The following is a 44536-nucleotide window of genomic DNA, read 5'->3' on the forward strand; positions in this document are numbered from 1 at the left end:
ACATCGCCATTGTCGATCAGCAGCGAGTTGACGGCCTCGGCGCGGATATTGTCGATGATCGTTCCGGTGCGCGACAGCCCCATCGTGTCGTTCGGCTTGTCGGCATAATAGTCATAGGGGAAGACGTTGACGTGAATATCCGTCGTTTCCATCAGGCGAAGATGGGCCTGGTTGGCGCTGGCGCGGGCGCTGAAGGGATGCAGCAGCACCAGGGCGGAAGTGGCGGCAAGCCCGCCAAGCAGGGAACGGCGGCTCATGACGCCAACGTCGAAAATGGAAGACATCGAAACTCTCCTATAGGGATCATGCATCGTCCGGCCCGTCAGAATTAAGACGATTTGGCGAGGAGTACACTGCAAAAATGACAGGACGGCAAAACAATCCGCGGTGGAAGCGGCATGGCTGCGAAATGCAATTTATGCTGCAGTCTGGCTGTCGGGGCCAGGATCAATTTAAGGGTCGGCGCCAGACCGCCGCAGCCACAGGGTGCCGTCAATCTGGACGTCACATCGGCTCCAGCGACTGGATCTCAGCCGCATCTTCGCCGCGAAGGCGGTGCGGCCTTACGATTTCAGCGTCAACGTCGCCGAAGGAGATGGGCGGTCGCCGTTGGTGGCGGCTCTAAGTTGGCGCACCGCCAGCACCGGCCGTATTTCCTGATGGAAGAAACGGAAATAGGAGGAGACCTGCGCCCGGGCATTCGAGTTGACGTCGAACTGGATGCCGACGCGGCCATTGTGCATCCAGCGGATGACACCTTCGATGAGCCCGAGGTTTTCGGCTTCGATGCGCACCTTGCTGCCGGAAGCGGCGTGGAGCGGTCCCCTCATCTCCAGGGCGGCGCCGGTTGCCGACAGGTTGAGAATGCGGGCATCCACCTGGCTGTTCAGGTATTTAACATGGCCGAAGACACGGCAGCTTTTCCGGTCGGCCTTGCGAGCCGTGATTTTGAGGTTGCGGGTCATGCGTTCTCCCTTGAGATGGCAGGGAGTATAGCGCCCGAAAATTGAAATGGTTTTAGGGGCTTGGCTAAAATTGCAGTGAAACGTCAATTGGCGGCGGCAGCCCTGCGGCCCACCACATGTTCGCGCCAGATGGTGAAGATTCCGGCCGCAACCACGATGGCCGAGCCGATGATCGTATTGAGGCTGAGCGTTTCGTCATAGATCGTCACACCGATGATCGAGGCGTAGACCAGTGACAGATAGGTCAGCGGCTGGACGGCGGCGGCATCGAGAAGATCGTAGGCGCGGATAAGGAAATAATGGCTGGAAATGCTGGTCATGCAGACGAGCGCCATCCATCCCCAGTCGCCGGGCGACATCCAGCTCCAGTAGAACGGGCCGACCAGCGTCATGGTCACGCCGCCGACGACGCCGGTATAGAAGAAACTAGTCATCGACGAATCGTCGCGGCTGACGAGGCGGGTGGCGATAACGTAGAAGGCGAAGTTGAAGCAGGAGATGACGGCGAGAAGCAGCTTCACGTCGAAAAACTCGCCTTCCGGCTTCAGGATCAGCAGCACCCCGAAAAGTCCGGCGCCGATCGCTGCCCACCGCCGCCAACCGACCCGCTCGCCGAGGATCGGTATCGCCAGCAGCGCGACCAGGATCGGCGTCGCGGAAAAGATCGCCTGTGAACGGGCAAGGCCGATCACCGCAAAACAGGTGATGGCCAGAACCACCTGAACCGCAAGCAGAACGCCGCGCGTCACCTGAAGGAAGGGGCGTTTGGTGCGGGCCGTCGCCTTGATACCGCCGCGCATCTTGGAGGCGAGGATGACGGTGAAAAGTGCGAAGGCCCAGTAGCGGATCATCGTCACGAAGATCGGCGGATAGCTCGTCGCCAGATGTTTCGAGATGGCGTCCTGCAGGGAGAAGATGGTGAGCGCCAGCAGAACGAAAATATAGCCTTGAGTCTTCGATGTCATGACGTGCCATTACTGCATGATTTCATCCTTAAATCGGAACCGTTTCGGGATGGAATTATGCAGAAGTCTAAAGTGTTACAGCGTCCTCTGCGCGTCTGAAAAGACACGCGGCGCTGTAGCGGGAAACGCCCGCGCGCGCCGGAAGTTTGGGCAGGCTTTCCGCGGATATGCAAGGGCTCAAAGCCCGACATTCGGCTTGTCGATGATTTCTCTGAGCGCGAAGCTCGAATTGATCTTGACGACATGGGGCAGGGCCGACAGCCAGTCGCGGTGGATGCGCTCATAGTCCTCGAGATCGCGGGCGGCGACCCTGAGGATATAATCGTATTCGCCCGACATCAGGTAACAGACCAGTACATTGGGGCAGAGCTTCACCGCCGCCTCGAATTCGGCCAGGGTCTTGGCGAACTGGCCGGACAGCGAGATATGCACGATGGCGATCATCTTGTAATTGAGCGCCTTGTGCGAAAGCCGCGCGTGGTAGCCGCCGATGACGCCGCTTCTTTCAAGGATGTCGAGCCGGCGCGAACAGGCCGAAGGCGACAGCCCGATCCTTTCGGCAAGCTCGGCATTGGTGATGCGGGCATTGGCCTGCAAGGCCTTAAGAATCGCAAGATCGATGGTATCCAGATTGGCCATTCGAAGAACCTTCGAAAAAAGATAGAGTGTACGCAATAATCGCCGAAAAATTGCCGCTTCGCAAATCGTCTTTGCAAGGACATTTCACGGCCTTGGTGGTTGGATTCCTCATCCGAAAAATCCGCAGCCGCGGAGATCGATGAGAGGAACGCAAATGCGTGTCGGTTGCCCGAAGGAAATCAAAAACCATGAATACCGCGTCGGCCTGACGCCGGCTTCGGTGCGCGAATATGTTGCCCATGGCCATGACGTCTGGGTGGAAACCAAGGCGGGCGGCGGCATCGGCGCCGATGACGCCGCCTATGCCGCGGCCGGCGCGAAGATTGCCGCTTCCGCCAAAGATATCTTCGAAAAATGCGACATGATCGTCAAGGTGAAGGAGCCGCAGCCTTCCGAATGGGCGCAACTGCGCGATGGTCAGCTTCTCTATACATATCTGCATCTGGCCCCGGATCCCGATCAGACCAAGGGTCTCATCGCCTCCGGCGTCACCGCGATCGCCTATGAGACGGTGACCGACGAGCGTGGCGGCCTGCCGCTGCTGGCGCCGATGTCGGAGGTTGCCGGCCGCTTATCTATTCAGGCGGGCGCGACCGCCCTGCAGAAGGCCAATGGCGGCCTCGGCATTCTGCTCGGCGGCGTACCCGGCGTCCTGCCGGCCAAGGTTGCGGTCATCGGCGGTGGCGTCGTCGGCCTGCATGCCGCCAGGATGGCCGCCGGCCTCGGCGCCGATGTCAGCATCCTCGATCGGTCGCTGCCGCGCCTGCGCCAGCTCGACGATATCTTCGCGGGCCGCATCCACACCCGTTATTCCAGCATCCAGGCGCTGGAGGAGGAGGTCTTCTCGGCAGATCTCATCATCGGCGCCGTGCTGATCCCCGGTGCGGCCGCGCCGAAACTCGTCACCCGCGAGATGCTGTCCGGCATGAAGAAGGGCTCGGTCATCGTCGACGTCGCCATTGACCAGGGCGGCTGCTTCGAGACCTCGCATGCGACGACCCATTCCGATCCGACCTATGAGGTCGACGGCGTCGTGCATTATTGCGTCGCCAACATGCCAGGCGCGGTACCCGTCACCTCGGCGCACGCGCTGAACAACGCCACGCTGGTCCACGGCCTGGCGCTTGCCGATCGCGGCCTGCGCGCCATTGCTGAAGACAAGCACCTGCGAAACGGCCTCAACGTGCACAAGGGCCGCATCACCAACAAGCCGGTCGCCGAGGCGCTCGGCTACGAGGCTTTCGCGCCGGAAAGCGTGCTGAACGTAGCGTAAGCTACCTGACTCAAGGTTAGGCGCCGGTCTCTGCAAGAACCGGCGTCTTTACCTTGTCGATCCGGCATTGGAAGCAGTTGTTGCGCGCCGAGCGCACGTGCACGTAAGCGATCTCCGGCCGGGCCAGCAGCTTTTCGCCATAGGCCAGGATATCGGCTATAGCAGTCACTGCGCCGGTGCCATAGACGATGCGGTCGTTCTCGCTATAGCCGCGGACGATGAAGTCGGGGCTCATCGTCAGCATCGGCGGCTGGATTTCCTCGGCGGCATAACGTCGGCAGGGTTGCTTGTGCAAGAAGATCGGCCCAGTTTCGGCATAGGGCTGCAGCACCGGAAAGGGCCGGTAGGCAAAAACCAGCAGCGCCTCACCCTCTTCAATATTCTGCAAGCAGTGGCGGCAAGGATCGCCGTCACCGTCTGATATCATCGTCTCGGGTAAATTGTCATAGGCGTCACGGCCGCCGCTCCAGAGATGTTCGGCGTCCCTGGTCGGCATGGCGGCAAAACGAATGGCGGTCATGGCAAATCTCCTTGTGATCGCCATGAAATTGCACCCGGACGAGTGCGCAAGCCACCCGATTCTTGCGCGTGAGAAAAGAGAGGCTATTCTTCTTGAAAAGCTGCATGGCGAAAGGAGAAGGCTTATGGCCGACGTCGATCTGGCGCTGCTGGCGCAACAGAATGCAGAAATATTGGACGAGCTAAAGGCTCTGCGCCGCGAACTGGCTGAACTTAAGGAACAGTCGGGTCGCACGCTCGATTTCGAGCGCCGCAACGATCCGCGCCGCCCGAGCAGCCTGACGCAGCGTTAGCTGCCTTCGACTGAGCCAGGATGGAAGTCGTCAGCCTTTCCGCGCCATCTCCAGCAGCTCCTTGTCGCTCAGCGGCCGGACGATGCCGGTGCCGGTCGAGACCGGGGAGAAGCCGTACATCTGGTAGAGCTGCAGTGCGCGCGGGTGGTCGAGATTGTTGGTGGTGGTGGTGACCCGCTTGGGATTGAGCGACCAGATGGCGTAGAGCGCCTGCAGCAGGAACCATTTGCCAATGCCGAGACCGAGCGCGTGTTCGATCAGGCCGAAATGGCTGAGCTCGATCGTATCTTCGTTCTCGCAGAAATATTCGTAGAAACCGGCGGGCGCGCCGTTCACATAGAGAACGCTGATATTGTTGCGCTTGTCGTTCAGCGTCTCGGTGAGCTGCTCGTCGCTCATGCGCAACCGGTCCACCCATTGCCAGCGTGCGCCGACCTGCCGGTAGAGATAGCGGTAAAAGGGCAAAGGGATCTCAGGCGCGCGCATGATCGCCGTCTGGATATTGACGGGCACCGGCATGCTCGCCTTCGGCGGCGCCGTCATTTCGAGCCGGGTGATGTGCGCTTTCAGCGAAAGAGGTGTCTTCCCCATGGCGATCAGGCTTTGACCGGTGCCGGCGGACCGGTGACGATGGGCGTATCGTCACGGCTGCCCCATTCGCTCCACGAACCGTCATAAAGCTTGTTGTCGTGATGGCCGAGCGATTCCAGCGCCAGCGTGATGATTGCGGCGGTGATGCCCGAGCCGCAGGAGGTGACGACGGGCTTGGAAAGATCGATGCCGGCATCCTCGATCGTCTGCCTGAGTTCGGGCAGCGACTTGAACCGGCCCTGGTTGGCGAAGGTGCCGGAGGGCAGGCTGCGGGCGCCGGGCATATGGCCGGAGCGCATGCCGGCACGCGGCTCGGGCTCGGCGGCGGCGAAGCGGCCGGCGCTGCGGGCATCGGCGATCTGCATCGCGCCGCTCGAGACGATATCGCGCATCGTATCGAGCGTCACCACGCGGCTCTCGTCGAAGTCAGGCGTGAAACGCGCCGGCGCATAGCTGGGCATGGTGCTTTCGAGCGGCCGGCCTTCGGCCTTCCAGCCGTCGAGACCGCCATCGAGCACGAAGACGTTCTTTGCACCCATCACCCGGAACAGCCACCAGACCCGCGGCGAGGCGAACAGGCCGATGCCGTCATAGACGACGATGCGATCGTTCTCGCTGATGCCGAGCCGGCCGGCCTCAGTAGCGAAATAACCGGGTGAGGGGATCGTGTGCGGCAGCGAGGTCGAATGGTCGGCGATCTTGTCCTGGTCGAAGCGGATGGCGCCGGGAATATGGCCGGCCGCATATTCGGCATCGGCATCGCGCTTCTGCGCCGGCAGATAGAAAGAGGCGTCCAGCACGCGCAAATCCGGGTTCCCGAGCTCGGCCTGCAGCCAGTCGGCCGACACGACGAAACGGCTCTTGGTCTCACTCATTATGGTCTCCCTTGATGGTCAGGCTTCGTCGCCGGGCGTGCCGAAGCGGATGCGGAAGCGCCGGTTCTCCTTGCCCTTTTTCTCGATCTTGGCGATGTGGATCTGCCCGACTTCCTGTGTCTCGGAGACATGTGTGCCGCCGCAGGGCTGGCTGTCAATCGAGGAGTTTTCGCCGATGCAGACGAGGCTGACGCGCCCGAGCCCGATCGGCGGGCGGACATTCTTCGATTTGACGATATCGGGATTGGCGGCAAGTTCATCGTCGGTGATCCATTGCAGAGTGACCGGATGGTTCTGACCGACCAGTTCCATCAGCTTGGCCGTGACTTCGTCCTTGTCGATCGTCTCGCTCATGTCGAAATCGATGCGGCTCTCCTCCTCGCCGACGGCAGCCCCGGTGATCGGATAGGAGCAGACGACGGACAGCAGGTGGCAGGCCGTATGCATGCGCATCAGCCTGTAGCGGCGCGGCCAGTCGACATGCAGCACCAGCGTCTCGCCGACCACAGGCTTCGGCTCGTTTTCGAGCGGCACGTGGATGATGATATCCTTGCTTGGACCGTATTTCGTCTGGCTAAGGGCGATCTTGGTGCCGTCGGTTCGTTCAAGCTCGCCGGTATCACCCGGCTGGCCGCCTGATGCCGCATAGAAGCAGGTCTGGTCCAGTTCGATGCCTCCGTCTTCGTTCACGGCCGTGACGACTGCCTCGCAGGTCGAGAGATAGAAGTCGTCACGAAAGAGGGCATTGACGGGCATGGGATCTCACGCGGGCTCATAGGGAACGTTTATGTCGGGCGACCTGGCCATCCAGCCCGGAACCGGCAGCCCCTTCGATGTCAGGAAATCCGGGTTGAAGAGCTTCGACTGATAGCGGTTGCCGTAGTCGCAGAGGATGGTCACCACGGTGTGACCGGGTCCGAGATCCCGGGCGAGATTGACCGCGCCGGCAATGTTGATTGCTGTCGAGCCGCCAAGGCAGAGGCCCTCGTTTTCGACGAGATCGAAAAGATAGGGAAGCGCTTCGGCATCGGACACCCGATACGAAAAATCGGGGGTGAAGCCTTCGAGATTGGCCGTGATGCGGCCCTGGCCGATGCCCTCGGTGATCGAGGAGCCCTCGGATTTCAACGTGCCGTTCTGGTAGAATTCATAGAGAGCGGCGCCGTCGGGATCGGCGATGCCAATCCTGATGTCTGCGTTGAAAGCCTTCAGGCCAGCGGCGACACCTGCCAGCGTGCCGCCGGAGCCGACCGAGCAGATGAAGCCGTCGATCTTGCCGTCGGTATCCTTCCAGATTTCTCGGGAGGTCGTTTCGACATGTGCCTGGCGATTGGCGACGTTGTCGAACTGGTTTGCCCAGATCGCCCCATTCGCTTCGGTCTTCGCCAACTGCTCGGCGAGCCGCCCGGAGACCTTCACGTAGTTGTTCGGGTTCTTGTAGGGAACGGCAGGCACTTCGACGAGTTCGGCGCCGAGCAGTTTCAGCGCGTCCTTCTTTTCCTGGCTCTGTGTTTCCGGGATGACGATGACGGTGCGGTAGCCGAGCGCCTTGGCGACCAGCGTCAGCCCGATGCCGGTGTTGCCGGCCGTGCCTTCGACGATGACGCCGCCGGGCCGAAGCAAGCCCTTCCGCTCTGCATCACGGATGATGTATAGCGCGGCGCGATCCTTCACCGACTGGCCGGGGTTCAGAAACTCCGCCTTGCCGAGAATGGTGCAGCCGGTCGCAGCCGACGCGCCCTTGAGTTTGATCAGGGGCGTGTTGCCGATGGCTTCGAGGACGGAAGGGTGGAAGGTCATGGAATCTGCCTCTATTCGAACTCTTACTTTAGGAACGGTCTTTTCCCTTCACAAGGCTGAGTTGGCAAGAAATGCTATTCCACGCCTCTGTCGCAGACGATAAAATTTGGCTTTCTGCTCCCGAAATGGTGCATGGCCGGCGATACCGCCATGTTCGGGGTGATCCGAAGATTGACTTTCCCCGTACGGATGACGACAAAGCGAAAACGGAGCGCGGCAACGGGGCGTGACCGAAACCCATATGGTTCACGAACAGATCGACACGATCGATGCATTGATGGCGCAATATGTCGCCGGCTCCTTGCCCGAGCCGGCACGTGCGCTGGTGCAGGCTCATCTCGAAATGAGACCGGACAATCGCAGCCTGGTAAACAGCCTCGAACTGCTGGCCGGCGAAGCCCTGGAGAACCTGGCTGAAGCCGCCATTGCCGATCGCGACCGGCGGCTTGCGGCAATCTTTTCTTCCGCGTCTCTCCTCTCGGCGCCACGGGCGCCGTCACGGCCGCGAAACGCGCTGTTTCCCCAAGCGTTGCGTGATCTCGTCGGCTTCGAAGTCGAGGATGTGCCCTGGCGCAAGCGCTTGCCGGGTTTCAAGGAATATTGCCTCGATATGGACGGCTGCGAGGTCAACCTGATGTGGATCCGCGCGGGCCGCGCCTTGCCGGCGCATACCCACAAAGGCATGGAACTGATCCTCATCCTCGACGGCGCCTTCAACGATGAACGCGGGCGCTTCGGCCCCGGCGATATCTCCATTGCCGACGAGACGGTCGACCATCGGCCGGTCGCCGAAAAAGACAGGCCTTGCATCGCCTTTGCCGTTTCGGACGGGCCGGTCAGGCTGACGGGATCCTTTCGTCAGATGATCGGCGACCTGATCGGCTGAAAGCAGCCACAATGGTGTGATAGAGCCATAAATCCGGGAGCAGCAGAAACTTCCGGAGCTGTTTTTCGTGTTTAGTCAGGCAGAGCCGGAGGAAGATGTCATGCGTGATTTCGTCGCCCGTCCCGAACATGGAATCGTCTGGATCACCGGGGCGAGCTCCGGGATCGGCCGAGCGCTGGCGCTGAAGCTCGCGGACGAAGGATACAAGGTCGCCGTCACCGCCAGAAGCCACGAAAAACTGGTTGAGCTGCAGGCGGAGGCCAGCGATCTTTCCGGCAGCATCGTCGTTCTCGACGGTGACGTCACCGATGCCGAGGACATGGAACATGTCATGGCCTCCATCGAATATGAACACGGCACGCTCGCCATGGCCATCTTCAATGCCGGCATCTACCTCCCGGTCCATGCCGAGGATCTGAACCGCGCCGATTTCGAGAAAAGCTTTGCCGTCAATCTTTCCGGCGTCGTCAACTGTCTGCTGCCGGCAATCGGCCACATGAAGGCGAAAGGGCAGGGACAGATCGCCATCGTCTCCTCCGTCACCGGCTATGGCGGCCTGCCGACGGGTGCTGCCTACGGCGCCACCAAGGCGGCGCTGATCAATATGGCCGAAAGCCTGAAATTCGATCTCGACAAAATGGGTATCCGCATCCAGCTCGTCAGCCCGGGCTTTGTCGACACGCCGGCGACGCGAAAGAATGCCTTCCCAATGCCGGCCCTGGTGTCGGTCGAGGAGGCCGCCCGGCAGATTGCTGCCGGGTTGAAATCGCAGGCCTTCGAGATCACGTTCCCGAAGCGCTTCACCACCATGCTGAAGCTGGCGCGTATGCTCCCCTATGGCGCTTATTTCACGCTGGTGAACCGTGTGACCGGCTGGCGGGAACGGCCGTCCTCGACTGGTCACCATCCAGTGACGCCGCATCCGGCGGAATGATCAACGGCGCGAGAAAACGACCTGGCGCACATCGATATTGCGGGCGCGGAAACCCGCTTCGCAATAGAACAGATAGAATTCCCAGAGCCGCTTGAAACGCTCGTCGAAGCCCATCGGGCGGATGCGTTCCCAGACCGACCAGAAACGCTCGCGCCATTCGGCCAAAGTGCGGGCATAGTCGAGCCCGAAGCCGAAATCCTTGACCAGCGACAAATCGACCTTACCGGCGAGCTCGGCCAGATGGTTGCGCGTCGGCAGCATGCCGCCGGGAAAGACGTATTTCTGGATGAAGTCGGGATTGCTGCGATACTGGTCAAACGATTCAGGGCTGATGGTGATGATCTGCAGGCCGGCCTTGCCGCCCGGTTTAAGACATTGTCTGAGTTTGGAGAAATAGGACGGCCAGTATTTCTCGCCGACCGCTTCGAACATCTCGATCGAGACGATCCGGTCGTAGAGCCCGGTTTCGTCGCGGTAATCCTGGAAGCGAAATTCGACGCGGTCGCCGAGACCGGCCTTGCGGATGCGCTCCTCGGCAAAGGCAAGTTGCTCGCGGCTGATCGTCAACCCGGTCACCTTGCAGTTCAGCTCGCCTGCTGCGAATTCGGCAAAACCGCCCCAGCCGCAGCCGATCTCCAGTACGTGATCCCCGGGCCTGATGCCGGTCGCCTCGGCGAGCGCGCGGTATTTGGCATTCTGTGCCGATTGCAGATCGTTGGCGCCCGTCGAATAGAGTGCCGAGGAATAGGTCATGCTTGGATCGAGCCATTGCCTGTAGAAATCGTTGCCGAGATCGTAATGGGCGGAAATATTGCGCTTCGAGCCCATCTTCGTATTGGTGTTCATCCAATGGCGGACGCGCTCGAAGAGGCGGCCGAGGCCGCCCTTGCCATGCGCATAGCTGAAGGCGGCCTCGCCATTGACCAGAAAGAGTTCGAGGAAGGCGGCGATGTCCGGGCTGTCCCAGTCGCCGTCCATATAGGTCTCGGCGACCCCGATCGTGCCGCTCGTCAGTGCCCGATAGGCCAGGTTCCAGTTGTGGAGGCTGAGCGCCGCCTTTGGTCCGGCCTTCTTGCCTTCGACCAGCAGCCTGCGGCCGTCGGGGAGGGTAACGGCTAGCGAACCGTGCTGCATGTGCAGAAGTCCACGCACAGCCAGCTTTGCCTTGAAGGGCAGACCCTTCACCATCCGGGACATGTTTTCGGCCGTCAGCGTCACCGCGTCCCGAGCCAGCAGATTCCAGTCCTGCGCCTTGCTCATCTCTCCTCCTCCTTCTCCTGCATTTTCTTGCCGGTTAGGGACGACGAAGCACCCGTGATGATACGCGTGGCCGCCCCCCGGCCATTGCATCGAAGGCTACTGCATAATTCCTGAAATCGAAACCGATTTAGCAGTTCAAAATACAAGAGGGTCCTTTGCGCCGGTGCACGGCGCTGGCATATCATTCCGCCGCTTCCGCAAGCGGGCGGGGCCGGTGGACGCTGACTGCAGGCGGAGGCGGTGGGCGCCGGATATAGCGCGCGCCCTTCAGCCACAATTTCAACGCCTCCCAATAGATACCGGCAACGATCTTGAAGGTGAGGAAGGGGATGCGCGCTGTCAGCGTGAGCAACGAGGCGCCGCTCAACGGCACCTGCCGTCCGGAAAACGTCGCCGAGAAAAGCGGGCCTTCATTGTCGTTTTCGAGGATGCGCCAGCGGATTTCGCCACCAGGCGGCAGCATGCGGAAATGATAACGCGCCGCCATGCCGATGAAGGGCGAGACGTGGAAGAGTTTGTCGCAGCTTTGCCGAAGCCCGCTTTCCGACATCTCGCCGTGGCTTACGGGACAGACATAGCTATGCCGCTCGCCGAAAGTATTGCGCACCTCGTAGATCATGGCGACGAGCGCGCCGCCGGCATCATAGGCGTGATAGACTGAGAGCGGATTGAAGACATAGCCGAAAATGCGGGGATAACAGACGAGCAGGATCCTGTTCGCGCGGTCGAGCCCCGCCTCAGCGAGCAGCCGGTCGACATAAGCGCGCAGCGACGCGCTCCCGGTATCGGCATGGTCCTTTTCATGAAACGACACGAGATTGCGCCGGTTGACGGAAAACAGCCTCGACTTCAGGTCGGCGTCATCGAGCCGATCGAGATCGACGAGCAGCGAGAAGACACGGTAGTGGAAGCGGTTGCCGAACGGTCTCATCCGTTGATGCATGATCTGGCCGACATAAAGCGCTGCCGCGGCATCCGGTGGAGGCCCGTTGGCTTCAGCGTTCATGCCACGTCTATTGTCGCGCCCTGTCATGTCGCCACGTCCGGTTGAGATGCCCAGGTTCGGGCCGTCCGCCACGGTATGATGCCGCCCAAGGCTTCTGCCGCCGCCAGACCGGAAACGAGGCCGTCCTCATGGAAGCCGTATCCCATCCAGGCGCCGGCGAAATGGCAATTGTTGTGTCCCTGAATGGTGTCAAGCGCCCGCTGGGCGGCCATGGCGTCCGCCGAGAACTGCGGATGTTCGTAGGTGAATTCGGCAAACACCTTGTGGGGGGCGGGCTCCCGGTCGGGATTGAGGGTCACGAACAGCGGGAATTTCTCGTCGATGCCCTGCAACCGGTTCATCCAGTAGGTGACGGCGACATCCGCCTTTCCATCATCGTGGCTGGAGCGCAGATAGTTCCATGAAGCCCAAACCTTGCGCCGTTGCGGCATCATCGATTGGTCGCGGTGCAGCACGACACGGTTCGGCTGATAAGGAATGGCGGCGAGCAGCCTGCCTTCTCGATCGGTGGCATCGGTGAGTAGCCGTGCCGCCTGATCGCTGTGGCAGGCGAAGATCACCTTGTCGAACAGGCATTCGCCGCCGGTCTCGCCGATGATCGTCACGCCGCGCTCAGAGCGGATGACGCTGCGCACACCGCAGGAAAGTTTCACCCGCTCGCCGAGCGGTCGAAGCAGCCGGTCGAGATAGGTGCGGCTGCCGCCGGTCACCGTCCGCCATTGGTGTTGCCGGCGGTAGATCAGCCGGTGATTGTCGAAGAAATTAACGAAATGCTCGGCCGGAAACTGCAGCATGCGGGCGGACGGTGTCGACCAGATCGCCGCGGCCATCGGCACGAGATAGTTGTTGGTGAAGCCGGGCGAAAAGCCGCGCCAGTCGAGATAATCGCCGATGGAGCGCGAGGCGAGATGGCCGGCGGCCCGGTCTTCGAGGCAGGTACGGTTGAAGCGCAGGATCTCGCGGATCATCCACAGGAACGACGGCCGGAGCAGGTTGCGTTTTTGCGCGAAGATCGAGGATAGTCCGCCGCCGCTCCATTCCAGCCTGCCGCGGTCGAGCGAGAGCGAAAAGCTCATATCGCTTGCATGCGTGGCAATGCCGAGCTCGGCAAACAGCGCCGTCAAATTGGGGTAATTCTGTTCGTTGTAGACGATGAAGCCGGTATCGACAGCAATCTGAACGCCATTGTAATCGACGTCGACCGTCGCCGTATGCCCGCCCGCCCGCGCTTGGCTTTCGTAGAGCGTTACGTCGTGCACCTGATACAGCGCCCAGGCTGCCGAAGCGCCTGATATGCCCGAGCCGATGATGGCGATCTTCAGCCGGCGCGGAGCGGGACGGACATGCGCGTTCATGCGGCATCTCTCATGGCGTTGTAGGCGGCGAGCGCCCGGTTGCGGGCGCTCTTATGGTCGACGATCGGTTTCGGATAGGTTTGGCCGAGTGTGATGCCGGCCTCGTCGAGCACGCTCTTCGGCGCCTCGAATGGCCGGTGGATGTATTTTGCCCCAAGACGCTGAAGCTCCGGTACATGAGCCCTGACATAGTCACCGTCGGGATCGAAGGTCTCGCCCTGCAGCACCGGGTTGAAGATGCGGAAGAACGGCGAGGCATCGGCTCCCGAGCCCGCCACCCATTGCCAGCTTGCTGCGTTGTTGGCGGGATCGGCATCAACAAGCGTGTCGCGAAACCAGGCCTCGCCGCGTCGCCAATCGATCATCAGGTCCTTGATCAGGAAGGAGCCGACGATCATCCGGACGCGATTGTGCATCCAGCCATGGCGCCAGAGCTGGCGCATGCCGGCATCGACGATCGGATAGCCGGTCATGCCGCGGCACCATGCCTTGAAATCGTCGCCGTCGTTGCGCCATTCGAAGCCGTCGAAACGATCGTTCCAGTTGGCCGAGGCAAGACGTGGGAAATGGAACAACAGGTGATAGGAAAATTCGCGCCAGGCGATTTCCTTGCGGAAATGCACGATATCGGTCGCCGGCACCCGGCTCGACAGGCCGCGTGTCGCATCCCAGATGCGGGCAGGGGAGATCTCGCCGAGCGCCAGATGCGGCGACAGCATCGACGTCGCCGGTTTGGCAGGATAGTCGCGGTTTTGCTTGTAACCGTCGAGCGCGTCCTCGACGAAAACACCAAGCTTCTCCTGAGCGCCTTCTTCGCCGGGTGTCCATAGATCAGCGAAATCACCTGCCCAATCCGGCTTCGTCGGCAGCAGATTCCAGCTCTCCAGCTTTTCCGATTTCGGAAGTTGTGATGCCAGGAGCAGTTTCGCCGGGGCTTCCACCGGTCGCCCTGGTTCGCCGGCGCCCTCCAGCGCGCGCCAGAATGGTGTATAGACACGATAGGGCGTGCCGCTGCCGGTCATCAGAAGGGAAGGTTCGTGCAGCAATTGGCCGCCGAAGCTTCTCGCCTCGATCGCCTGCTGTTCCAACTCGTGCTTGATACGGCTGTCGATGGAAATTCCGGATGGATCATAGCGCCGGTTCCAGAAGACGGCCTCGGCACCACTCTCCCTGATCAAGGCGCAGAGCACCTCGAGCGCCCCGCCGCTTGAAAGCACCAGCCGTCCCTGCCGCTTGCGCAGCGACTCGTCCAGCGCCTTCAGGGAATGATGCAGCCACCAGGCCTGCGCGGCACCGAGTGCACCGGTGCCTGCCGCCTCCGGCTCTCTTAGATAGAGGGGGATGATTGGCCGCCCGGAGCGATGGGCAGCGTCGACAGCCTGGTTGTCATCAAGGCGCAAGTCCTTGCGAAACCAGAGGATAACCGGTTTTTCCGCGTCCTTTGCCAATGAAGCCGTCTCCGCGCGTGTACTTTTCAACTGCTACGGATCTACGGAATGGCCGGATCAAGAGTTTCATCGGGGGGAAAAGTTTTATGGCGCGGAGATATGAAAAAGGCCGGCGTGAACCGGCCTTTTCCAAGCGTGGCGCAAATTTGTGCGACATGCTCAGAGTGGAAGCCTGTGCGCTTAATTGTCGTATTCGCGGCAGGCTTCACTGATCGATGCGCCGCTCTGGCCGCCGCGGGTGTCGACGCCGGACATCTGCTGCGGCATGCCGGGGCATTCCATTGTCTGCGGCTGTCCGATACTCTGTGTCGTCATCGGATCGACCGGCGACACGGGTACCGGCCGCATGCCATTGTCATTATTGGTGTAATCGGATGAATAGCTACCCGAACTCTGATCGGTGGAGCCGCCATTCGTCGGTCCGATTGGATCGGGATTAGACTGGGCAAAGGCCGAGGATGCCATGCCGATCACGAGTAGCGAAGCGGCAATAAGGGATTTGGTCATAAGATATCCTCCTTGGATTTTCATCTTGGATGACCAGGGGGTAACTGCAGGGTGGAATCCTTGTTCCGAAATTTGCGGAAAACCTGCATCGGAGCCTAACGGCACCCCGACATGGTTATGCATAAACCTTAACGGCCGATGCCGCTGGATCGGCGCCAGTGCATGTCCTACTTGCATGAGGAGATACTAAAAACCCGTGGCATGAGGCCGCTATGTTCATCTCCTCTCGCGAAGCCGCAGATCTCGGTCTTCAGATTGCGCTTGCCCTCGCCTTGACGGTAAGCGGCATGGCGATCGCGTCCTGTGCGGTGGGCGGCGAGAAGGCCGGTATTTCCGCAATCGATGTCAGCCGTCCCTCGCTCTGGACCGCCGCTCCGATGCGCGTCGATCTGACGACGCAAGCCTACCTGCGCGCCGACACTCCGGCCGTACAGGAACTCGCCGACGGTGCCGAGGACCTCTGCCGCGACCCAATCGGCCTCCGGCTTTCCTGCGACCTGATCGCCACCTCCAGCACTGCAGCTTTCTAAGCGAAGTTAGTTTGACAGGGCCACCGCCGCCCTCCCGAAAGCTTGCAAATCGGATTGATTTGCCGTTTCATCAATCGATAGCGACCACCGTCCGACTCTTTCCCTGAAGGATTCAAGCCCTTGCCCCTGCCGATGCCGCGTGGCTTCGAGAAGCCTTATGCCGCCTTCCTGTTCGATATGGACGGCACCATCCTCAATTCGATCCAAGCTGCCGAACGTGTATGGAGCGACTGGGCAAGGCGTCATGGGCTCGATGTCGCCGCCTTTTTGCCGAAGATGCACGGATTGCGCGGCATCGACACGATCACCCGGCTGAACCTGCCCGGGGTCGATCCAGAGCATGAATCGAGGCTGGTGACCGAGGCCGAAATCGCCGATGTCGGCGACGTCGTTGCCATCCCGGGTGCCGCGGCATTCTTAAGTTCACTGCCGCCCGATCGCTGGGCGATCGTGACGTCCTCGCCGTTGCGCCTTGCCCACCGGCGACTGGAGGCGGCAGGCTTGCCGCTGCCGAAATTCATGGTGACGGCGGAGGACGTCAAAGTCGGAAAACCCGATCCGCAATGTTATATTCTGGGCGCCGAACGGCTCGGCGTCAGCACCCATGATTGTCTGGTGTTCGAGGATGTCAAAGCCGGCATCATCGCCGGAGAGGCGGCGGGCGCCGATGTCATGGTCGTGACGACAACCCATCACAACAAGATCGAAACGCCGCATCCAACCCTCTCATCCTATGATGAGATCTCGGTCCGCATCTCTGCCGATCGTAGAATGCTGATCGTTCCGAGCGCGGCCTGATATCGATCCGGCCGCGTCTTGCTTGCTTTTGCGTAGTTCACTCCGCGGCCGCGGCAAGACAGCGATCGATGATCGTGCCGATTTCGCTGCGGCAGGAGCCGCAATTGGTTCCAGCGCTCGTTTCCTTGCCGACCGCCTCGACGCTGTGACATCCGCCGCGCACGGCAGCGGCAATCTGGTTGACCCCGACACTGAAGCAGGAACAGACGGTGGCGCCCGGATCCGGTCTGCCGGCGCCGGGACGGCCTGCAACGAGCGCGAAGCGTTTCCTGAGGTCACCATGCGAGGCGGAGAGCTGCGATATCGCCCAGTTGCGGGCGACGGCGACCGGTTCGCGGGCGAGAAATAGTGCGGCAAGCAGGGTCTCGCCATCGAAGAAAGCCAGCCTGAGATCGCCGGATTGCCGGTCGGCATAACCCAGCGGCTCGATTTCATCAGGAATGGCGAAAACCGCGCGGCACCACGCCGTCCAGTCTTCGACAGCTTCGCCAAAGGCAAGTTCCAGCCGCCAGCCGCCGTCGGCTTTCGCCAGCGCCCAATAGGCTGCCTCCGGTGTCGCCGGTTTTGTCGCCGAGACGGCGAAACCATAATGGCTGACAGGGAAGGGCCGGACGGCGACGGCAACGTTCTTCGACGCCGGCTGGCCGGAAACGGGATCGGTTATCGGCGCGACCACGGCGTCGATCCGCGCTTTTGCGGCGAATTGGTCGTTCCAGTGCATCGGCGCAAAGATACCGCCACGGGCCTGGCGATCGGTGACCAGCGCCCGGACGATCGCTTTGCCATGCGGGCTGTCGATCTCGACGAGGCCGGCGCTTGATATACCGGTCTCGATCGCGTCGCGCGGATGGATCTCGGCAAAGGGTTCGGCGATGTGGGCGGAAAGCCGCGCGCTCTTTCCGGTGCGCGTCATCGTGTGCCAGTGGTCGCGGACGCGCCCGGTATTCAGCGTGAACGGGAAATCGGCATTGGTGCGATCGGTTGCGGGCGGTTCCACCGCGACGAAGCGCGCCTTGCCATCGGCATGGAAAAACCCGCCCTCGGCGAAGAAGCGGGTAATGCCGGGTTCGGTTCCTGCCGCCTGCGGCCACTGGAAGGGCGATAGTTCTTCGTAGGCGTCGTCACGCATGTCGGCGCGCGCGCCGATGTCGAAATCGCGGCTACCGTTATTTTCGAAGGCCGAGAGGGCAGCGTGTTCCGCGAAGATTGCGGCCGGCGCATCGAAGTCGAAAGCGGCGGCAAATCCCATGCGGCGTCCGACCTCTGCAAGCTGCCACCAGTCGGCCTTGGCATCGCCTGATATGCCGAGAAACGGCCGCTGTCTGGAAATGCGTCGTTCGGAATTGGTAACGGTGCCATCCTTTTCGCCCCAGCCGAGTGAAGGCAAAAGCACATCTGCGTGCCGGGTCGTATCCGTCTCTTTAAGGATGTCGGAGACGACGACGAAGGGACAGGCGGCGATTGCGCTTTCGACGCTGTCGGCATCCGGCATCGAGACCACGGGATTGGTGGCCATGATCCAGAGCGCCTTGATGCGCCCGTCGGCCACCGCGCGGAACATGTCGACCGCCTTCAGGCCCGGTTTTGCAGCAATGACCGGTGAATTCCAGAAGCGCTGCACGCGATCCCGGTCTTGCGGATTTTCGATCGCCATATGGGCGGCAAGCATATTGGCGAGACCGCCGACCTCGCGCCCGCCCATGGCGTTCGGCTGGCCGGTCAGCGAGAATGGTCCCATGCCGGGGCGGCCGATGCGGCCGGTCGCCAGATGGCAGTTGAGGATGGCATTGACCTTGTCGGTGCCGGAAGAGGACTGGTTGACGCCCTGGCTGTAGCAGGTCACGACCTTCGGCGTGTTCTCGAACAGCCGGAAGAACTCCCGGATCTGCATGGCCGGCAGGCCGGTCCGCTCCAGGAGATCGTTGATATCAAGCGCCGCGGCTGCCGCAAAAGCGTCGGCGAAACCTTCCGTGTGGGAAGCGATGTAATTCTGGTCGATTGCCGGGCTGGTCGCGAGATGGGCAAGCAGTCCCATGAACAGCGCGACGTCGCCGTCCGGGCGGATTGCCAGATGCAGGTCGGCGATATCGCATGTCATCGTCCGGCGCGGATCGATGACGACGACGCGCATGTTTGGCCGCGCCACCTTTGCGGCGGCAAGCCGCTGGTAGATGACGGGATGACACCAAGCGAGATTGGAGCCGGTGAGCACCACCAGATCGGCGAGTTCGATATCCTCATAGGTTCCAGGCACCGTATCGGCGCCGAAGGCGCGGCGATGCCCCGCCACCGAGGAGGACATGCAGAGCCTTGAATTGGTATCGATATTGGCCGAGCCGATGAAACCCTTCATCAGCTTGTTTGCGACGTAGTAATCCTCGGTCAGCAACTGGCCGGACACGTAGAAGGCAACGGAGTCAGGCCCGTGTTCGGCGATCGTTTCGGAAAAACGCCGGGCGACCAGATCCAGCGCCTCGTCCCAGCCGCTGCGCTCGCCTGCGATTTCAGGGTAGAGAAGCCGGCCATCGAGATCGATGGTTTCGGCAAGGGCTGAACCCTTCGAGCAGAGCCGGCCGAAATTCGACGGATGCTCGGGATCGCCCTTGACGCTGACTGAGCCTGCCTCGTCGACGGTGGCGAGAACGCCGCAGCCGACGCCGCAATAGGGACAGGTGGTCTTGACCTCAGTTCCCATCTATTCCGCCGCCATCATCAGGCTTTCCAGGGCAACGAACAGCCTGCCGTCTTCGTTCAGCACCTGTATCGTCCGGACCTCGCCCTGGTCGGCGCCGAGAGCCTTGCCGGTTTCCAGCGAGATCACCCAGTTGTGCAGCGGGCAGGTGACGGCTTTGCCGTGAACGATGCCCTGAGACAGCGGCCCGCCCTTATGCGGGCAATGGTCCTCGATGGCGAAGACCTCGTTTTCGGCGGTGCGGAAGACGGCGATCTTGCCCTGCGGCGTCTTTACGCAACGCGCGCCGCGCAATGGGATGTCGGAGATGTCGCCGATTGCGATCCAGTTCATGTCCATCTCCTTACTCCGCAGCCTGCGGATAACCGATCGTCGCCATCGGCTTGAACTCATGCTTGTCCTTGCCGGAAACACGCTCCGACCAGGGATCGACCTGGGCGAATTTCTGGCTGAAGACGAAGCGCTCGTAATAGGCTTTGCGCTTTTCGGCATCGTCCATGATCTGACGGCGGATTTCCTCCAGGCCGACACGCTTGGCCCACTTGTAAATGCGCTCGAGGTAACGGGCCTGCTCGCGATACATTTGCGTCAGTGCCACGATATGCTCCAGCGCTTCGTCCTCGGTCCGCACAAGCCCAAGAACCTCAGTGCCCTTGATGTCGAGACCGGCCGCACCGGCGAAATGGATCTCGAAACCGGAATCGACGCAGATCACGCCGATATCCTTGCAGGTTGCTTCTGCGCAGTTGCGCGGGCAGCCGGAGACGGCCAATTTCAGCTTGGCCGGCGTCCATGAGCCCCACATGAATTTCTCGATGCGGATGCCGAGACCGGTGGAATCCTGGGTGCCGAAGCGACACCAGTCCGAGCCGACGCAGGTCTTCACGGTGCGCAGACCCTTGGCATAGGCCTGGCCGGAAACGAAACCGGCCTTGCCGAGATCGGCCCAGACGGCGGGCAGGTCTTCCTTCTCGATGCCGAGCAGGTCGATGCGCTGGCCGCCCGTCACCTTCACCATCGGGATCTCGAACTTGTCGACGACATCGGCGATGGCGCGCAGTTCGTTCGAATTGGTGACGCCACCCCACATGCGCGGAACGACGGAGTAGGTGCCGTCCTTTTGGATATTGGCATGGACGCGCTCATTGATGAAACGCGATTGGTAGTCGTCGGCATATTCGTCCGGCCAGTCGCTGACCAGGTAATAGTTGAGTGCCGGCCGACATTTGGCGCAGCCGCAGGAGGTCTTCCATTCCAATTCCTGCATGACCGCCGGGATGCTCTTCAGCCCCTTGGCCTTGATCAGCCGGCGGACGTCGTCATGGCCGAGTTCGGTGCAGGTGCACATCGGCTGCACGGCAGCCGGGTTGTAGCTGTCGCCAAGTGTCAGCGCCATGAGTTGTTCGACGAGGCCGGTACAGGAGCCGCACGAGGCCGATGCCTTCGTATGGGCCCGCACGTCGTCGAGCGACGTCAGGCCTTTGCCTGAAATCGTCGAAGTGATCTTTCCCTTACATACGCCGTTGCAGCCACAAATCTCCGCGTCATCCGGCAAGGCTGCAACGGCCGCCATAGGGTCCAGCGGCGACCCTCCCTGATAGGCCTGTCCGAAGATCAGCGTCTCGCGCATCTCGGAAATATCGGTCGCTTTTTTCTTCAGGTCGTTGAACCAGGCGCCGTCGGCGGTCTCGCCGTAAAGCACGGTGCCGATGATCTTGTTGTCCTTCAGCACCAGGCGCTTGTAGACGCCGGCGCTGGCATCGCGGAGCACGATCTCCTGGCGGTCGTCGGCGTCGGCGAAGTCGCCGAGGGAATAGAGTTCGATGCCGGTGACCTTGAGCTTGGTCGGTGTATCTGCATGAACGAAGGCCGGCGAGCGATCGCCGGAAAGATGTGATGCGGCAATCCGGGCCATTTCATAGAGCGGCGCAACAAGGCCGTAGACCATGCCGCCCACCTCGGCACATTCGCCAAGCGCAAGAATATTGCCGTCCGAGGTCTGCATGCCGGCATCGACGACGATGCCGCGATTGACCGCAAGGCCGGCGTCCTTCGCCAGGCCCACACTCGGACGAATGCCGACTGCCATCACCACCAGCGTTGCCGGGATAATGCGGCCGTCGTCAAGCTCGATGCCCTCGACCTTGCCGTTGCCGACGATCGCCTTGGTATTGGCCTTGCAGATGACCTTGATGCCACGTTCTTCGACCGCCTTCTGCAGCAGATAGCCGGCGGCGGGGTCGAGCTGGCGCTCCATCAGCGTCGGCATGACGTGCAGCACGGTGACGTCCATGCCACGCTGGGCAAGACCGGCCGCCGCTTCCAGGCCGAGCAGACCGCCGCCGATCACCACAGCCTTTTCGCGCGACTGAGCGGCAAGCAGCATCGCCTGCACGTCGTCCAGATCGCGATAGGTGATGACGCCGGGCAGATCCTTGCCGGGGACCGGGATGATGAAGGGTACGGAACCGGTTGCGATCACCAGTTTGTCATAGCTTTCGGTAACGCCGTGGTCGGAGGTGACGGTCTTGGCGACGCGATCGATGTTGATGATCTTGTGGCCCTTGTAGAGCATGATGCCGTGCTTGATGTACCAGCCGTCACCGTGAATGATGATCTGCTCGTAGTCCTTCTCGCCGGAGAGAACCGGCGACAGCATGATGCGGTCGTAATTGACGCGCGGCTCGGCATTGAAGATCGTAACTTCATAGCGTCCGGGCGCCTGTTCGAAGAGATGCTCCAGCATGCGCCCGGGCGCCATGCCATTGCCGATGATGACAAGTTTTTCGGTCATATTTCCAAGTCCTTAGATCAGGTTGCAGCCACGGGCGCCGAGTGCCCTTGGCGCGACAGTTGCTTTACGGACAGGTGCATCCAGATGAGAGAAGCGACGACGATCGCAAAGAGCAGCAAGAAACAGCTGGACCAAAGGCCGGTCATGTCCTTGAGCAGGCCGAAGGCAATCGGCAGGATGAAGCCACCAAGACCGCCCATCATCCCGACGATGCCGCCGACGGCGCCGACGCTCTCGGGATAGTAGGCGGGAATGTGCTTGTAGACGGCAGCCTTACCGAGGCTCATGAAGAAGCCGAGCACGAAGATGACGACGATGAAGATGACAGGCGTAATCGTAGCAGCCGGCAGGGCCAGAATGAGAGTGGCCACGGCCGACACGGCCAGCATCGCATACATGACGCTGCGGGCGCCCTTCTTGTCCGACAACACGCCGCCAAAGGCGCGGAAGATGCTGCCCGGGATCGAGTAGCAGGCCGCTACCATGCCGGCCGTTTCCAGGTTGAAGCCGTAGACGCCGACCAGGTAGCGCGGCAGCCACAGTGACAGGGCAACGAAGCCTCCGAAGGCGAAGAAATAGTAGAGCGAGAAACGCCAGACCTGAACGTTCTGCAGCGGCGCGAATTCCTGAGCCAGGCTCTTGGAGGCGACGCCGCGCTTGCGGCGGAGACGGAAGGCCGGGTCATCTGACGTGGTGAACCAGAAGACGATTGCCATCAGCGCCAGACAGACGGCCCAGATCTCCGCAACCGCTTGCCAGCCCCATGCCAGCAGGACGAAGGGGGCGGCGAATTTGGTCACGGCCGCGCCGACATTGCCGGCGCCGAAGATTCCGAGAGCCGTTCCCTGCTTTTCCGCCGGGAAGAAGGGCGAGACATAGGCGACACCGACCGCGAAGGAGCCGCCGGCAAGCCCGACGCCGAGACCGGCAATCAGCATCTGCGTATAAGTCTGGGCGTAGGAGAGCAGGAATGTCGCCAATGCGGCGGCCAGCATGGTGATCGTGTAAACAAGACGACCGCCATAACGCTCTGTCCAGATGCCGAGGACGATGCGCACGAGCGAGCCGGTGAGGACCGGGGTTCCGACCAGCAATCCGAACTCCGCCTCGTTCAGGCCGAGGTCCTGCTTAATGCGGATGCCGATGATTGCAAAGATCGTCCAGACGGCGAAACAGAGGGTGAAGGCGGCTGTGGAGATCCACAATGCTTTGGCTGGTTCGCCGGCGGACATAGGCTCTGCTTTCTCGATGACAGACATGGCTTCTCCGTGGCCCGACGAGGTCGTGCCGATCCATTGCTGGGGGTTAAAACAAAAAAGCCGCTGGCCAGGCCGCGCATACACGAGGTGCGCGAAGTATCCTGATCAGCGGCTTTGCTGGTGGCGCCCGTCGTTGGACGCCGAATTCATGTCAGTAAGACCAACGTCTTCAATCTGAAGCGCAATGTCTCTGTCTTGTGCGCGCGGCTAATGCGCGCTCACGCTGCTGATCGTCGTTGATCTGTGCCTTAATAGCCTTGCAAGCGGTGTGCCAGTTTGGATTTTTCACATCAAGGCACTGAATAAAAACAATATTTTTAAAAATCTGTCGTCTGCTCGTTTTTGGGGCTGCTAAAAATCGTGCAAATTTTTTGTGCGTTGCGGTGGGATGGACGGAGATCCTTGCTGGCGTTTTGTGCAGGCTGGCCTGTCGATCAGGTCTCATCGCTGTGGGAGGAGAAGGGCAGGGCGCTCCTGACGGCGAAGCCGGCGACATAGTCCGGCAATTGCGCCGGATCGAAAATGTGATCGTCCATGAAGCGGTCGCCCTCGTCATCGCCTTCGATGCGGATATCGGCGTCATCGGGTGCGTTGTCGTCGCCGAGAGCTCTGCGATAAAGATCGGGGCGATAGGCGGATGCGGCGGCCCTTGCGCTGTTGAGGCTGGCCTCGGCCTGTCCCCAGCGGATCATCTGGCTGTAGATCCATAGAGCATGGCTTGGCCGGGGATAGTTGGCGAAGCCGGAATGGAACATGAAATAATCGGCAATGACGCGGCGGTTGCCCTTTGCATCGAGGCTGAATTCACCGGCCAGAACACGGCGAATGATCTCGACGGGGGCGGCGATATAGCGGGAATCGGCAAGAGCTGCCGCCAGTGCGTCGTGATTGTCCGGCCGGTCGCACCAGCGGGCTGCGGCGTCGAGCGCCACGATCAGCCGGGAAACGGTTTCCGGATGGCTTTCCGCCCAGTCCGGCCGCATGCCGATCACCTTTTCCGGAGCCGACGGCCAGATATCCTGTTTGGCGGCGACGATACGGCCGAGACCGCGCTCCGAGGCGACCATATTCCATGGCGCGCCGACGCAGAAACCGTCGATCGCGCCGGCCGCAAGCGCATCCGAAGTCAGTGGCGGCGGCACGACGACGAGCTTGACGTCCTTGTCGGGATCGATGCCGCCGGCCGCCAGCCAGTAGCGGAATTCGTAATTGTGGGAGGAAAAGGGATAGGTAACACCGAAGGTCGGCAACGGCTCGCCGCGCGCCTTCATCGCCGCCAGTGTCTTCGCCAAAGCTTGCGCATTGTCGAGCGCATTTGCTGTTTCCGACAATCCCGCGTCATCCCGCATCCTGTCGAAAAGCCGCGTCGACAGCGTGATCGCGTTGCCGCCGCGTCCCAGCGAAAACGGCGTGATCGTCGGCGAGGGATTGGAGCCGAGACCAAGCATGGAGGCGACCGGCATCGGCGACAGCATATGGGCGATATCGAACTGGCGGAATGCCAGGCGGTCGCGGACATTCGCCCAGGAGACGTCCTTGACGAGATCGAGCGTCAGGCCTTCCTTCTGCGCGAAGCCGAATTCTGCCGCCGCAATCAGCACCGATGAGTCGACGAGCGGAATGAAGCCGGCCCGAAGCACTTTCGGCCCTTCATTGTTCACGCGCACGGGCGAGGGCAGTCCGCCGCTGGAATTCGTCGCCTTCGTCATCATATCCACTCCGGTTCCTCCGGAAATTCACGAACGTCGGCCATTACATCAACAGCCCCGCGGCGGTGACGACGCTCTGAGCGATTTCCGACATCTTCTTCTTTTCGTTCATCGCTGTCTGGCGCAACAGGGAGAACGCCTCTTCCTCGGACAGTCCGCGCATCTTCATCAATATGCCCTTGGCGCGCTCGATGAGCTTGCGTTCCTCCAGCGCTGAGCGGGCATCGGCAAGCTCGCGCCGCAGCCGGCTGAAGGCATTGAAGCGGCTGACGGCCATGTCGAGGATCGGCTTGACGCGTTCCTTCTTCAATCCGTCGACGATATAGGCCGAGACGCCGGCATCGACCGCAGCCTCGATCGAAGCCGTGTCGGAGCGATCGACGAACATGGCGATCGGCCGGCTGACGGTACGCGTCAGCTGGAACAGATGCTCCATCATGTCGCGGTTGGGATTTTCGATATCGATGATGATCACGTCGGGCGTCAGCGTTTCGATGATTCGCGCGATGCCGTTGACCTCATGCACCACGGTGACGCGCGTATGCCCTGCCTCGCGCAGCCCTTCTTCGATGATGGAGGCGCGTATGGCATTTTCGTCGATCACCAGAATTGTCAGATCGAGATGCGTCATTGCTCCATTTATGACGCGCTGCAGCAATTTTGGCAAGGTGTCGCCTGAAAAATGTGCATCAATAGGTGTGAGTAAAAAATAATCAAACTGCCGCGGTTTGAGGCGGGCCGCCTCTTCGGCGAGACTCGGCGAAATGGCCGCCGAAGCCTTCAGGGCTGCGGTATGTCGGAGGTGAAATGGGGAACGGCGTAACCGCGCCTGACCTGCGGCCGTGCGGCAAGCCTGAGATACCATCGTCGGATGTTGGGAAAGGCGCTCAAGTCGATCTTGTGGCGCTGAAACCTGGAAACCCAGGGCCAGACCGCCATGTCGGCGATAGAATAATCGTCGACGAGATAGTCGCGGCCCTCGAGCCGCGCGTTCAGGGTCTCGTACAGGCGGCGGGTGTCCCGGCGAAAGAGATCCTCTGCGAAAGGCGCTTCGCCGCTATTGTAGGTCAGGAAATAATGGGCGTGGCCGAGCGTCGGTCCGAAACCGCCGATCTGCCACATCAGCCATTCGATCGTGTGATGCCGGGCCGCACCGTGCCGGGGCAGGAAGCGCCCGGTCTTTTCGGCGAGATAGAGCAGGATGGCGCCGGATTCGGCAAGCGTGATGCCGGTCTCGTGATCGATGATCGCTGGAATCTTGGCGCCCGGATTGATGGCGAGATAATCCTGCTGGAATTGATCGCCCTTGGTGATGTCGATCGCATGGGGGCGATAGGGAAGGCCGAACTCTTCGAGTGCAATCGACACTTTCAGTCCGTTCGGCGTGATCCAGGTATAGAGGTCGATCATCCCAGGTTCAATCGAACATCATTTCGTCGACCGGCAGCTTCGTCATTCCGAAGCGCCCGGTGACGTCGTCGAGGCCGGAGAACATATCCCTCAGGCTGTGCACGATCGCCTCGACACGCGGATCGATGACGCGATAGACGATCGCCTTTCCATCGCGGCGTCCTTCGATCACGCCGGCCTCGCGAAGCTCGCTCAATTGCTGGGAAAGCGTCGGCTGGCGGATGCCGAGTTCGTCCTCCATCGCCGAGACGGAGGCTTCCGTTTCCATGAGATAACAGACGATCGCCAGGCGGTTGGCGTTAGCGATCAGCTTCAGCAGTTCGCTGGCTGCGCCGACATCATGACAGACTCTCGAAGAAACGGGCTTCGTCAACGGTATCGTCCTTGCAGGTTCTATAAAAAAGTAAAGTGACGGCGCGGAAATTTCAACTATCGCTCGCTCACTTCGAGCAATCTGGTAAAAGATTTCATTGCCTATCGATTTTATGGGATTTCAGCGCCGATTTTCTTGTGCTGACGACAATCGCTTCCTCGCAATCAATTTATAAAAAAGTAAATTGATTGCGATCAGCCACGTCATCGGTCGGACAGAATGAAAATTGGTGTTCATCCCAACAATCTGCATCTGCGCCTCGCGCGGCTCTGGCCGGGCGCATTCGCCGATCTGCGGCCGGCTTTCGTCTCCTATGCCGAAGGCCGGGATACCGCGGCGCTGCTGGAAAATGGCGACATCGATCTCGGCGGTACCGGCTCGACGCCGCCGATCGAGGCGGATATGCGCGGCCTCGGCGTCGAATATGTCGCAGCCTCTGCACCGCGGCCGGCCAACGGCGCCATCTTCGTCAGAAGCGACAGTCCGATCGGCTCCGTCGCTGAGCTGAAAGACCGCCGGATCTCGCTGATCGACGGTTCGTTTCACACCTATCTCCTGGCCCGCAGCCTCGAAGGCGAGGGATTGAGCCTGCCTGATGTCGAGCGGGTCGAAAGTGGCGCGCGCGATGCGCTCGCTGATCTGCTCGAGGGTCGCGTCGATGCCTGGGTCGCCATGTCGCCGCGTCTCGAAAAGGCGCTGGAGCGCGGTGATGTCAGGCCGATCGTCCGCTGCGGAGCGGCCATTCCCAACCGCTCTTTGTTCTGGACATTGGAGCGGACCGGTCTTTCGGCGACGAAGATCCAAGCGATCGTCTTCGAACTCAGCCGCATCGGCGGCGAGATCGCGGCCGATCCACGCACAGCCGCCAAGCTTCTTGCATCGGGAAAGCGCAACGGATTCGGCGGCCGCGACGGAACAGATATCGACGCCTGGGAAAAGGTGGTGCGTTCGCGCGATTTCACCGTCTTTCCGATTGACGACGAGATCATTGCCGAACAGCAGGAAGAGGCCGACACACTGCTGCGCCACGGCCATTTCGACAAGTCCATCGTGCTGAAAAGCCCGCTCGAAAAGACCGATGATAAGGAAATCGGGAGATGAACGTTTTCTGGTACATGTGCGCACCCGACGGCGCCTATCCCTGGCAGCCGGAAGGCTCACGTCAGGTCGACTACGGCTACTACAAGCAGCTTGCCCAGGCCTATGATCATCTGGGCTACACCGGCGCGCTGTTTGCGACCGGCGCCCATGACGTCTGGGTGCTGGCGAGTGCGCTGCTTGCCCAGACCGAGCGGCTGCGTTTTCTCGTCGCTATCCATCCCGGCCTCGTTGCGCCGACATTGCTTGCCAAGATGGCTGCGACCTTTCAGGAGTTCGCCCGCGGCCGGCTGTTGATCAACATCGTCTCAGGTGACGCCAAGATGCTCGGCGCCTATGGCATGACGCTGCCGCATGACGAGCGCTATGATATGGCGGACGAATATCTTCAGCTCTGGCACCGGCTGTTTGCCGGAGAGAGCGTCACCCATCAGGGCAAGTATTTCTCGACGGATGGCGCCAAACTGGCCTTGCCGGTCGGCGAGAGCATCGCGCCGCCGCCGCTTTGGTTCGGCGGCTCCTCCGACAAGGCGCTCGATGTCGCGGCCAAACACGTGGACACTTACCTCTCCTGGGGCGAGACACCCGCCCAGATCGGCGAAAAGGTCGAGGCGGTGAAGGCGCGCGCCGCACAGTACGAGCGTGAACTCGAATACGGCATCCGCCTCTATGTCATCGTTCGCGACACCGACGAAAAGGCCTGGGAGGCGGCCGCCGATCTCTATGGCCGCATGGACGATGCGGCGATCGCCGCCAACCAACGCTTCGTCGGAAGAAGCGATTCCGTCGGCCAACAGCGCATGACGGCACTGCATGGGGGCCTCAAGCCGGAAAACCTGCGCGATCTCGAAGTCGCGCCGAACCTCTGGGCCGGCATCGGCCTGGTGCGGCCAGGCCCGGGCACGGCGATCGTCGGCTCTCCCGATACGGTTCTGCGCACACTCGAAGCCTATCAGAAGGCGGGCGTCGATACTTTCATTCTTTCGGGCATGCCGCTGCTTGAGGAAGCCTATCGTTTCGGCGAAAAGGTGCTGCCGCGGCTCGATGTCAGCAGAGAAGTCTCGAAGGCGCGCAGCTACACCTGGTCGACGCTCTTCGACCGCGATCTTACCACCGTCAAGAGCGCCTGATACTCTCGCCAGAAGGTAAGCATTGTGACAACCAGCGAATTTCATCCGATCGAACAAGCCGCTCCGGATGACGGGCTTGCGGCGCGCGCGCTGCGGGCGATCGAAGCGATCCTCGGCATTGCCGCGGCATTCGTCCTTGCCGTGCTGCTTTTCATGGTGCTCGTTACCGTCTGCCTACGATATTTCTTCGGCACCGGCTTCATCGGTGCCGAGGATCTCGGTGTCTGGCTGCACGTGGCACTGATCGCGCTCGGCGCGCCGCTCAGCCTCAACAGCGCGCTTGCCATGCGCCTCGACGTTTTCGTGCGAATGCTGCCGGAAAGCCTGCGGAAAGTCACGCGGATCGGCGCCGACGTCTTTACCGTGCTTTCGGCGCTCATCCTGAGCTTCGGCGGCAGCGAGATCATGACGATGCTCGGCGGCGTCTCGCCGACACTCGGCGTGCCGGAATGGATTCGCTTCGGCTTCCTTGGCGCCGGCGGCGCGCTGATCCTCGTCGTGCTGCTTCTGCAGCGTATCGCCGAAGGCAAGGTCCTGCCGGTCGCCCTTTCGCTTGCCATCGGCGTCGCGCTCTATGCCGGCATACCGCATGTCTCGCTCGATCTCGACTGGCCGCCGAGCATCTTCCTCGGACTGATCGCGGCGGTGGGTCTTCTGCTCGCAGCACCTCTGCCGCACGCCTTTCTTGCTGCAGCCTATGTCGTCATCGCCTTCGGCAGCAGCCTGCCGGAGCCGGCGATCGTTTCGGCGACCGTCACCGGCATCTCGAAATTCCTGCTGCTCGCCATTCCCTTCTTCCTGCTCGCTGGCGGTCTTCTCACCGCCTCCGGCGTCGCCAACCAGCTCGTGCGCTTCGCCGCGGCCATGGTCGGGCATCGCAGGGCCGGGCTGGCGCAGACGACGCTTCTGACCAGTGTGCTCTTTTCCGGCGCCTCCGGTTCCTCGGTCGCAAATGCCGCCTTCGGCGCATCGACCTTCCAGCCCGAGCTGGTCAAACATGGCTATCGGCCGGCCCAGGCGGCGGCGATCATCGCCTCGACATCGGTTCTCGACAATGTCATCCCACCGTCGATCGCGTTTCTCATCCTTGCGACAGCAACTAATCTTTCCGTCGGCTCGCTGCTCGTCGGCGGCTTCTTCGCCGGCGGCCTGATGGCCGTATGCCTGGCGGTCGCCATCCACCTGACCGTGCGTGAGCAGGTACCTTTGCCGCGCGCAAACGCCAGACAGCGCTGGCAATCGGCGGTTCAGGCAATCCCGGCCTTCGGGCTCGGCGTCATCGTCGTCGTCGGTATCCGCATCGGCATCGTCACCACCACGGAGGCGGCAGCGCTCGCCGCTTTCTATACGCTGCTGCTCGGCCTAGGCGCGCGTCTCGGGATTGTTTCACTCTATGCCGCCTTCCGCCAGGCGGCTGTCGAGGCGGCGGCAATCGGTCTTCTTATTGGTACGGCTGGCCCCTTTGCCTTCCTGCTGGCGGTCGATGATGTGTCCGGGCTGATCTCGCATCTGACGACGGTGCTCGGCGGCAGCGCGCTTGCGGTCATCCTGCTTTCGAACATCATCCTGCTGGTTGTCGGCCTGGTTCTCGACATCGGCGCCGCGATCCTGCTCTTCGGCCCGATCCTGCTGCCGGCAGCGGTTGCAGCCGGCATCGATCCCATTCAGTTCGGGGTGATCATCGTCGTCAACCTGATGATCCACGGACTGACGCCGCCACTCGGCATGCTGATCTTCGTCGTCAGCGGCGTCACCCGCATTCCCGCTTCGGAACTTTTCCGGGCGGTCGTTCCCTATCTGCTCGCTCTCCTGGTCTCGCTCGCAATCCTCTGCGCCTGGGCCATCATCGTCTAACGAACAGGACAACCCCATGGACAATTTCAACCGACGCAATTTCCTGAAGACGGCAGCTCTCGCCGGAACGGCGCTGGCAGCGCCCGCCTTCGTCCGCACCGCCGCCGCCCGCACGACGACGATCACGATCGCCTCGCTGCTTGGCGATGACAAGCCGGAAACGAAGATCTGGGTGAAGGTCGGCGAACTGGTCGAGGCGAAGCTTCCCGGCCAGTTCAAGTTCAATATCGTCAGGAATGGTGCGCTCGGCGGCGAGAAGGAAGTCGCCGAGGGCGTCCGCCTTGGCTCGATCCAGGCGAGCCTCTCGACGGTCTCGTCGCTTTCCGGCTGGGCGCCGGAACTGCAGATCCTCGATCTGCCCTTCCTCTTCCGCGATGCCGACCATGTGCGCAGGACGGTCGGCGGCGATGTCGGTGCCGATCTCAAGCAGAAGCTGCAGGCGCAGAATTTCGTCGTCGGCGATTTCATCAATTACGGCGCCCGCCATCTCCTGACCAAGGAACCGGTAACGCGGCCCGAACAACTGAAGGGCAAGCGCATCCGCGTCATCCAGAGCCCGCTACACACCAAACTCTGGAGCGCATTCGGCACGACGCCGATCGGCATTCCGATCACCGAGACCTACAATGCGCTTGCAACCGGCGTCGCCGACGCGATGGACCTGACGAAATCGGCCTATTCCGGCTTCAAACTCTATGAGGTCGTGCCTGATATGACCGAGACCGGCCACATCTGGGCATCCGGCGTCATCTATTATTCCTCAACCTTCTGGGCCGGCTTGAATGACGAGCAGAAGGCGGTGTTCCAGCAGGCTTCCAGCGAAGGCGCCGCTTATTTCAACCAGCTGATCGTCGACGACGAGGTGAAGTCCGTCGAGACGGCGCTTGGCCATGGCGGAAAGCTCTTGCAACCGGAAGCCTTTGAGGAATGGCAGAAGGGCGCGCAGGGCGTCTGGGCCGATTTCGCGCCTGTTGTCGGCGGCATCGACAGGATCAAAACCGTTCAAGCGGCTTGAATGAGGGCAGGGCGGACCGGGAATGTTTCTGACAGGGCCGATTGAAATATCGGCCCTGTCATCGCTCGGATGCATCGGAAAAATAATGCCGCCGCAGGCCTGAAATCGAAAGAGCATGCCTTCGGTGATCGTGGTATATGACGTACTTAAAATCCTGGAATGGGAAGTTTTCACCTTCGGCCGGTGCGGTCCTGTTGACTGCAATCTCGTGACCGCTTCCGGCGGACGGATCCCATGGCCTCGATTTGAAACAAACAACATTGAACACAAGGCTTTGGAGGGCCGACCATGAGCTTACGCATCAACGATATTGCCCCCGATTTTACCGCCGACACCACACAGGGACCGGTCAGCTTTCATGAGTGGATCGGCAATGGCTGGGCCGTCCTGTTCTCGCATCCGAAGAATTTTACGCCTGTCTGCACGACCGAGCTCGGCGCCATGGCCGGCCTGGCCGGGGACTTTTCCAAGCGTGGCGTCAAGATCATCGGCATCTCCGTCGATCCTGTGGAAAGCCATGCCAAGTGGAAGAACGACATCAGGACCGCCACCGGCTTCGACGTCGATTATCCGCTGATCGGCGACAAGGACCTCAAGGTCGCCAAGCTCTACGACATGCTGCCGGCCGGCGCCGGCGAGAGCTCGGAAGGCCGCACGCCCGCCGACAACGCCACGGTGCGTTCGGTCTTCATCATCGGTCCCGATAAGAAGATCAAGCTGATCCTCACCTATCCAATGACGACGGGCCGAAATTTCAACGAGATCCTGCGCGCCATCGATTCGATCCAGCTGACGGCCAAGCACCAGGTGGCGACGCCGGCGAACTGGAATCAGGGCGAGGACGTCATCATCACCGCAGCAGTTTCCAACGAGGACGCTATCACGCGTTTCGGTTCCTTCGATACGGTTCTGCCCTATCTCCGGAAGACCAAACAACCGACGGCCTGATTGCTGTTTCCAAGCCATTCCTCAAGCCGCCGCGGCCATTGGCCCGGCGGCTTTTTCGTGCCGGCATTGTGGAAATGGGGAAGCCTCGCACCTTGATCGATGTTATCTAAGATAACAGCGTCGCGATGAAGTTCGAACCTGCTGAGATCCGATGATAGGGCGAAAGCGTCAGTCCGGCTTTGGGAAGATAGCTGCGAAGGCCATGCTTTCGCTCTACTTTCTGTTTTCCGCCGCAGCTAGTGGAAAGGCCCAGCCGGAAGAAAGCGTCGCCGAGCCGGCCTGCCTCTATTCCGGGCCTTCTGCGTCGGGGTCGGGTGAGACGCTCTGCATCCGCAAGGACAGTTTCAATCGCGACCTTTGCGTCGCGATCGAGCATTTCGCCAACGCCAGTCAATTGCCGCCGGATTATTTCGCCCGTCTCATCTGGCGCGAAAGCACTTTTCGACCCGATGCAGTCAGCTTCAAAGGGGCGCAGGGGATTGCGCAGTTCATGCCTGGAACGGCGAAATTGCGCGGCCTCGAAGACAGCTACCAGGCGCTGGAAGCCCTGCGGAAATCGGCGCAATATCTCGACGAATTGCGCAATCGTTTCGGTAATCTCGGCCTTGCTGCCGCCGCCTATAATGCCGGCGAAAACGGCCTTTCTTCTTACCTTGCGTCAGGCAGATTACCTTACGAGACGCGCAGCTACGTCATGGCGATCACCGCCCATACGGTCGAGGAGTGGAAGGATAAGCCGCCGGAAGACGCGGCAGCCCCGCTCGACAAGGACAAGCCCTTCCTCGACGGCTGCGTGGCGCTTGCCGAACGCCGGACTTTGAAGGATACCCCCTGGCGCCAGGAAGGCGACTGGGCGCCCTGGGGCGTCCAGCTTGCCGCGAACGCCAATGTCGCAGTGGCCCGAAGCATGTTCCTCGATGCCGTGCAGGATCTGCCGGCGCCGCTGAATGCGGAGCAACCGCTGATCCTGCGCCAGCGGGATCGCAGCTTCGGATTTCGCCCGCGTTATGCCGCCCGCATCGGCCGGCAGACGCGAGTGGAAGCCAACAACCTCTGCAACGAGATCCGCAGGCACGGCGGCACCTGCCTTGTTTTCAAGAATCGATAGCGGGTTAGGTCCACCCGCCTTGATCACGAAAAGTCTGCTTGCAGGATCGGCTGAGGGCGCAGCATATTCGACACGGAAGTGCAAAGGGAGGAACGAGGATGCGGGTTTTGGTCATCGGGGCAACGGGCCATGTCGGAACCTATCTGGTTCCCCGCCTGGTCGAGGCAGGTCACGACGTCGTCACGATCAGCCGTGGCGCGGCAAAGCCCTACACGGCAAACAGCGCTTGGGCTGCCGTCGATCAGCGCCAGATGGATCGGGCAGCGATGGAGCGGACGGGTGATTTCGGTCCGGCTGTGCGTGCATTGAAAGCCGATATCGTCATCGACATGATTTGCTTCACGCTCGAAAGTGCCGAGCACCTGGTGACGGCGCTATCGGGACATGTCGGTCATTTCCTGCATACCGGCACCATCTGGACACATGGCCACCCCGTGGCCGTGCCGACACTCGAAGAAGCGCCAAAATCTCCATTCGGTGACTATGGCATCCAGAAGGCGGCGATCGAAACCTATCTGCTGCAGCAGGCAAGGCTTCACGGCTTTCCGGCGACCATCATCCATCCCGGCCATATTGTCGGCCCCGGATGGGCGCCGCTCAATCCGGCCGGCAACTTCAACCTGCAGGTCTTTTCTACCCTTGCTCGCGGAGAGACCCTGGGCCTCCCCAATTTCGGCCTGGAAACCGTTCATCACGTCCATGCCGATGACGTGGCAGCGATGTTCATGGGGGCGATCGCCAACTGGAATGCGTCGATCGGCGAAAGTTTTCACGCGGTTTCGGAACAGGCGCTGACGCTTCGCGGTTATGCCGAAGCCATGTCACGGTGGTTCGGGCAGCAACCGAAGCTCACCTTCGCGCCATTCGATGCCTGGGCCAAAAGCCAGACGGCCGAAGATGCGGAGGCGACTTGGGAGCATATTGCCCGCAGCCCGAATTGCTCGATCGCCAAAGCCCGGCGCCTGCTCGGTTACACCCCGCGGTACACCTCCCTGCAGGCAGTGCAGGAGGCGGTGGGATGGCTGGTCGGGCAGGGGCGGATCGAGACCTGATCCACCAGCGCCCTTGGCCTGGTTTTAAACGATCAGGATGGCCCTGAAGTCGTTGACGTTGGTACCGGTCGGGCCGGTTTCGAAGAGATCGCTGGTGGCCGCAAAGCCCGAATAGCTGTCATTGCCGTCGAGCAGCCGGCGTGGATCGAGCCCGGCGGCGCGCAGGCGCTTGACGGTGCCGCCATCGGCAAAGGCGCCGGCATTATCCTCCGAGCCGTCGATCCCGTCCGTGTCGGCGGCCAGGACATGGATACCCTGCTGTCCGTCGATATCAAGCGCCAGGGCGAGCGCGAATTCGCCGTTGCGTCCGCCTTTGCCGCCCTTGGCTTTCAGCGTCACCGTCGTCTCGCCGCCGGAAAGGATGACGACCGGCTTCGAAAACGGCCTGTTCCGGCCCAGCACCTCGCGGGCGATTGCCGCATGCACCCTCGCCACGTCGCGCGATTCTCCCTCGATCGCATCGGAAAGGATGGCGGGTTCGATCCCTTGCGACTTCGCCAGGGCCGCCGCGGCCGCCAGCGACACGCCGGCAGAGGCGATGATATGATGCTCGTGCCGGAAGAAGACCGGATCGTTCGGCCGCGGTGCATCGGCCTTCGGCGAGTTCAGATGGTCGAGCGCTGCCTGCGGCAGCTGCAATCCATATTGCCTGATGATCTCGAGCGCATCGTGCCGCGTCGAACCGTCAGGCACGGTCGGGCCGGAGGCGACATGGGCCGGATTGTCGCCGGGAATGTCGGAGACGATCAGGCTGACGACCCTTGCTTTGGTTGCTGCCGCAAGCCTCCCGCCTTTGATGGTGGAAAGATGTTTGCGCACGACATTCATAGCCGAGATCGGCGCGCCCGAGGCTAGCAGCATTTCGTTGAGTGCAATTTCGTCTTCGAGGGTCAGCCCCTGCGGCGGGGCGGGCAGCAGTGCCGAGCCGCCACCGCAGATCAGCGCGATCACCAGATCGTCTTCCGTCAGCCCGTTCACCGTCCCCATCAACCGTCTTGCCGCGGCAAGCCCGGCAGCATCGGGCACCGGATGGGCAGCCTCGATGATCTCGATATGGCGTGTCTCGCAGCCATAGCCGTAGCGGGTGACCACCAGCCCCTCGAGCGGTCCGTCCCAGACGCTTTCAAGCGCCCGCGCCATTTGCGCAGCGCCCTTGCCGGCACCGATCACAACAGTCCTTCCCTTCGGCCGATCCGGCAGGTTTGCCTGGATGCCGGTTATCGGATCGGCGGCGCGTACCGCCGCGTCGAACAGGCTTTTCAGGAAATCGCGGGGAGCGGTCATCGTCATCGGTGGTCTCTGAGCCTGGAGTGTCGATCGTGTCACGGACTGTCGACGCATCGGCGTGCCGGCGTCAAGGTCGAAGGCGAGACTGACTGACGGCAGTGGGCTGCAAATTCTGCTTCGTCAAAAGGAACCGAGACGAACGATAGAAAGCATTAACCATAGTCCCGTAGACAACGAACAGGATCAAAGGAACCTGTGTTCGATGGCTACTGAAATGACCTGCCGCCCCGCCGCCCTTAGTGAAGGCAGGGTTATTGCTTTTCCCTCTGGAACCGGAACCGCCAATATCGAGCGCTGCGCCCGTGAACTCGGCCGGCGACACGGCGCAGAGGCGATAGAATTCTGGAGGGCCGAATGCCGCAGGCTCGCCGATCAGCTTTTGGCAGCCGGGATGCCGGAGAGTGACGTCGGGCAGCGGGTGATGCAGTTTCAGCAGGATGTCCAGATCGAACTCGTCCTCAGCCATCAAAATGGGCCGCTGCCCAAGTCCCAGAACCGATAGCGCAATCTCGCTGGATCCGGAGGGTCGCTCCGGCATGACGGCATAGTAGCGAGGGCTGCCCCGGTCTGTCGCTTTACCGCAGCAGCCCGGCAGACCGAAGGGCGTCTTCAATGACCTTCTGAATGCCGCCGCTGCCGCTGCCGGCACCGAATGGACCTGCGACGTTTTCCGTTTGCGCAGCAGAGGGTTCTGCATTGCGCCGCTTTTCAAATGAGGGAACCAGACCCCAGGACCTGGCAATTTCGACGGTCGAGGAAATTCCGACGTCAAGCATGAAGGGTCCGCTTGTCCCGTAGCCGGTGCCGACATCGAGTGGCGTGCCGTGATCCATCCCGGCAATCGTGTAGAGTTCGATCACATCGACCCCATGAACATCGGTCCAGACCCTTCGCTGATGTCGTCCGATATCTTCGACGCGCGACGGCGATGCGTTGACGCCGTGGATATTTCTCCATTGCCCGACGATCGCATGCGCATTGGCTGGCACGACGGTTCTGTCTGCGGTTCCCTGCCAGAGCGATAATGTCGGCCACGGGCCTTTGTGACCTGAAGCGGTTCTCAACCGCAGTTCAAGTTCTTCTGCCGTCGGGCCGCCATGGCCGCGCATTCGGTCGAATGCCTCGGGAATGGTCGCGGCGCTTGCATAAGGCAGGCCAGCAATGATCGCGCCGCCCACAAAAACCTCGGGATAGGTGGCAAGCATGGCGGCGGCCATGGCGCCGCCGGCCGAAAGCCCCGTCACGAACACGCGCCGGCTGTCGATGCCGTATTCGGCAACGACCTTTGTGATCATCTGGCGAATGGAAGAGACCTCGCCGTGATCCCGACGGATGTCCTCTGGGTTAAACCAGTTGAAGCAGAGGTTTGGATTGTTTGCCCGTCGTTGCTCGGGAAACAGCAGCGCGAAGCCATAATCCTCGGCCAATCGCGACCACCCCGACCCGCTATCATAGCCTGATGCAGTCTGGGTGCAGCCGTGCAGGACGACGACCAGCGCCATGTTTTTCCCGCGCTTCGTCGGCAGATAGATATAACCTCCCAAAGCACCCGGATTTGCGCCGAACGCGTCCAATGCGACAAGATCGGAATTGTCCTGCTTGGGTTGGGGACGAAGCGTTCCACGCAACGCAGCAAGGCGTGCGAGGGTGTCTGACATAGATCTCATGAAAGTCTCCGCCAATCAGCAGCCGGGATGCCGGTGATGCTTACCCCAACGTCCAAGCTAGCAGAAAGTTGCTGCGCTGCACAATATATTCGGGGTTGGCCGTGTGCCCGGTTGCTCGGACAGCTCGGTGGGGCGAGGAACTTCGGCCCGGATTTGGCGTTGACGTTGTCGATTGACAGCATTGATGCTGCAATCCAGCGAGGCTTTCCAGATGTCGAACAAACCCAACTTCTTCTCTTCCTTCGCAACCACGGTCGCCGATTTCTCGGGAAAGCCGTTCACCTTTATAGCGGCACTGGCGCTCGTGCTTGCATGGGCGATTTCCGGCCCGTTTTTCGGCTATTCTGAAACCTGGCAGCTTGTGATCAATACAAGCACCACCATCATCACCTTCCTGATGGTATTTGTGTTGCAGAACAGCCAGAACCGGGACGGCAAGGCAGTCCAGGCCAAGCTTGACGAACTCATCCTGACGAGCCAGGCCGCCAACAAGTTTATCGGTATCGAAAAGCTGGAGGAGGAAGAACTCAGAGAAATGAGCAAGGCGCTTGCCGCGCAAGCCGACTGCGTCGAGGAAAAGGCGGATGAGAAATCTGCCGCGGAGGCGACGTCCGCCTGATGCATCTCGCCTCCGTGCGACGCGCTTCAGTTCATTGTCTTTGAGATCTGGTCGTGGTGGTGCTCGCGCATTCTCTCGATGGCGTCGGCATCTTTCTTCTCAGCTGCAATCCAGTGATTTCTTGCCTTGCTTGATCGGATCAGTTCGTCGAGTTTGGCGTGAAGGGCCATCATGTCCCGATTTTGCGAGTGCTGCACCAGCAGCAAAATGAAAAATATAATAGCTGTGCCGACCATGTTGGTCAGCAAAAGCCACTGCCGCGGGAAAGAAAAACTCAGGCCGACTGTCGCCCATATGGCGAGGAAAGCGACCAGCGTGACAGGGACCAAACGATGCCCTGCCCATGAGACGGCTAAGTCGGAGATCTGTCGAAAGCACCAGCGCATACGGCTCCCCACCTACGGTATAAAACCCGCGTTTGAGCGGGTTTTATATTGCGATAAGTCATTGCCACAGCGACAAGACGGTCAATTCAATTTGACCGATGGTTCCCGGGCCCAGACACGCAGTTTGCCAAGCGCCTTGATAAAGGCCGCGACATCCCCAGCCGCTCCGAGCCCAATCACGCCTTCATCCAGTGAATCGGCAATTCCGGCCTTCTGCATGAGTGGCAGCGCTGTTTCCACATAGCCGATGAACTTGCAGTGCACGAAGGCATCCGACACGAAATCATGGGCCGTGGCCTCCTTCAGCAGGTCACTCGTACCTGCGGACGAGGGCAGGAGCGCCACGGCGTCGTAGAGCACCGACGGTCCGCCGTCGATCATCTGATGCGCCTCGATCCAATTGCCGTCCGAGAGCGTCACGCCGCCGATCTTTGGCGCGATCACTTCGAAGGTTGCCCTCTGTTCGGTGATTTCGGCAAGCAGCGCCTTGAAGATTGCGGCATCGGTATCATCGGTGACAAGAATGCCGAGCTTGCGTCCTTCGAACCGCTTCGGACCGCGCTCGACAATGCTGAGCGCCGGCGACGGTTTGAGATCCTGCCGCGTCGGCATGGCGGCATCGGCAGGCGTCGGCATCGATTTGAAGCCGAGTGCGTGGCCGACCTTGCTGGCGAGCGTCTCATCGATGTTCAAAAGATGGGAGACCATGCGTTCGCGAATGACAGGTGTCTCGACCTTGCTCAGTTCGAAGATCAGGGCCGCCGCGATATGGCGTTGCTCCGGCGGTGTCTGGCTGATGAAGAACTGCCTCGCCTGGCTGTAATGATCGGCAAAGCTTTCCGGCCGCAACCGGACTTTGGGACCCTGCTCCTCGGCGGGGAAGTGACGATAGCCCTGAACCGGGGATTCTCGTGGCCCTTGATTCCAGGAGTTCGGTTGGTAATTGACCCGCCCGACAGGATTGCGCATCGCCATGTGGCCATCCTGCTGGAAATTATGGAAGGGACATTTCGGAGCATTGATCGGCAGATGGGTGAAATTCGGACCACCCAGACGTTTCAGCTGCGTGTCGAGATAAGAGAAGTTCCGTCCCTGCAGAAGCGGGTCGTTGCTGAAATCGATGCCGGGCGGAACGTTCTGCGTCATGAAGGCGACCTGCTCGGTCTCTGCGAAAAAGTTTTCGGGCATCCGGTCAAGCACGAGACGGCCGACCGGTTTAACCGGAAGAATCTCCTCGGGAATGATTTTTGTCGGATCGAGGATGTCGAAGTCGAACGTATCCGCGAAGTCCTGATCGAAGAGCTGGACACAGAGTTCCCATTCCGGGAAGTTTCCTGACTGGATCGACTGCCAGAGGTCGCGGCGATGGAAATCCGGATCCGCACCATTGATCTTGACCGCTTCGTTCCAAGCGACGGATTGCAGGCCAAGTTTCGGTTTCCAATGGAATTTGACGAAGGTCGATTCATCGGCGGCGTTGACGAAGCGGAAGGTGTGAACGCCGAACCCCTCCATGAAACGGAACGAACGCGGGATGGCGCGGTCCGACATGACCCACATGATCATGTGCATGCTTTCGGGGGTGAGGGTGATGAAGTCCCAGAAATTGTCATGCGCCGACTGCGCCTGCGGAAATTCCCTGTCTGGTTCGGGCTTTACCGAATGGACGACGTCCGGAAATTTGATCGCGTCCTGAATGAAAAAGACGGGGATGTTATTGCCGACCAGATCCCAATTCCCCTGTTGCGTGTAGAGCTTCACCGCGAAACCGCGTACGTCACGCGCGAGATCAAAAGATCCCTTGCTGCCGGCGACGGTGGAAAACCGGACGAAAGCCGGCGTCTTTTCGCCAGGCCGCTGGAAAAGATCGGCTCGGGTATAGGCGGCCAGGGACTCATATGTTTCGAAATAGCCATGGGCGCCGTAACCGCGCGCATGGACGACCCGCTCGGGGATACGCTCGTGGTCGAAATGAAAAATCTTCTCGCGAAAGTGAAAATCATCGATGAGGGCGGGCCCGCGGGCGCCGACGCGAAGCGTATTCTGGTCGTCGGAGACGGGGCCGCCTTGGGCTGTGGTCAACACCGGCGTGCCGTCTTCGGCAAACTGATGAAGCTCACCGCCTGCACCCCGGTGCAGTTTCTGATCATGGATCGTTGCGTTGTCCGAGGGCGAGGTCTTGGACGTCTTCTTGGCCATCTAAATTCTCCGGAAAAGGTTTGACTTAACCGAAGCTCAAAAATAGCCACATGTTCCGCTCGCCGCGAAATAAACACCGACTGAGCGGCGGGCTGCGTTCCAAACAAGATAAAATAAATAGGGCGCGCGGCCTTTCGACCCCGCGCCCCGAGTTCATCCGGGCCTTTTAGCGCCGGGAAGTGACGATGAGATCTTCCTCTTCGTCGCGTTGCGATCCGCCAAACGCTGCGGCGGCTGAGGCGATGAAAGCCCCGATCAGAAGTGATAGCGAGCCGAGCAGGGCGGTGGTGGAGGCCGCCTTGCGTGCCTCATCGGCCGCTTTCTGGGCAGCGACCTTGGCGTCGTCGATACGCTTCAGCACCGTATCGACCCGAGTGCGTGCATCGGCTTCCGAAAGGCCGGTCCGAGAAGAGACGATGGTGGCGAGATAGGCCTTGTCGTCATCGGGAATCTTGCCCTCGGCGGCGCCGTTGAGCAGGATGCGGGACACCTCCGATGTTGCCGCGGCATCATTGGATGTGGCCGCTGCTCGCGCTTGATCGGGACGCAGCAATGCGTCGGTGAAATAGGACGTGGAGAGATCCACCGGCGAGGTTGCCGACGATGCTGCGGCCGTACCGGCGGCCGTGGCAGTCGATCCGACGGCCTGTGCCGCCGAGCCCACGGCTTGCGCACCCGCGCCGGCCAGAGAGGTCAGCGACGATGCAAGAAACCCGGCGACGAAGATTGTCGCCAAAGCCCAACTTAAGAAACCATGCGCGGTGTCGCGGAAGAAAACTTCATCGGTGTGGACGGCCGCCCATTTCGTTCGCAGCCGGCCGGTAATATAGCCTCCGAGCGCCGAAGAGAGCCATTGCACCAGGACCAGCCAGATCGCCGCCGTCACGCCGAGTGTCCCGAGCGAACTGCTTTGCCCGGACCAGGGCGACACCATGGTCAAGCCAAGCCCGGATCCGAGCAGCAAAAGGATGAGCGTCACGCCAATGGCCGCGGCGGCCCCCCCGAAGATGGGCCCCCATGTCATAGCTGATTTGGAGGATTCGACCGGAGTGGCAATCTCTCCGGAACCTGTCATTGAAACCGACATATCTGTTCCTATCGCATAAACAGAGCCAGAAGAATGATGATAGGCAATGGAACACCGAGCAGCCAAAGTAAAATACCGCGACCCATGAGAGACCTCCTGTCAGAAACTGACGTTACGTTGTTGATGCCCCTCAACTTTTGACCACGGTATTTGTTCCCGCCGCCTTGATCGTCGACGACCTTAAGCAGAGCTTTCAAGGAGCGACGAAAATCTTGAGCGCTCGAGCTAACGCCAGCCGGGGTGTGCGCCTATATCTTGGCTCAAGGTGATCCGGGGTGAGTTCGGGAAAATGTCTCCCGCTGCTCCTACGGGAGAGGTCCCGATCACGGCGTCACAGCGTAAACGGAGAAGCATCCAATGAAGAGATTTCGGGCATTTGTAGCAGTTGGGGCGATCAGTCTTGCCGCCATGACGTCGGCCTGCTCGACGCCACCGAATTCATATGGCTCGGCATCGGGATATCAGCCGGGAGATTCGATGAATCCGGCCTGTGCGGATGGCTTCCGCCCCCGGGAGGGTCGTTCGTGCAGTTACTAACGGCAGGCGGCTCGCGTCTGCAAAGAGCGGAAGTATTGAGGAGAAGTCAGGCAGGTGCTCCGTAGGCGCTCGGGAGCGCTGGCCGGCAGCATCGCGATCGCACCCGGATGTCATTTCCGTTTGATTGTAGCCCCAACGGCAGCGCCAAGCGCAACCCCGAAGGTGATGCCGATCGCGACGTCGCCGAACAGAATCGGGCCGACCGCGGCGCCTACGCCAATTCCTATTGTCATACCGAGAGCCATGACTGAGCCTACCCGGTTGCTGTGGCAATAGTATGTGTTTGAAAATTAGCCGCGAACGTGGTTCCCACGCTCCAATGATCAAGAGAGAACGGCCACGTGATCTCGTGGCAGCGACGTGACGTCAATCTGCCGCCCGACCCCATTCTAAAGTTAATGGCGGTCGCGTCCCGTCTCAGCCTCTACATCATTCGACCGTCAACGCAAAGCTGGCCGGTTCGTCGTTTGTTGCTTTCGTTAAAAGACGCCGAGACGACCAACTCCGGAGGTATCACGTCGATCAAGGCGCCGCCGACGCCCCGAGGGCGCACACGACCGCGGCGATGCTGTTCTCTCGCCACCTGGATCTTCGGGCCTACGCCAACAATGTCACTGGCCGCTCAAGCGCAATGCATCGATCAACTGGTGCACCTTGTCGGTAGCGTAAACGATATCCTCTCGGGGCAAATGCACCGTAATTTCGATCTCCTGCCATCGACCGCCGTTATTTTTAGCGTAACTCACGGCGGCCTGTAGAGATCTGAATTCAACTGCGGGCGCGTCGGCGACCCAAAACTGCACGGTGCAATCGGCTTCGGAATAGTCGGAGAGTGCTTTGATGGGGTCTAGGGCCATGCGATGGGCTCTACACCCTTGGCGGTTCTTTGGCTACCGCAGGTGAAGCGCCGCCGCTGTTTTCGAGTCGCGCAATCCGGCGAAGACGTCTGCAATGTTATGGTGGTGCTGTGCGCTGGGGCGAAGTAGCGTCTGCCAGGTCTGCGCAACCGAAGGAAGCCTTCAAGAGCGAGGGTGGCTTTGGGTGTTAGATGCGCTCAAAAGCTCGCCATATTCGTCGAATAGATCGGTGTTGAGCTTATATAGCACCTGAAACACGTCTTCTCGCCCCATAGCCTTGGCGCTAAAACAGAAACCCATAATTGTTCTTTGAATATAGTGGCTGAACTGATCTTGCAGGGCAACGAGGGGATGGCTGTCTGGGCTCAGTTCCGTGTGGAAGTCCAGCCCATCGAACGAATCCATTATGTGAGCGCCAGCGCCGTGAATGAAGCCGGAGAACACCCCATCAATAAGCTCTGTTACGTCCACCACTTTGCTGATGTCGCTGCCAGCTGCCGAATATGTTCTGGCGTTGTACGCCCTAATGTGTCTACGGCTCACGCGGTCCCTCTTAATCCGTGATGGCCACGGATCTTTCTTTCCAAACTCCTCTTGGAAAAGCTCCTGAAGAAACTGCTTGTGACGAGCCTCCGGGGGACGATTGAACAACGTCGGTCCAGCGATGAACATTATGTCGGACCCTACCTCGTCAGATATCCTCATCAGCGACCCAGCATCCAGTACTAAACCCTGCGCTAGGAGTGCTCGTAAAGCCCTAAGCGCGCTAAGCATTCGGACGCATTTGAGGACTAGGAGTTGTGGACACTTA

Annotated in this window: 45 protein-coding genes (1 of these 45 cut by a window edge); 16 read left to right on the forward strand and 29 right to left on the reverse strand. The window is 60.8% G+C overall.

Annotated features, from left to right (window positions below; genetic code table 11):
- From RCCGE510_RS06580 to RCCGE510_RS06595, 4 genes are all read right to left on the reverse strand, one after another.
- A protein-coding gene (locus tag RCCGE510_RS06580) for a bifunctional 2',3'-cyclic-nucleotide 2'-phosphodiesterase/3'-nucleotidase (RefSeq protein ID WP_007628334.1) crosses the window boundary here: on the reverse strand, positions 1-284 show its 5' end (the start). It extends 1705 nt beyond the left edge of the window; only the first 284 of its 1989 coding nucleotides appear in the window; its start codon is at positions 282-284; the stop codon falls past the left edge of the window.
- 279 nt (positions 285-563) lie between these two features.
- On the reverse strand, positions 564-965 hold the full coding sequence (locus RCCGE510_RS06585) for a PilZ domain-containing protein (protein ID WP_007628336.1): 402 nt from the start codon (positions 963-965) through the stop codon (positions 564-566).
- An 83-nt stretch (positions 966-1048) separates the two neighbouring features.
- Positions 1049-1930: a DMT family transporter gene (locus tag RCCGE510_RS06590; RefSeq protein ID WP_007628338.1), complete on the reverse strand. Its 882-nt coding sequence runs from the start codon at positions 1928-1930 to the stop codon at positions 1049-1051.
- A gap of 177 nt (positions 1931-2107) precedes the next feature.
- Positions 2108-2569, reverse strand: a complete 462-nt coding sequence (locus RCCGE510_RS06595) for an Lrp/AsnC family transcriptional regulator (RefSeq protein ID WP_007628340.1) — start codon at positions 2567-2569, stop codon at positions 2108-2110.
- Positions 2570-2723: 154 nt separating this feature from the next.
- Here RCCGE510_RS06595 and ald point away from each other — a divergent pair, with 154 nt between their 5' ends.
- Positions 2724-3842 carry an alanine dehydrogenase gene (ald, locus tag RCCGE510_RS06600; protein ID WP_007628343.1) on the forward strand — a complete coding sequence of 373 codons (1119 nt, stop codon included), beginning with the start codon at positions 2724-2726 and terminating at the stop codon, positions 3840-3842.
- A gap of 16 nt (positions 3843-3858) precedes the next feature.
- On the opposite strand, the gene RCCGE510_RS06605 is transcribed toward ald, so the two are convergent.
- Entirely contained in the window at positions 3859-4362 is a 504-nt protein-coding gene (locus tag RCCGE510_RS06605) for a DUF1203 domain-containing protein (RefSeq protein WP_007628345.1), read from the reverse strand.
- Between RCCGE510_RS06605 and RCCGE510_RS06610 the strand changes: the two genes are divergently transcribed.
- Positions 4361-4654, forward strand: a complete 294-nt coding sequence (locus RCCGE510_RS06610; protein ID WP_007628346.1) for a hypothetical protein — start codon at positions 4361-4363, stop codon at positions 4652-4654. The genes RCCGE510_RS06605 and RCCGE510_RS06610 overlap by 2 nt on opposite strands.
- A gap of 30 nt (positions 4655-4684) precedes the next feature.
- On the opposite strand, the gene RCCGE510_RS06615 is transcribed toward RCCGE510_RS06610, so the two are convergent.
- Genes RCCGE510_RS06615 through RCCGE510_RS06630 form a run of 4 tightly spaced genes read right to left on the reverse strand, consistent with a single transcriptional unit; the run spans position 4685 to position 7920 of the window.
- Positions 4685-5245 (reverse strand): GNAT family N-acetyltransferase, encoded by a 561-nt coding sequence (locus RCCGE510_RS06615; protein ID WP_007628347.1) that lies wholly within the window; start codon positions 5243-5245, stop codon positions 4685-4687.
- Between the two features lie 5 nt (positions 5246-5250).
- Positions 5251-6120 (reverse strand): 3-mercaptopyruvate sulfurtransferase, encoded by an 870-nt coding sequence (sseA, locus tag RCCGE510_RS06620; RefSeq protein WP_007628349.1) that lies wholly within the window; start codon positions 6118-6120, stop codon positions 5251-5253.
- An 18-nt stretch (positions 6121-6138) separates the two neighbouring features.
- A complete protein-coding gene (locus tag RCCGE510_RS06625) occupies positions 6139-6876 on the reverse strand; it encodes an alanyl-tRNA editing protein (RefSeq protein ID WP_007628351.1) in 738 nt (245 codons plus the stop codon).
- Positions 6877-6882: 6 nt separating this feature from the next.
- The gene (locus RCCGE510_RS06630; protein ID WP_007628352.1) at positions 6883-7920 is read right to left on the reverse strand and encodes a cysteine synthase A; all 1038 of its coding nucleotides are present in this window, start codon (positions 7918-7920) and stop codon (positions 6883-6885) included.
- Between the two features lie 226 nt (positions 7921-8146).
- On the opposite strand from RCCGE510_RS06630, the gene RCCGE510_RS06635 reads away from it, so the two are divergent.
- Together RCCGE510_RS06635 and RCCGE510_RS06640 are read left to right on the forward strand one after the other, a co-directional pair.
- Entirely contained in the window at positions 8147-8806 is a 660-nt protein-coding gene (locus tag RCCGE510_RS06635) for a ChrR family anti-sigma-E factor (protein ID WP_192815284.1), read from the forward strand.
- A 100-nt stretch (positions 8807-8906) separates the two neighbouring features.
- Positions 8907-9740 carry an SDR family NAD(P)-dependent oxidoreductase gene (locus RCCGE510_RS06640; RefSeq protein WP_007628355.1) on the forward strand — a complete coding sequence of 278 codons (834 nt, stop codon included), beginning with the start codon at positions 8907-8909 and terminating at the stop codon, positions 9738-9740.
- On the opposite strand, the gene RCCGE510_RS06645 is transcribed toward RCCGE510_RS06640, so the two are convergent.
- The 5 genes from RCCGE510_RS06645 to RCCGE510_RS06670 all read right to left on the reverse strand — a co-directional run bounded on the left by RCCGE510_RS06645 (position 9741) and on the right by RCCGE510_RS06670 (position 15316).
- Complete coding sequence (locus RCCGE510_RS06645; protein ID WP_007628357.1) at positions 9741-11000, reverse strand: cyclopropane-fatty-acyl-phospholipid synthase family protein; 1260 nt, start codon at positions 10998-11000, stop codon at positions 9741-9743. It abuts the gene before it with no gap.
- A gap of 181 nt (positions 11001-11181) precedes the next feature.
- A complete protein-coding gene (locus tag RCCGE510_RS06655) occupies positions 11182-12033 on the reverse strand; it encodes a DUF1365 domain-containing protein (RefSeq protein ID WP_037078008.1) in 852 nt (283 codons plus the stop codon).
- Positions 12030-13361 (reverse strand): NAD/FAD-binding protein, encoded by a 1332-nt coding sequence (locus tag RCCGE510_RS06660; protein WP_007628359.1) that lies wholly within the window; start codon positions 13359-13361, stop codon positions 12030-12032. Before RCCGE510_RS06660 ends, RCCGE510_RS06655 begins: the two co-directional genes overlap by 4 nt.
- Positions 13358-14809, reverse strand: coding sequence for a deoxyribodipyrimidine photo-lyase (locus RCCGE510_RS06665; protein ID WP_007628360.1), 1452 nt, complete (start codon positions 14807-14809; stop codon positions 13358-13360). The genes RCCGE510_RS06660 and RCCGE510_RS06665 overlap by 4 nt, the downstream gene beginning before the upstream one ends.
- 180 nt (positions 14810-14989) lie before the next feature.
- On the reverse strand, positions 14990-15316 hold the full coding sequence (locus tag RCCGE510_RS06670) for a hypothetical protein (RefSeq protein ID WP_007628361.1): 327 nt from the start codon (positions 15314-15316) through the stop codon (positions 14990-14992).
- A gap of 212 nt (positions 15317-15528) precedes the next feature.
- Here RCCGE510_RS06670 and RCCGE510_RS06675 point away from each other — a divergent pair, with 212 nt between their 5' ends.
- The gene (locus RCCGE510_RS06675) at positions 15529-15846 is read left to right on the forward strand and encodes a hypothetical protein (protein ID WP_007628363.1); all 318 of its coding nucleotides are present in this window, start codon (positions 15529-15531) and stop codon (positions 15844-15846) included.
- A gap of 120 nt (positions 15847-15966) precedes the next feature.
- On the forward strand, positions 15967-16644 hold the full coding sequence (locus tag RCCGE510_RS06680) for an HAD family hydrolase (protein ID WP_037077982.1): 678 nt from the start codon (positions 15967-15969) through the stop codon (positions 16642-16644).
- 37 nt (positions 16645-16681) lie between these two features.
- Here the strand turns inward: RCCGE510_RS06680 and RCCGE510_RS06685 are convergent, their stop codons facing one another.
- The 8 genes from RCCGE510_RS06685 to RCCGE510_RS06720 form a co-directional block, all read right to left on the reverse strand.
- Positions 16682-19339 (reverse strand): nitrate reductase, encoded by a 2658-nt coding sequence (locus tag RCCGE510_RS06685; RefSeq protein ID WP_007628367.1) that lies wholly within the window; start codon positions 19337-19339, stop codon positions 16682-16684.
- Positions 19340-19675 carry a nitrite reductase small subunit NirD gene (nirD, locus tag RCCGE510_RS06690; protein WP_037077985.1) on the reverse strand — a complete coding sequence of 112 codons (336 nt, stop codon included), beginning with the start codon at positions 19673-19675 and terminating at the stop codon, positions 19340-19342. It abuts the gene before it with no gap.
- Between the two features lie 4 nt (positions 19676-19679).
- Entirely contained in the window at positions 19680-22130 is a 2451-nt protein-coding gene (gene nirB, locus RCCGE510_RS06695; protein ID WP_007628371.1) for a nitrite reductase large subunit NirB, read from the reverse strand.
- Between the two features lie 17 nt (positions 22131-22147).
- Positions 22148-23389, reverse strand: coding sequence for a nitrate/nitrite transporter (locus tag RCCGE510_RS06700; RefSeq protein WP_007628373.1), 1242 nt, complete (start codon positions 23387-23389; stop codon positions 22148-22150).
- A gap of 434 nt (positions 23390-23823) precedes the next feature.
- Positions 23824-25107, reverse strand: coding sequence for a CmpA/NrtA family ABC transporter substrate-binding protein (locus RCCGE510_RS06705; RefSeq protein WP_192815285.1), 1284 nt, complete (start codon positions 25105-25107; stop codon positions 23824-23826).
- A gap of 34 nt (positions 25108-25141) precedes the next feature.
- Positions 25142-25729, reverse strand: a complete 588-nt coding sequence (locus RCCGE510_RS06710; protein WP_007628377.1) for an ANTAR domain-containing response regulator — start codon at positions 25727-25729, stop codon at positions 25142-25144.
- Positions 25730-25878: 149 nt separating this feature from the next.
- Positions 25879-26508, reverse strand: coding sequence for a glutathione S-transferase N-terminal domain-containing protein (locus tag RCCGE510_RS06715; protein ID WP_007628379.1), 630 nt, complete (start codon positions 26506-26508; stop codon positions 25879-25881).
- Positions 26509-26515: 7 nt separating this feature from the next.
- Positions 26516-26881: a metalloregulator ArsR/SmtB family transcription factor gene (locus RCCGE510_RS06720; protein ID WP_007628382.1), complete on the reverse strand. Its 366-nt coding sequence runs from the start codon at positions 26879-26881 to the stop codon at positions 26516-26518.
- 219 nt (positions 26882-27100) lie between these two features.
- Here RCCGE510_RS06720 and RCCGE510_RS06725 point away from each other — a divergent pair, with 219 nt between their 5' ends.
- The 7 genes from RCCGE510_RS06725 (at position 27101) to RCCGE510_RS06755 (ending at position 35086) form a co-directional block, all read left to right on the forward strand.
- The gene (locus RCCGE510_RS06725) at positions 27101-27982 is read left to right on the forward strand and encodes an ABC transporter substrate-binding protein (RefSeq protein WP_007628384.1); all 882 of its coding nucleotides are present in this window, start codon (positions 27101-27103) and stop codon (positions 27980-27982) included.
- On the forward strand, positions 27979-29109 hold the full coding sequence (locus tag RCCGE510_RS06730) for an LLM class flavin-dependent oxidoreductase (RefSeq protein WP_007628386.1): 1131 nt from the start codon (positions 27979-27981) through the stop codon (positions 29107-29109). The genes RCCGE510_RS06725 and RCCGE510_RS06730 overlap by 4 nt, the downstream gene beginning before the upstream one ends.
- A gap of 24 nt (positions 29110-29133) precedes the next feature.
- Positions 29134-30963, forward strand: coding sequence for a TRAP transporter large permease subunit (locus RCCGE510_RS06735; RefSeq protein ID WP_007628388.1), 1830 nt, complete (start codon positions 29134-29136; stop codon positions 30961-30963).
- Positions 30964-30979: 16 nt separating this feature from the next.
- The gene (locus RCCGE510_RS06740; RefSeq protein WP_007628390.1) at positions 30980-31978 is read left to right on the forward strand and encodes a TRAP transporter substrate-binding protein; all 999 of its coding nucleotides are present in this window, start codon (positions 30980-30982) and stop codon (positions 31976-31978) included.
- Positions 31979-32266: 288 nt separating this feature from the next.
- Complete coding sequence (locus RCCGE510_RS06745; protein ID WP_007628392.1) at positions 32267-32926, forward strand: peroxiredoxin; 660 nt, start codon at positions 32267-32269, stop codon at positions 32924-32926.
- Between the two features lie 151 nt (positions 32927-33077).
- On the forward strand, positions 33078-34034 hold the full coding sequence (locus RCCGE510_RS06750) for a lytic transglycosylase domain-containing protein (RefSeq protein WP_037077989.1): 957 nt from the start codon (positions 33078-33080) through the stop codon (positions 34032-34034).
- A gap of 98 nt (positions 34035-34132) precedes the next feature.
- On the forward strand, positions 34133-35086 hold the full coding sequence (locus RCCGE510_RS06755) for an NAD(P)-dependent oxidoreductase (RefSeq protein WP_007628400.1): 954 nt from the start codon (positions 34133-34135) through the stop codon (positions 35084-35086).
- Positions 35087-35110: 24 nt separating this feature from the next.
- Here the strand turns inward: RCCGE510_RS06755 and RCCGE510_RS06760 are convergent, their stop codons facing one another.
- A complete protein-coding gene (locus RCCGE510_RS06760; protein ID WP_007628401.1) occupies positions 35111-36376 on the reverse strand; it encodes a glycerate kinase in 1266 nt (421 codons plus the stop codon).
- A 199-nt stretch (positions 36377-36575) separates the two neighbouring features.
- Between RCCGE510_RS06760 and RCCGE510_RS06765 the strand changes: the two genes are divergently transcribed.
- Positions 36576-36875 carry a DUF6074 family protein gene (locus tag RCCGE510_RS06765; RefSeq protein WP_007628402.1) on the forward strand — a complete coding sequence of 100 codons (300 nt, stop codon included), beginning with the start codon at positions 36576-36578 and terminating at the stop codon, positions 36873-36875.
- Between the two features lie 73 nt (positions 36876-36948).
- Here the strand turns inward: RCCGE510_RS06765 and RCCGE510_RS06770 are convergent, their stop codons facing one another.
- Positions 36949-38040: a PHB depolymerase family esterase gene (locus RCCGE510_RS06770; RefSeq protein WP_037077992.1), complete on the reverse strand. Its 1092-nt coding sequence runs from the start codon at positions 38038-38040 to the stop codon at positions 36949-36951.
- A 211-nt stretch (positions 38041-38251) separates the two neighbouring features.
- On the opposite strand from RCCGE510_RS06770, the gene RCCGE510_RS06775 reads away from it, so the two are divergent.
- Positions 38252-38659: a low affinity iron permease family protein gene (locus RCCGE510_RS06775; RefSeq protein WP_037078010.1), complete on the forward strand. Its 408-nt coding sequence runs from the start codon at positions 38252-38254 to the stop codon at positions 38657-38659.
- A 26-nt stretch (positions 38660-38685) separates the two neighbouring features.
- On the opposite strand, the gene RCCGE510_RS06780 is transcribed toward RCCGE510_RS06775, so the two are convergent.
- The 3 genes from RCCGE510_RS06780 to RCCGE510_RS06790 form a co-directional block, all read right to left on the reverse strand.
- Positions 38686-39045 (reverse strand): low affinity iron permease family protein, encoded by a 360-nt coding sequence (locus tag RCCGE510_RS06780; protein WP_007628409.1) that lies wholly within the window; start codon positions 39043-39045, stop codon positions 38686-38688.
- 81 nt (positions 39046-39126) lie between these two features.
- Positions 39127-41244: a catalase gene (locus tag RCCGE510_RS06785; protein WP_007628410.1), complete on the reverse strand. Its 2118-nt coding sequence runs from the start codon at positions 41242-41244 to the stop codon at positions 39127-39129.
- Between the two features lie 166 nt (positions 41245-41410).
- Positions 41411-42331 carry a hypothetical protein gene (locus RCCGE510_RS06790; RefSeq protein WP_037077995.1) on the reverse strand — a complete coding sequence of 307 codons (921 nt, stop codon included), beginning with the start codon at positions 42329-42331 and terminating at the stop codon, positions 41411-41413.
- 357 nt (positions 42332-42688) lie between these two features.
- Between RCCGE510_RS06790 and RCCGE510_RS35490 the strand changes: the two genes are divergently transcribed.
- Positions 42689-42868: a hypothetical protein gene (locus tag RCCGE510_RS35490; RefSeq protein WP_081525680.1), complete on the forward strand. Its 180-nt coding sequence runs from the start codon at positions 42689-42691 to the stop codon at positions 42866-42868.
- Positions 42869-43479: 611 nt separating this feature from the next.
- Here the strand turns inward: RCCGE510_RS35490 and RCCGE510_RS06795 are convergent.
- Entirely contained in the window at positions 43480-43725 is a 246-nt protein-coding gene (locus tag RCCGE510_RS06795; protein ID WP_007628412.1) for a hypothetical protein, read from the reverse strand.
- A gap of 162 nt (positions 43726-43887) precedes the next feature.
- The coding region (locus tag RCCGE510_RS06800) for a hypothetical protein (RefSeq protein WP_007628413.1) at positions 43888-44536 on the reverse strand (649 nt) is incomplete at its 5' end.

The sequence above is a fragment of the Rhizobium sp. CCGE 510 genome, assembly GCF_000292525.1.
Lineage (GTDB): Bacteria > Pseudomonadota > Alphaproteobacteria > Rhizobiales > Rhizobiaceae > Rhizobium.

What these genes read in the sequence shown, in the direction of transcription:
- RCCGE510_RS06585 (WP_007628336.1), bottom strand. Translation starts at nt 965, where the DNA reads ATGACCCGCAACCTCAAAATCACGGCTCGCAAGGCCGACCGGAAAAGC.
- RCCGE510_RS06590 (WP_007628338.1), bottom strand. Translation starts at nt 1,930, where the DNA reads ATGACATCGAAGACTCAAGGCTATATTTTCGTTCTGCTGGCGCTCACC.
- RCCGE510_RS06595 (WP_007628340.1), bottom strand. Translation starts at nt 2,569, where the DNA reads ATGGCCAATCTGGATACCATCGATCTTGCGATTCTTAAGGCCTTGCAG.
- ald (WP_007628343.1), top strand. Translation starts at nt 2,724, where the DNA reads ATGCGTGTCGGTTGCCCGAAGGAAATCAAAAACCATGAATACCGCGTC.
- RCCGE510_RS06610 (WP_007628346.1), top strand. Translation starts at nt 4,361, where the DNA reads ATGGCAAATCTCCTTGTGATCGCCATGAAATTGCACCCGGACGAGTGC.
- RCCGE510_RS06605 (WP_007628345.1), bottom strand. Translation starts at nt 4,362, where the DNA reads ATGACCGCCATTCGTTTTGCCGCCATGCCGACCAGGGACGCCGAACAT.
- RCCGE510_RS06615 (WP_007628347.1), bottom strand. Translation starts at nt 5,245, where the DNA reads ATGGGGAAGACACCTCTTTCGCTGAAAGCGCACATCACCCGGCTCGAA.
- sseA (WP_007628349.1), bottom strand. Translation starts at nt 6,120, where the DNA reads ATGAGTGAGACCAAGAGCCGTTTCGTCGTGTCGGCCGACTGGCTGCAG.
- RCCGE510_RS06625 (WP_007628351.1), bottom strand. Translation starts at nt 6,876, where the DNA reads ATGCCCGTCAATGCCCTCTTTCGTGACGACTTCTATCTCTCGACCTGC.
- RCCGE510_RS06630 (WP_007628352.1), bottom strand. Translation starts at nt 7,920, where the DNA reads ATGACCTTCCACCCTTCCGTCCTCGAAGCCATCGGCAACACGCCCCTG.
- RCCGE510_RS06640 (WP_007628355.1), top strand. Translation starts at nt 8,907, where the DNA reads ATGCGTGATTTCGTCGCCCGTCCCGAACATGGAATCGTCTGGATCACC.
- RCCGE510_RS06645 (WP_007628357.1), bottom strand. Translation starts at nt 11,000, where the DNA reads ATGAGCAAGGCGCAGGACTGGAATCTGCTGGCTCGGGACGCGGTGACG.
- RCCGE510_RS06655 (WP_037078008.1), bottom strand. Translation starts at nt 12,033, where the DNA reads ATGACAGGGCGCGACAATAGACGTGGCATGAACGCTGAAGCCAACGGG.
- RCCGE510_RS06660 (WP_007628359.1), bottom strand. Translation starts at nt 13,361, where the DNA reads ATGAACGCGCATGTCCGTCCCGCTCCGCGCCGGCTGAAGATCGCCATC.
- RCCGE510_RS06670 (WP_007628361.1), bottom strand. Translation starts at nt 15,316, where the DNA reads ATGACCAAATCCCTTATTGCCGCTTCGCTACTCGTGATCGGCATGGCA.
- RCCGE510_RS06675 (WP_007628363.1), top strand. Translation starts at nt 15,529, where the DNA reads ATGTTCATCTCCTCTCGCGAAGCCGCAGATCTCGGTCTTCAGATTGCG.
- RCCGE510_RS06685 (WP_007628367.1), bottom strand. Translation starts at nt 19,339, where the DNA reads ATGGGAACTGAGGTCAAGACCACCTGTCCCTATTGCGGCGTCGGCTGC.
- nirD (WP_037077985.1), bottom strand. Translation starts at nt 19,675, where the DNA reads ATGGACATGAACTGGATCGCAATCGGCGACATCTCCGACATCCCATTG.
- nirB (WP_007628371.1), bottom strand. Translation starts at nt 22,130, where the DNA reads ATGACCGAAAAACTTGTCATCATCGGCAATGGCATGGCGCCCGGGCGC.
- RCCGE510_RS06700 (WP_007628373.1), bottom strand. Translation starts at nt 23,389, where the DNA reads ATGTCTGTCATCGAGAAAGCAGAGCCTATGTCCGCCGGCGAACCAGCC.
- RCCGE510_RS06710 (WP_007628377.1), bottom strand. Translation starts at nt 25,729, where the DNA reads ATGACGCATCTCGATCTGACAATTCTGGTGATCGACGAAAATGCCATA.
- RCCGE510_RS06715 (WP_007628379.1), bottom strand. Translation starts at nt 26,508, where the DNA reads ATGATCGACCTCTATACCTGGATCACGCCGAACGGACTGAAAGTGTCG.
- RCCGE510_RS06725 (WP_007628384.1), top strand. Translation starts at nt 27,101, where the DNA reads ATGAAAATTGGTGTTCATCCCAACAATCTGCATCTGCGCCTCGCGCGG.
- RCCGE510_RS06730 (WP_007628386.1), top strand. Translation starts at nt 27,979, where the DNA reads ATGAACGTTTTCTGGTACATGTGCGCACCCGACGGCGCCTATCCCTGG.
- RCCGE510_RS06740 (WP_007628390.1), top strand. Translation starts at nt 30,980, where the DNA reads ATGGACAATTTCAACCGACGCAATTTCCTGAAGACGGCAGCTCTCGCC.
- RCCGE510_RS06745 (WP_007628392.1), top strand. Translation starts at nt 32,267, where the DNA reads ATGAGCTTACGCATCAACGATATTGCCCCCGATTTTACCGCCGACACC.
- RCCGE510_RS06750 (WP_037077989.1), top strand. Translation starts at nt 33,078, where the DNA reads ATGATAGGGCGAAAGCGTCAGTCCGGCTTTGGGAAGATAGCTGCGAAG.
- RCCGE510_RS06755 (WP_007628400.1), top strand. Translation starts at nt 34,133, where the DNA reads ATGCGGGTTTTGGTCATCGGGGCAACGGGCCATGTCGGAACCTATCTG.
- RCCGE510_RS06760 (WP_007628401.1), bottom strand. Translation starts at nt 36,376, where the DNA reads ATGACGATGACCGCTCCCCGCGATTTCCTGAAAAGCCTGTTCGACGCG.
- RCCGE510_RS06765 (WP_007628402.1), top strand. Translation starts at nt 36,576, where the DNA reads ATGGCTACTGAAATGACCTGCCGCCCCGCCGCCCTTAGTGAAGGCAGG.
- RCCGE510_RS06770 (WP_037077992.1), bottom strand. Translation starts at nt 38,040, where the DNA reads ATGAGATCTATGTCAGACACCCTCGCACGCCTTGCTGCGTTGCGTGGA.
- RCCGE510_RS06775 (WP_037078010.1), top strand. Translation starts at nt 38,252, where the DNA reads ATGTCGAACAAACCCAACTTCTTCTCTTCCTTCGCAACCACGGTCGCC.
- RCCGE510_RS06780 (WP_007628409.1), bottom strand. Translation starts at nt 39,045, where the DNA reads ATGCGCTGGTGCTTTCGACAGATCTCCGACTTAGCCGTCTCATGGGCA.
- RCCGE510_RS06785 (WP_007628410.1), bottom strand. Translation starts at nt 41,244, where the DNA reads ATGGCCAAGAAGACGTCCAAGACCTCGCCCTCGGACAACGCAACGATC.
- RCCGE510_RS06790 (WP_037077995.1), bottom strand. Translation starts at nt 42,331, where the DNA reads ATGTCGGTTTCAATGACAGGTTCCGGAGAGATTGCCACTCCGGTCGAA.
- RCCGE510_RS35490 (WP_081525680.1), top strand. Translation starts at nt 42,689, where the DNA reads ATGAAGAGATTTCGGGCATTTGTAGCAGTTGGGGCGATCAGTCTTGCC.
- RCCGE510_RS06795 (WP_007628412.1), bottom strand. Translation starts at nt 43,725, where the DNA reads ATGGCCCTAGACCCCATCAAAGCACTCTCCGACTATTCCGAAGCCGAT.